This is a genomic window from Ruegeria sp. O11, assembly GCF_056535285.1.
The window spans coordinates 1-54,028 of the sequence record NZ_JBQERS010000002.1 but is presented as its reverse complement, the minus strand read 5'-3'; the positions used below and the strand labels follow the sequence as shown (position 1 = coordinate 54,028).

67 protein-coding genes, 1 tRNA gene and 1 pseudogene (1 of these 69 cut by a window edge) are annotated in these 54,028 nt (G+C 55.8%); 16 read left to right on the top strand and 53 right to left on the bottom strand.

Annotated elements, in window-relative coordinates; all coding sequences use genetic code 11:
• A protein-coding gene (locus ACRZ91_RS06675) for a thermonuclease family protein (RefSeq protein WP_480903490.1) crosses the window boundary here: on the top strand, positions 1–551 show its 3' portion. The gene continues 70 nt to the left of window position 1, outside the view; 551 of the gene's 621 nt are visible here — the last part of the coding sequence; its start codon lies off the left edge, out of view; the stop codon is at positions 549–551.
• Between the two features lie 49 nt (positions 552–600).
• Here the strand turns inward: ACRZ91_RS06675 and tnpA are convergent, their stop codons facing one another.
• The 5 genes from tnpA to ACRZ91_RS06650 all read right to left on the bottom strand — a co-directional run bounded on the left by tnpA (position 601) and on the right by ACRZ91_RS06650 (position 5,332).
• The gene (gene tnpA, locus ACRZ91_RS06670) at positions 601–1,017 is read right to left on the bottom strand and encodes an IS200/IS605 family transposase (protein WP_480903487.1); all 417 of its coding nucleotides are present in this window, start codon (positions 1,015–1,017) and stop codon (positions 601–603) included.
• A 619-nt stretch (positions 1,018–1,636) separates the two neighbouring features.
• A tRNA-Arg gene (locus tag ACRZ91_RS06665) sits at positions 1,637–1,713 on the bottom strand.
• A 64-nt stretch (positions 1,714–1,777) separates the two neighbouring features.
• The gene (locus ACRZ91_RS06660; RefSeq protein ID WP_480903484.1) at positions 1,778–3,160 is read right to left on the bottom strand and encodes an ATP-binding protein; all 1,383 of its coding nucleotides are present in this window, start codon (positions 3,158–3,160) and stop codon (positions 1,778–1,780) included.
• An 18-nt stretch (positions 3,161–3,178) separates the two neighbouring features.
• Entirely contained in the window at positions 3,179–4,597 is a 1,419-nt protein-coding gene (locus tag ACRZ91_RS06655; RefSeq protein WP_480903481.1) for a dihydrolipoyl dehydrogenase family protein, read from the bottom strand.
• Positions 4,598–4,600: 3 nt separating this feature from the next.
• Complete coding sequence (locus ACRZ91_RS06650) at positions 4,601–5,332, bottom strand: TVP38/TMEM64 family protein (protein ID WP_480903478.1); 732 nt, start codon at positions 5,330–5,332, stop codon at positions 4,601–4,603.
• Positions 5,333–5,629: 297 nt separating this feature from the next.
• Between ACRZ91_RS06650 and rpmH the strand changes: the two genes are divergently transcribed.
• From rpmH to ACRZ91_RS06590, 12 genes are all read left to right on the top strand, one after another.
• Entirely contained in the window at positions 5,630–5,764 is a 135-nt protein-coding gene (gene rpmH, locus ACRZ91_RS06645) for a 50S ribosomal protein L34 (protein WP_005980833.1), read from the top strand.
• Between the two features lie 25 nt (positions 5,765–5,789).
• On the top strand, positions 5,790–6,212 hold the full coding sequence (gene rnpA, locus ACRZ91_RS06640; RefSeq protein WP_480903475.1) for a ribonuclease P protein component: 423 nt from the start codon (positions 5,790–5,792) through the stop codon (positions 6,210–6,212).
• The gene (gene yidD, locus ACRZ91_RS06635) at positions 6,209–6,436 is read left to right on the top strand and encodes a membrane protein insertion efficiency factor YidD (RefSeq protein WP_010437166.1); all 228 of its coding nucleotides are present in this window, start codon (positions 6,209–6,211) and stop codon (positions 6,434–6,436) included. The genes rnpA and yidD overlap by 4 nt, the downstream gene beginning before the upstream one ends.
• A gap of 44 nt (positions 6,437–6,480) precedes the next feature.
• Complete coding sequence (gene ttcA, locus ACRZ91_RS06630) at positions 6,481–7,365, top strand: tRNA 2-thiocytidine(32) synthetase TtcA (protein WP_480903471.1); 885 nt, start codon at positions 6,481–6,483, stop codon at positions 7,363–7,365.
• A gap of 70 nt (positions 7,366–7,435) precedes the next feature.
• Positions 7,436–8,977, top strand: coding sequence for an EAL domain-containing protein (locus ACRZ91_RS06625; protein WP_480903468.1), 1,542 nt, complete (start codon positions 7,436–7,438; stop codon positions 8,975–8,977).
• Between the two features lie 126 nt (positions 8,978–9,103).
• A complete protein-coding gene (gene yidC, locus ACRZ91_RS06620) occupies positions 9,104–10,927 on the top strand; it encodes a membrane protein insertase YidC (protein WP_480903465.1) in 1,824 nt (607 codons plus the stop codon).
• On the top strand, positions 10,924–11,661 hold the full coding sequence (locus ACRZ91_RS06615) for an MOSC domain-containing protein (RefSeq protein WP_480903462.1): 738 nt from the start codon (positions 10,924–10,926) through the stop codon (positions 11,659–11,661). The genes yidC and ACRZ91_RS06615 overlap by 4 nt, the downstream gene beginning before the upstream one ends.
• Positions 11,658–12,311 (top strand): ribosome biogenesis GTP-binding protein YihA/YsxC, encoded by a 654-nt coding sequence (gene yihA, locus ACRZ91_RS06610; protein ID WP_480903459.1) that lies wholly within the window; start codon positions 11,658–11,660, stop codon positions 12,309–12,311. The genes ACRZ91_RS06615 and yihA overlap by 4 nt, the downstream gene beginning before the upstream one ends.
• Before the next feature lie 60 nt (positions 12,312–12,371).
• Entirely contained in the window at positions 12,372–13,235 is an 864-nt protein-coding gene (argB, locus tag ACRZ91_RS06605; RefSeq protein ID WP_480903456.1) for an acetylglutamate kinase, read from the top strand.
• A 57-nt stretch (positions 13,236–13,292) separates the two neighbouring features.
• A complete protein-coding gene (locus tag ACRZ91_RS06600; RefSeq protein ID WP_480904114.1) occupies positions 13,293–14,087 on the top strand; it encodes a sterol desaturase family protein in 795 nt (264 codons plus the stop codon).
• The gene (locus ACRZ91_RS06595; RefSeq protein WP_480903454.1) at positions 14,024–14,737 is read left to right on the top strand and encodes a ferredoxin; all 714 of its coding nucleotides are present in this window, start codon (positions 14,024–14,026) and stop codon (positions 14,735–14,737) included. Before ACRZ91_RS06600 ends, ACRZ91_RS06595 begins: the two co-directional genes overlap by 64 nt.
• Positions 14,734–15,231 (top strand): SixA phosphatase family protein, encoded by a 498-nt coding sequence (locus ACRZ91_RS06590; protein ID WP_480717276.1) that lies wholly within the window; start codon positions 14,734–14,736, stop codon positions 15,229–15,231. Before ACRZ91_RS06595 ends, ACRZ91_RS06590 begins: the two co-directional genes overlap by 4 nt.
• A 45-nt stretch (positions 15,232–15,276) precedes the next feature.
• Here the strand turns inward: ACRZ91_RS06590 and ACRZ91_RS06585 are convergent, their stop codons facing one another.
• The 31 genes from ACRZ91_RS06585 to rpmC form a co-directional block, all read right to left on the bottom strand.
• Positions 15,277–16,068, bottom strand: coding sequence for an amino acid ABC transporter ATP-binding protein (locus tag ACRZ91_RS06585; RefSeq protein WP_029621560.1), 792 nt, complete (start codon positions 16,066–16,068; stop codon positions 15,277–15,279).
• A gap of 12 nt (positions 16,069–16,080) precedes the next feature.
• Entirely contained in the window at positions 16,081–17,379 is a 1,299-nt protein-coding gene (locus ACRZ91_RS06580) for an amino acid ABC transporter permease (protein ID WP_170544300.1), read from the bottom strand.
• Between the two features lie 3 nt (positions 17,380–17,382).
• On the bottom strand, positions 17,383–18,615 hold the full coding sequence (locus ACRZ91_RS06575; RefSeq protein WP_170478212.1) for an amino acid ABC transporter permease: 1,233 nt from the start codon (positions 18,613–18,615) through the stop codon (positions 17,383–17,385).
• Positions 18,616–18,738: 123 nt separating this feature from the next.
• On the bottom strand, positions 18,739–19,758 hold the full coding sequence (locus ACRZ91_RS06570) for an amino acid ABC transporter substrate-binding protein (protein ID WP_010437135.1): 1,020 nt from the start codon (positions 19,756–19,758) through the stop codon (positions 18,739–18,741).
• A gap of 207 nt (positions 19,759–19,965) precedes the next feature.
• Positions 19,966–20,673 (bottom strand): ATP12 family chaperone protein, encoded by a 708-nt coding sequence (locus ACRZ91_RS06565; RefSeq protein ID WP_480903449.1) that lies wholly within the window; start codon positions 20,671–20,673, stop codon positions 19,966–19,968.
• A 5-nt stretch (positions 20,674–20,678) separates the two neighbouring features.
• Entirely contained in the window at positions 20,679–21,350 is a 672-nt protein-coding gene (locus ACRZ91_RS06560) for an HAD-IA family hydrolase (protein ID WP_480903447.1), read from the bottom strand.
• Positions 21,347–22,390 (bottom strand): RluA family pseudouridine synthase, encoded by a 1,044-nt coding sequence (locus ACRZ91_RS06555; protein WP_480903445.1) that lies wholly within the window; start codon positions 22,388–22,390, stop codon positions 21,347–21,349. Before ACRZ91_RS06555 ends, ACRZ91_RS06560 begins: the two co-directional genes overlap by 4 nt.
• Before the next feature lie 104 nt (positions 22,391–22,494).
• Positions 22,495–23,808 carry a replication-associated recombination protein A gene (locus ACRZ91_RS06550; protein ID WP_170544307.1) on the bottom strand — a complete coding sequence of 438 codons (1,314 nt, stop codon included), beginning with the start codon at positions 23,806–23,808 and terminating at the stop codon, positions 22,495–22,497.
• A gap of 3 nt (positions 23,809–23,811) precedes the next feature.
• The gene (locus tag ACRZ91_RS06545) at positions 23,812–25,197 is read right to left on the bottom strand and encodes a trypsin-like peptidase domain-containing protein (RefSeq protein WP_480903442.1); all 1,386 of its coding nucleotides are present in this window, start codon (positions 25,195–25,197) and stop codon (positions 23,812–23,814) included.
• 207 nt (positions 25,198–25,404) lie between these two features.
• Positions 25,405–25,824, bottom strand: a complete 420-nt coding sequence (gene rplQ / locus ACRZ91_RS06540; protein ID WP_480903439.1) for a 50S ribosomal protein L17 — start codon at positions 25,822–25,824, stop codon at positions 25,405–25,407.
• Between the two features lie 130 nt (positions 25,825–25,954).
• Positions 25,955–26,971: a DNA-directed RNA polymerase subunit alpha gene (locus tag ACRZ91_RS06535; protein ID WP_010437127.1), complete on the bottom strand. Its 1,017-nt coding sequence runs from the start codon at positions 26,969–26,971 to the stop codon at positions 25,955–25,957.
• Positions 26,972–27,086: 115 nt separating this feature from the next.
• On the bottom strand, positions 27,087–27,476 hold the full coding sequence (gene rpsK, locus ACRZ91_RS06530) for a 30S ribosomal protein S11 (protein ID WP_010437126.1): 390 nt from the start codon (positions 27,474–27,476) through the stop codon (positions 27,087–27,089).
• A gap of 15 nt (positions 27,477–27,491) precedes the next feature.
• On the bottom strand, positions 27,492–27,860 hold the full coding sequence (rpsM, locus tag ACRZ91_RS06525) for a 30S ribosomal protein S13 (RefSeq protein WP_008757392.1): 369 nt from the start codon (positions 27,858–27,860) through the stop codon (positions 27,492–27,494).
• Between the two features lie 200 nt (positions 27,861–28,060).
• Positions 28,061–28,705 (bottom strand): adenylate kinase, encoded by a 645-nt coding sequence (locus ACRZ91_RS06520; RefSeq protein WP_170781602.1) that lies wholly within the window; start codon positions 28,703–28,705, stop codon positions 28,061–28,063.
• On the bottom strand, positions 28,702–30,066 hold the full coding sequence (gene secY, locus ACRZ91_RS06515) for a preprotein translocase subunit SecY (RefSeq protein ID WP_010437121.1): 1,365 nt from the start codon (positions 30,064–30,066) through the stop codon (positions 28,702–28,704). Before secY ends, ACRZ91_RS06520 begins: the two co-directional genes overlap by 4 nt.
• 109 nt (positions 30,067–30,175) lie before the next feature.
• The gene (rplO, locus tag ACRZ91_RS06510) at positions 30,176–30,649 is read right to left on the bottom strand and encodes a 50S ribosomal protein L15 (protein ID WP_170544309.1); all 474 of its coding nucleotides are present in this window, start codon (positions 30,647–30,649) and stop codon (positions 30,176–30,178) included.
• A 200-nt stretch (positions 30,650–30,849) separates the two neighbouring features.
• Positions 30,850–31,065 carry a DUF1127 domain-containing protein gene (locus ACRZ91_RS06505; protein WP_480903435.1) on the bottom strand — a complete coding sequence of 72 codons (216 nt, stop codon included), beginning with the start codon at positions 31,063–31,065 and terminating at the stop codon, positions 30,850–30,852.
• 380 nt (positions 31,066–31,445) lie between these two features.
• Positions 31,446–32,777, bottom strand: coding sequence for a TadE/TadG family type IV pilus assembly protein (locus ACRZ91_RS06500; RefSeq protein ID WP_480903432.1), 1,332 nt, complete (start codon positions 32,775–32,777; stop codon positions 31,446–31,448).
• A gap of 1 nt (position 32,778) precedes the next feature.
• A complete protein-coding gene (locus ACRZ91_RS06495) occupies positions 32,779–33,267 on the bottom strand; it encodes a TadE/TadG family type IV pilus assembly protein (RefSeq protein WP_480903431.1) in 489 nt (162 codons plus the stop codon).
• Between the two features lie 506 nt (positions 33,268–33,773).
• The gene (locus ACRZ91_RS06490; RefSeq protein ID WP_480903429.1) at positions 33,774–35,279 is read right to left on the bottom strand and encodes an ArnT family glycosyltransferase; all 1,506 of its coding nucleotides are present in this window, start codon (positions 35,277–35,279) and stop codon (positions 33,774–33,776) included.
• A gap of 173 nt (positions 35,280–35,452) precedes the next feature.
• Positions 35,453–35,641 carry a 50S ribosomal protein L30 gene (rpmD, locus tag ACRZ91_RS06485; RefSeq protein ID WP_008757946.1) on the bottom strand — a complete coding sequence of 63 codons (189 nt, stop codon included), beginning with the start codon at positions 35,639–35,641 and terminating at the stop codon, positions 35,453–35,455.
• A gap of 12 nt (positions 35,642–35,653) precedes the next feature.
• Positions 35,654–36,223, bottom strand: coding sequence for a 30S ribosomal protein S5 (gene rpsE / locus ACRZ91_RS06480; RefSeq protein WP_010437107.1), 570 nt, complete (start codon positions 36,221–36,223; stop codon positions 35,654–35,656).
• Between the two features lie 116 nt (positions 36,224–36,339).
• Positions 36,340–36,699, bottom strand: a complete 360-nt coding sequence (gene rplR / locus ACRZ91_RS06475; protein WP_010437103.1) for a 50S ribosomal protein L18 — start codon at positions 36,697–36,699, stop codon at positions 36,340–36,342.
• A gap of 11 nt (positions 36,700–36,710) precedes the next feature.
• Entirely contained in the window at positions 36,711–37,244 is a 534-nt protein-coding gene (gene rplF / locus ACRZ91_RS06470) for a 50S ribosomal protein L6 (protein WP_010437101.1), read from the bottom strand.
• 11 nt (positions 37,245–37,255) lie between these two features.
• Positions 37,256–37,648, bottom strand: a complete 393-nt coding sequence (gene rpsH / locus ACRZ91_RS06465) for a 30S ribosomal protein S8 (RefSeq protein WP_010437099.1) — start codon at positions 37,646–37,648, stop codon at positions 37,256–37,258.
• Positions 37,649–37,661: 13 nt separating this feature from the next.
• The gene (gene rpsN / locus ACRZ91_RS06460) at positions 37,662–37,967 is read right to left on the bottom strand and encodes a 30S ribosomal protein S14 (RefSeq protein ID WP_010437098.1); all 306 of its coding nucleotides are present in this window, start codon (positions 37,965–37,967) and stop codon (positions 37,662–37,664) included.
• Positions 37,968–37,986: 19 nt separating this feature from the next.
• A complete protein-coding gene (gene rplE, locus ACRZ91_RS06455; RefSeq protein WP_170544316.1) occupies positions 37,987–38,547 on the bottom strand; it encodes a 50S ribosomal protein L5 in 561 nt (186 codons plus the stop codon).
• Complete coding sequence (gene rplX / locus ACRZ91_RS06450) at positions 38,540–38,851, bottom strand: 50S ribosomal protein L24 (protein WP_010437096.1); 312 nt, start codon at positions 38,849–38,851, stop codon at positions 38,540–38,542. Before rplX ends, rplE begins: the two co-directional genes overlap by 8 nt.
• A gap of 2 nt (positions 38,852–38,853) precedes the next feature.
• Positions 38,854–39,222, bottom strand: a complete 369-nt coding sequence (rplN, locus tag ACRZ91_RS06445) for a 50S ribosomal protein L14 (RefSeq protein ID WP_008757934.1) — start codon at positions 39,220–39,222, stop codon at positions 38,854–38,856.
• 76 nt (positions 39,223–39,298) lie between these two features.
• Entirely contained in the window at positions 39,299–39,529 is a 231-nt protein-coding gene (gene rpsQ / locus ACRZ91_RS06440) for a 30S ribosomal protein S17 (protein WP_170775925.1), read from the bottom strand.
• Between the two features lie 4 nt (positions 39,530–39,533).
• Positions 39,534–39,740 (bottom strand): 50S ribosomal protein L29, encoded by a 207-nt coding sequence (gene rpmC / locus ACRZ91_RS06435; RefSeq protein WP_010437082.1) that lies wholly within the window; start codon positions 39,738–39,740, stop codon positions 39,534–39,536.
• A 445-nt stretch (positions 39,741–40,185) separates the two neighbouring features.
• Between rpmC and ACRZ91_RS06430 the strand changes: the two genes are divergently transcribed.
• Entirely contained in the window at positions 40,186–41,133 is a 948-nt protein-coding gene (locus tag ACRZ91_RS06430; protein WP_480903425.1) for a response regulator, read from the top strand.
• A 31-nt stretch (positions 41,134–41,164) separates the two neighbouring features.
• Here the strand turns inward: ACRZ91_RS06430 and ACRZ91_RS06425 are convergent, their stop codons facing one another.
• The 7 genes from ACRZ91_RS06425 to rplB form a co-directional block, all read right to left on the bottom strand.
• Positions 41,165–41,785: a 2OG-Fe(II) oxygenase family protein gene (locus tag ACRZ91_RS06425; RefSeq protein ID WP_480903423.1), complete on the bottom strand. Its 621-nt coding sequence runs from the start codon at positions 41,783–41,785 to the stop codon at positions 41,165–41,167.
• A gap of 40 nt (positions 41,786–41,825) precedes the next feature.
• On the bottom strand, positions 41,826–42,374 hold the full coding sequence (locus ACRZ91_RS06420) for an amino acid synthesis family protein (RefSeq protein ID WP_480903421.1): 549 nt from the start codon (positions 42,372–42,374) through the stop codon (positions 41,826–41,828).
• Positions 42,375–42,533: 159 nt separating this feature from the next.
• A complete protein-coding gene (gene rplP / locus ACRZ91_RS06415) occupies positions 42,534–42,947 on the bottom strand; it encodes a 50S ribosomal protein L16 (RefSeq protein WP_010437070.1) in 414 nt (137 codons plus the stop codon).
• Positions 42,948–42,959: 12 nt separating this feature from the next.
• Positions 42,960–43,670, bottom strand: a complete 711-nt coding sequence (gene rpsC / locus ACRZ91_RS06410) for a 30S ribosomal protein S3 (protein WP_010437060.1) — start codon at positions 43,668–43,670, stop codon at positions 42,960–42,962.
• A complete protein-coding gene (gene rplV / locus ACRZ91_RS06405; protein ID WP_039538267.1) occupies positions 43,670–44,050 on the bottom strand; it encodes a 50S ribosomal protein L22 in 381 nt (126 codons plus the stop codon). The genes rpsC and rplV overlap by 1 nt, the downstream gene beginning before the upstream one ends.
• Positions 44,051–44,053: 3 nt before the next feature.
• Entirely contained in the window at positions 44,054–44,332 is a 279-nt protein-coding gene (gene rpsS, locus ACRZ91_RS06400; RefSeq protein WP_010437056.1) for a 30S ribosomal protein S19, read from the bottom strand.
• A 3-nt stretch (positions 44,333–44,335) separates the two neighbouring features.
• Positions 44,336–45,178, bottom strand: coding sequence for a 50S ribosomal protein L2 (rplB, locus tag ACRZ91_RS06395; RefSeq protein WP_008757664.1), 843 nt, complete (start codon positions 45,176–45,178; stop codon positions 44,336–44,338).
• Between the two features lie 514 nt (positions 45,179–45,692).
• On the opposite strand from rplB, the gene ACRZ91_RS06390 reads away from it, so the two are divergent.
• Positions 45,693–46,067 carry a hypothetical protein gene (locus tag ACRZ91_RS06390; RefSeq protein ID WP_480903418.1) on the top strand — a complete coding sequence of 125 codons (375 nt, stop codon included), beginning with the start codon at positions 45,693–45,695 and terminating at the stop codon, positions 46,065–46,067.
• A gap of 496 nt (positions 46,068–46,563) precedes the next feature.
• Here ACRZ91_RS06390 and ACRZ91_RS06385 read toward each other — a convergent pair whose 3' ends face one another.
• A complete protein-coding gene (locus tag ACRZ91_RS06385) occupies positions 46,564–47,196 on the bottom strand; it encodes a hypothetical protein (RefSeq protein WP_480903416.1) in 633 nt (210 codons plus the stop codon).
• An 85-nt stretch (positions 47,197–47,281) separates the two neighbouring features.
• Entirely contained in the window at positions 47,282–47,863 is a 582-nt protein-coding gene (locus tag ACRZ91_RS06380) for a YceI family protein (RefSeq protein WP_480903414.1), read from the bottom strand.
• Between the two features lie 38 nt (positions 47,864–47,901).
• Here ACRZ91_RS06380 and ACRZ91_RS06375 point away from each other — a divergent pair, with 38 nt between their 5' ends.
• The gene (locus ACRZ91_RS06375; RefSeq protein WP_170775919.1) at positions 47,902–48,408 is read left to right on the top strand and encodes a MarR family transcriptional regulator; all 507 of its coding nucleotides are present in this window, start codon (positions 47,902–47,904) and stop codon (positions 48,406–48,408) included.
• A gap of 97 nt (positions 48,409–48,505) precedes the next feature.
• On the opposite strand, the pseudogene ACRZ91_RS06370 reads toward ACRZ91_RS06375, so the two are convergent.
• The 8 genes and pseudogenes from ACRZ91_RS06370 to ACRZ91_RS06335 form a co-directional block, all read right to left on the bottom strand.
• A pseudogene (locus ACRZ91_RS06370) lies at positions 48,506–48,586 on the bottom strand (50S ribosomal protein L23); the annotation flags it as partial.
• A 19-nt stretch (positions 48,587–48,605) separates the two neighbouring features.
• Positions 48,606–49,640, bottom strand: coding sequence for a fatty acid desaturase (locus ACRZ91_RS06365; RefSeq protein ID WP_480903412.1), 1,035 nt, complete (start codon positions 49,638–49,640; stop codon positions 48,606–48,608).
• Positions 49,641–49,808: 168 nt separating this feature from the next.
• On the bottom strand, positions 49,809–50,105 hold the full coding sequence (locus ACRZ91_RS06360) for a 50S ribosomal protein L23 (protein WP_010437040.1): 297 nt from the start codon (positions 50,103–50,105) through the stop codon (positions 49,809–49,811).
• Complete coding sequence (gene rplD / locus ACRZ91_RS06355) at positions 50,102–50,719, bottom strand: 50S ribosomal protein L4 (protein WP_010437039.1); 618 nt, start codon at positions 50,717–50,719, stop codon at positions 50,102–50,104. Before rplD ends, ACRZ91_RS06360 begins: the two co-directional genes overlap by 4 nt.
• Positions 50,716–51,441, bottom strand: coding sequence for a 50S ribosomal protein L3 (gene rplC, locus ACRZ91_RS06350; RefSeq protein WP_039538255.1), 726 nt, complete (start codon positions 51,439–51,441; stop codon positions 50,716–50,718). The genes rplD and rplC overlap by 4 nt, the downstream gene beginning before the upstream one ends.
• Before the next feature lie 18 nt (positions 51,442–51,459).
• On the bottom strand, positions 51,460–51,774 hold the full coding sequence (gene rpsJ / locus ACRZ91_RS06345; protein ID WP_008756422.1) for a 30S ribosomal protein S10: 315 nt from the start codon (positions 51,772–51,774) through the stop codon (positions 51,460–51,462).
• Between the two features lie 175 nt (positions 51,775–51,949).
• Positions 51,950–53,677, bottom strand: a complete 1,728-nt coding sequence (locus tag ACRZ91_RS06340; protein ID WP_480903409.1) for an amidohydrolase — start codon at positions 53,675–53,677, stop codon at positions 51,950–51,952.
• 240 nt (positions 53,678–53,917) lie between these two features.
• Positions 53,918–54,028, bottom strand: a 111-nt coding sequence (locus ACRZ91_RS06335) for an EF-Tu C-terminal domain-related protein (RefSeq protein ID WP_480904111.1), incomplete at its 5' end; no start/stop codon positions are given.

The window sequence follows — 54,028 nt, the reverse complement described above, 5'->3', positions numbered from 1 at the left end:
CTGGCGACACAACTACTTCTCCAAGCCAATCTGGTGTGTACGAAAAACCTAGATTAACCACAAACGAACGACAGCGAACATCGCAGCCGCAGCGGTTTGATCCTGACCATAGGGTACCTAAACCCGACGTCACGATACTAAAGGGTTCAGCGTACGTCGTAGATGGCGATACGTTGGTCATTAAGAAAACACAGGTCCGTCTTTTTGGTGTCGATGCTCCGGAGATGAGCCATCCTTACGGAAAGAAGGCAAAATGGGCGCTCGTTTCGCTCTGCAAAGGTCAAAAAATTAGGGCGGAAGTAACCGAGCAAGACACCCACGGTCGGACTGTTGCAAAATGCTACCTTGAGGATGGCCGTGACCTATCCGCAGAAATGGTCAAACTTGGCCTAGCGATAGATTGGCCAAAATTCTCAGGTGGAAAATACCGATCGATGGAAATGCCTGATGCTCGAAAAAAGCTCTGGCTCGCAAACGCGCGGCAAAACGGACATATGGGGCTTTGGAAGCAATACGAGGCAAAGCAAGCTGCTCGGAAACTGAACAACTAAAAGTGTCCGAAACCGCCACCACAACCTCGTATTGCAAATAACTGAATGACTACCGGCTGGCGCCGGTAGGATCAGCAATGTGATTTTCCAGGTACTGAAGTACGATGTCTTCAGTGATGGCACCGTTGGTGGTCGAGAAATACCCCCTGCCCCAAAACCGGCAACCCCAGTAGCGCTTGCGGATATTCGGAAACTCCCGTTGCACCCGATATGACGAACGGCCCTTCATCTTGCGCACCAGATCCGAGATTGCCAATTTCGGCGGAACCGACACGAACATGTGCACGTGATCGCTGGATAGCACCCCGCGCAAGATGTCGACCCCGTTCTCGCGGCAGACCTGACGGCAGATATCGCGCACGCGAAGCCGCAACGCCCCGGTCAGCACCCTGTAGCGATACTTGGTCGACCAGACGAGATGGTAGCGATGGTAGAAAACACAGTGCTTGCCGGTGTCATATTGCATGTCCTTACCCTCTGGAAAATGAGCCTTCGACCCGGCTGCGGCTCATTTTCCAGAGGGTAAGGACATAACACGATTCTGTCGCGCTGAAGCGGGTCCGACTGGAAGTCGGAGGGTTTACTCCTAAACGTGGATACTCAAGCCAACAGAGTTGTGCCTCGGCCCGAAGGAGACAATCGTTGGGCCTTACTTTCTGGCTGTTCTGCGGACAAAACGGACTAGATTAGGCCAAGCACGTTGGCGACAAATTGGTTGGTACTTAACGGATTCCGTGAAACCTTATTTAGTCAGCCTAGTTTGAACCTATCTGTCCAAAGGCTGCGATAGGTTCAACGACGATGTCCTTGCAAAGTGCCCACAATGTGGTTCTTCCGATAATGCGGTATCCAACAAAGATATCACGTGCCGTGGATGCGGTTTTGGCGAGCCACTAGTGCTTGATGACAAGGCACATGAAGGAGTGCAAAAAACGCCAGAAGACCCGACTCAGTTGGCCACGTCTTGAATGTTAAGATCCGACATTTGCCAGAACCTTTCGGATTTTATTGGGGGACAAATTGGGGGAAGGAATTTATCAACTTTTTAGAATTGGTTTGAAAATCATTGCCTTAGTTAAACCAAGTGGCGGACCGAGGAGGATTCGAACCCCCGACCCCTTGATTCGTAGTCAAGTACTCTATCCAGCTGAGCTATCGGTCCGCGTTGGTGAGGCGGTATTTAGACCTGAGGCCACGGGCGTGCAAGCCGATTCTTCAAAAAAACTTCAAAAAGTCATATCACCGCGTGGGAGCCTTATTTCAAAGGTTGTTCCCTCGGGTCCGGTGGTTTTCAGAAACAACTCCCCGCCATGCCCACGCACCAACTCTTGCGAGATAGCCAATCCCAAACCCGAGCCGCCTTTACGCACGCCCCCCTGAAAGGGTGTAAACAGATTCTCTTGGGCCTTTGGCGGAAGACCCGGGCCCGTATCGCTGATTTCGATACACCAATCCTTTTCCTGCTCAGAGGCGTTTACAGAAATGCGACCCGGTTTTCCAGAAGTAGACAGCGCCTGTCGTGCATTGCGTACGAGGTTCATAATGACCCTGAAAATCTGCTCGGGGTCAGCACGGACAACAAGATCTTCGGGCACTTCATTTACGATCTCAACACAGGCATTCGCCAGCGCGAGCCTCTCGCTGGTGGCAACATCCTCGGCAATCTCTCGCAGGCGCAACATGGTCAGTGTCGGAGCGGGCTCCTCCGCGCGACCAAAGGCCAGTGTGCTTTCGCATAATGAGACGGCGCGGGTGATCGAATTGACAAGTTTTGGCGCCATACGAGCCACCAGCGGGTCATTACTCGCCTCAATCCGGTCGGTGAACAACTGGGCCGACGTCAGAATGTTGCGCAAATCATGACTAACCTTAGCCACCGCTCCTCCCAATTGCGCCAGGCGTTCGCGTTGCTTCAAGGCTTGTGTCAGATCAGTTTGAAGCATCTGCAAGGCCTCTTCGGCTTCGCGCAGTTCCGTCACCTTGGAATTGGGTGAGATAATTCCGCGCGCGTCCTCGGGTGCGCTGGCGTATCGTTGCATATAGCCGACCACACTTTTGATCGGGCGTACCAGAACCACGCGCACGGCAAGAAACAGGAATGAGGCGGTAATGATAGAAATCGCAAAGGACAGGCCCAAAATGCGAAGCCCGTAATCCGTCATCGCCATTCGCAACGGGTCGCTATCCATTGTTACTTCTATCAGCAGGCCAGCATCCTTGACTGGCGCGCCTAGAACGCGAATGACCTCGTTTTCGGGTGTAAACAGCCGCAGCGTCGCGTCGCGGATCAGCACCCAGGCGCTGGCATCGCGCAGATCGAAGGTTTTGGAGATCCGATCCGGGATGGGTGAAGACAGCATGAGCTGACGTACCTCGTCGCGGCGCAGCACAACGTTGTAAACGCCCGCATTGGCCAGCAGTTCTGCCTCAAGCTCGTCTGCAAGCATGTCATCAGCCAGCAACGCCAGCGAGGCGATCTGAGCGCGTTCCAGCCGGTTCAGCAGGAAATCTTCACGAAAGCGCGCAATCGAGGGCACAAAGATCAGAACTTCGGCCAACATCACGAAGACCGTCGTCAGGATCAGAAATCGGCCCGACAGCGAGTTCACTTTGCGCTCCTCCTTGGGTCAGGGAATCCAGCGCTGGACGAATCTGACCACTTTCTTAACCGTTTGATTCTCAAACAGCCTTGGCGTGAAATAGGCACCCGCCACCCGTTTGTTAAGCTCTCCGATCGTCGGATAGGGCGAGACCATGGCAGCGATCTGCCCCATCTTCAGGTTATTGGCCAGGGCCAGCGACCACAAGTTGATCAGTTCACCGGCCTGGTGCCCTACGATTGTTGCACCGACAGGGCGGCCTTTAACTACCATCACCTTGATAAAGCCTTTCGTTTTCCGTTCGGAAATCGCTCGGTCATTATGGTGATAATCGAAACGGGCAATTTCCACCGCGTCTCCATGTTGGGCACGCGCTTGCGCTTCGCTGAGACCCACCTGTGCCAGTTCCGGGTCGGTATATGTCGCCCAGGGGATATGTGCCGTCTTCGCCTTTGACGGTAACCCGAACAGGGCTGAGCGAATGATAACCCCCGCCTGATAGCCTGCCACATGGGTAAATTGCAGACCACCTGCGACATCTCCGATAGCATAGACCTTGCGGTTGGTAGTTCGCAGTGAGTCGTCGACCTTGATACCGGTGCGAGTACGCTCAATCCCGGCAGCTTCAAGATTTAGGCGATCAACGTTGGCCTTGCGCCCAACGGCAAGCAACAAATGTGAACCAGCGTGAATCTCTCCATTCTCGGTCACGACCTCTATGACGCCCGCATTGTCTCTGATCTGAGCCACCATGGCGTTTTCATGAATCGCGACGCCTTCCGCCTTCAGGCTGTCCAGCACGAGGGTTGCAGCTTCGGGGTCGTCTTTGCCCAGCGCCTTCAGGCCTTCTATCACCGTGACCTTACAGCCCAGACGGATATGCGCCTGCGCCATTTCCATGCCGATCGGGCCGCCACCGATGATCAGCAGATGCTCCGGCTTGTCGCGCAGGTCGAAGATGGTCTCATTGGTAAAATAGGTTACCTGATCCAGACCCGGCAATGGTGGCACCAGCGGCGAAGACCCGGTGGCCAAAACAACGCGGCGGGCTGTGATAAGGTGATCGCCAGCCTGAACCTGAGTTGGCGATATAAAGCTACCGTATTCCCGGATTACCTTGACACCAAAACCCTCGAAACGATCCTGACTGTCCATCGGTTCGATCTGAGCGATAACGTCATGCACATGATCCTTTGCAGCGGCATAGTCGACCTGCGGCGCCACGTCCGCGACCCCATAGGCCGAAGCGTGTGCTTGCCCATGTGCCGCCTTCCCGCTGGCAATCAGGGCCTTGGAGGGAACGCAGCCAAAGTTCAGGCAGTCTCCGCCCATCTTGTGCCCCTCCAGCAGGACGACATCCGCCCCCATCTGGCTGGCCCCGGCCGCCACAGACAATCCGCCCGACCCGGCACCGATCACCAGGATATCGGTCTTTAACTCTTGCATGAATCAAGTGTCCTTTCGGCCACGGAGGGATTTGATAAAAATCGGCAGCGCCGCCAGAACACACAAGCCGATGATGGGCCCAATGACAAACGGCTCCCACAGCAACGAAACATCCGGCGTCTCACCCCGGTCAAATACACCCCCGAGCCCGACGCCAATCCAAGTATAGACGATGCCGCCTGGGATAATGCCCAGCGCAGTCGTGATCAGGAAGTTCCGAAATTTCACGCCAACCAATGCAGGCACCAGATTGGCCACGAAGAACGGCACCACAGGCACCAGGCGCAACAGGAAGAGAACCGAGATCTCATTCTCACGCAGGCCGTCTTTCAGTTTCTTGACCGTCCCTTCCGAGGATTCCAGCCGCGCCGTGAGTGACTCGCCCAACCCCCAGCGTGCTGCAAGGAAAATGGCTGAGGCCCCGATCGTAGCTGCAACAACATTGAACACGGTCCCGGCGAAGAGACCAAACAGGAAGCCCCCGGTCATCGATGCCACCGCAGCTCCGGGCAATGAGAAGGCCACGATCACGATGTAAATGCCAATAAAGGCAGCAACCATCGCCAAATAGTTGGCATCCCGCCACGCCAAAAGCGCCTCGCGGTTGTCGCGCAAGGTCTCAAACGTCAGGTAATCGCCCAAGGTAAAGAAACCCACCGCAGCGACGACGAGAATCACCAGCAAAGGGATATGACGCGCAGGTCCGCTGCGCGGGGTCTGAGTTGTATCACTCATTACAGTGTCCGGTTTGGTGCGTTTCATTCTGGCACCAACATGCGATGCCTTGGGCCCGCACAACAGGGACCTCACGCGGCGTTGATGTTTATGGCCCGGAATGTGACGAATTCGGGCAATAATACCTGCGACTTGAAACCTTTTGCTGGTGCCGGTTACAGAATTGTTGCAAAAGGCGGCGAAACCCCCACCTAGGGGTTTGACTTAACTCCCGTGACCCAGTAGAGGACGGGCTTCGAACACTAGGGCCAGGCGAATCCGCGCCGCACCCGACCGCTATAGATTGGAGACGGAGCGATGAAACGCACCTATCAGCCTTCGAACCTGGTTCGCAAACGCCGCCACGGTTTCCGCGCGCGCATGGCTACCAAAGCCGGCCGCAAAATCCTGAACGCGCGCCGCGCACGTGGCCGCAAATCGCTGAGCGCGTAAACCGCTCACTGATCAGGTTATGAACATGACGCCGCCGGAGGCCCCTGAGGATGGTACAAACCAGCCGAGGGTCAAGCCCCCGGCGGCGTCCGTTTGCGCGCATGAAACTTTGACTGTTCTGCAGAATCGCTCTGATTTTCTTAAAGCAGCGCGGGCGAAACGGCATGGCACCGCCTCGATGATGGTGCAAGCGCGAAAACGCGGCACGGATGAAGCGACGGGTATTCGCGTCGGATTTACCTGTTCCAAGAAAGTCGGCAACGCCGTGGCCCGCAACCGCGCCAAGCGCCGATTGCGCGAGGTCGCGCGGGCAGTTCTTCCCATTCAGGGACGCGAAGGGTGGGATTACGTCCTAATCGGCCGTGCCGAGGTCACTGCCGCCCGGCCCTTTGAGGCACTGAAAGATGATCTGCGCTTTGCCCTGCGCAAAGTGCATGGCGGCAAATGACCCTGTTTGCCCATATCCTCGCCCTGCCGATCCGGGCCTATCGGCTGATCTTCAGCCCATGGGTTGGTTTCAATTGCCGGTACCAACCAACCTGTTCGGCCTACGCGCTGGAGGCGCTGGAAAAACATGGCCCCATCAAGGGCACATGGCTGGCTGCGCGGCGCATTGGACGCTGCCATCCATGGGGCAGCGATGGATATGATCCGGTTCCCGACGACGAATAACGCTCACCCTTGCCCGGTTCACTCAACTGCGATAGGCCCGCCCCATGTTCGACGAAGCTGACGATATCCATCCGCTCTTTGCCGGGGCGCCCTCGACCACCGAGTTCAAGAAACTGCGCAAACGCATTGTGCGTCAGACGCGTGAGGCCATTGATCAATACGGGATGGTGGACCGTACCAATGATGGAAAAACGCCCCGGTGGTTGGTTTGTCTGTCGGGAGGCAAGGACAGCTATACCCTTCTGGCAGTGCTCCACGAACTAAAATGGCGCGGGCTGCTGCCTGTCGATTTGCTGGCCTGCAATTTGGACCAGGGTCAGCCGGGTTTCCCGGCCACTGTTCTTCCCGAGTTCCTCGAACGCATGGGAGTGCCGCATCGGATCGAATATCAGGATACTTATTCGATTGTGGTGGATAAGGTTCCCCAGGGCCGCACCTATTGCGCACTGTGCTCGCGTTTACGGCGGGGCAACCTCTATCGCATCGCGCGCGAAGAAGGGTGCACAGCGGTCGTGCTGGGCCATCACCGCGACGATATTCTTGAGACCTTTTTCATGAATCTGTTCCACGGGGGCCGTCTTGCGACCATGCCGCCCAAACTGGTCAATGAAGAGGGGGATCTGTTTGTCTATCGCCCCCTCGCCCATGTGGCCGAGGCGGATTGCGAGAAATTTGCAAAGGCGATGAACTATCCCATCATCCCATGTGATTTGTGCGGCAGCCAGGACGGGCTGCAACGTCAACAGGTCAAACAGATTTTGGACCAGTGGGAAAAAAATACGCCAGGGCGACGTCAGGTGATGTTCCGGGCGCTGACAAATGCCAGACCGTCGCACCTGCTTGACCCGAAACTTTTTGATTTTATGAACCTTTCGACCGGACAGATTCAAAACGACGAAAATTCGGCGGAAATTCCCAAGTTGCGTTAACGAGTGACTCAGATAGATTTCCTACGGTTGGCCTGCGCGATCCTTGCCCAAGCCAAAGGCCGTAAAACCGATGCGGAAATTTCTCTCTGTTGATAAATGTCTCGATCTGTTGCGAGTTATCCTGACCGGACCACAGGTCCTGGCCTTTTTGCCAGCCATCTGTCTGGCAGCGTTCTGGTTGGGTGGTGAACGTGCCCTTTTCATGGCGGCGCTTGGCCTGCCGCTTATGTTTGCCGCAACCAGAATATGGGGCAGCCGGTCCTACACCGCCCATAGCGCGGGAATGCGCCCCAGCGGCCTGGTGACTCATGATGTTTTTCAATCCGAACTGCAGATTTTGAATGAGACAGCGCGTAGCAAAGGCGAGAATGCCGCCTGCATCGCTATAGCTCTGGACGATTTTGCCGACCTTCTAGATCTGCACGGGCAGGCCGCAGCCGATCATGCAAAACAGCAATTCCGCGATCGCGTTCTTTCGATCATCCGCAATCATGACATCTTTTGCCAGATTGACCAAAATCGGTTTTTGATTGGTCTTAATCCCTCACCGCATCTGGATCTCGAAGCCTGCATTCAAATGTCAGGCCGCCTGCAAAGCGCCGTCGAAGAACCGCTCTTTTTAAACGGAGTTGGCGTGTATCAGTCCTGCTCGATCGGGTTTTGTCTACTGTCGGATCTGCACCAGGCTGAAGCTGACGAATGGATAGGGGCCGCCACGGCTGCCCTTGCCGAGGCCCAGAGAAGCGGGCCTTCGACAATCCGCGCCTTTTCAACGGCAACCCGCCGGCGATCTCTGGTTCGAGCCAACTTGCGCAAAGAGTTCGAGGCTGCATTAGACAATGGGGAAATCCGGCCCTGGTTCCAGCCTCAAGTGTCCACTGACACCGGCAATATTACCGGGTTCGAAGCGCTTGTACGGTGGGAGCATCCTGGCAAAGGTGTGCTTGGCCCTCAGGTATTCTTGCCCTTCGCAGAACAAGCCGAACTGATGGAGCGGTTGGGTCAGGTCATGCGCCACCACGCCTTCGAGGCCCTGCGCACTTGGGATAGCGCCGATGCGATCATTCCTCGGATAGGTATCAATTTCTCGTCTGATGAACTTCGCAATCCCAACCTGATTGATCGATTGAAGTGGGAACTGGATCAGTTTGAACTGACACCAGACAGATTGGCGGTCGAGATTCTGGAAACCGTGTTCTCGCGCCGACCCGATGACGTGATAACGAGAAACGTGACAGGCATGGCGACTCTTGGGTGTTGTATCGATCTGGATGATTTTGGAACTGGTCATGCCTCGATCGCGTCAATCAAACGATTTAACGTTTCGCGTATCAAGATCGACCGGACATTTGTGGCAAAATCCGACCAGGATCCCAGTCAGCAGCAGCTTGTCAGCGCGATTCTGACGATGGCTGAAAGGTTGAATCTTGAGACTCTTGCGGAAGGTGTCGAAACCCCGGGTGAGCACGCATTGATGGCACAGTTGGGCAGCAATCACGTGCAGGGGTTCGGAATTGCCAAACCGATGCCGTTCGAACAGACGATGCAATGGATCACTGCCCATCGTAATCAGCTTAAAAGCGCGCCCAGGATCGGCGGCAATATGGGATGAAATCGGTCATTTCATTGCGCCAAATCCGTTACTGCGGCGATTTATGAGGCGATTCCGCTTGACCTTTGGGGCTGCACTCTGTTGAACCCACCGGGTGTGTTTCACTGCTCAAGGTGGCTGTCCCCGATGGACGATCAGAATAAGAACCTCATCCTTGCAACTGCGCTCAGCTTTTTGGTGATCCTTGTCTGGTTCGTCCTGTTTCCACCGCCCGAACCATCGGTGACACAGGATGAGGCTGAAATTACCGCCCTTGAAGGGGACGAGGTGCAGACACCCAGTGCCACCAGCACTGTTGGTGAAGCAACCGCAACCACCGAAGAGACTCTGCCAGAGGAACAAGCCCCTCGGGTGCAAATCGACACGCCCCGCCTGGAGGGCAGCCTGTCCCTGTCGGGCGGGCGGATCGATGAGCTTTTCTTGAAAGACTACAAGGTTTCGATCGAAGAAGGAGCGCCCATTGTCGAATTGCTGTCTCCGGTCGGGTCGGAATCAGCATATTACGCCATTTATGGTTGGGCCCCAGGCGCAGGCTTGGCAGGTGCTGACGTTCCCGGCCCCAATACACTATGGACATTGGAGCAGGGAGAGAAACTGGGTGTAGACAGCCCCATCACGCTTGCCTGGGACAACGGCAATGGCCTGACCTTCCGCCGGATCATCTCGGTCGATCAGGACTACATGTTCACCGTGACCCAATCGGTCGAAAACGCGACCCAGTCCGAGGTGGGCATGGCTCCTTATGGCATTCTCGCCCGGCACGGTATTGGCGAAGATGGTGATCTTCCGGGCCTAAAGAATTTCTTCATCTTGCACGAGGGCGTGATTGGCATGTCGGATGGCACACTGTCCGAGGTCGATTATGGCGATGTCCGCGATTTCGATATCGACCCGAATGAAAGGGCCCAGGCCGAGGTCTATCAGGTCAAGGAAGATGGATGGATCGGATTTACCGACCATTACTGGATGACCACACTGATCCCCGAACCCGGGTCAGCTTTCAAAGCAGCCGCCAAATACGACTCGCGCCGCAAAATTTATCAGACCGAGACGGTCCTGCCGACACTGACTGTCGACCCAGGTGAAACCGCCGAGGTCACGACCCGCCTGTTCGCCGGTGCCAAGGAATGGGAAGCCATTCGTGAATATCAGGCTGAAGGCGTGCAGAAATTCATCGACAGCATCGACTGGGGCTGGTTCTTCTTTCTGACCAAGCCGATCTTCTGGCTGCTGCACAACATCAATGCTCTGATCGGCAATATGGGCTGGTCCATCATCGGCCTGACCTTGATCATCAAGGCAATCCTCTTCCCGCTGGCCTTCAAATCCTACGTCTCGATGGCGAAAATGAAGGAACTGCAGCCGCAGATGGAGGCGTTGAAAGAAGCCGCAGGAGACGACCGCCAGAAGATGCAGCAAGGCATGATGGAGCTTTACAAGAAAGAAAAGGTAAACCCGGCCGCTGGCTGTTTACCAATCCTGATGCAGATTCCGATCTTCTTCTCGCTATACAAGGTGATCTTCGTCACCATCGAACTGCGCCAAGCCCCCTGGTTTGGCCCGTTCCAGGACCTCAGCGCGCCGGATCCGACCTCGATCATGAACCTGTTCGGCCTGTTGCCCTGGGCTGGCCCACAACCGGAAACGTTCATGGCGCTGATCTTCATCGGCATCCTGCCGCTGTTGCTGGGTATCTCGATGTGGCTGCAGCAAAAGCTGAACCCGGCACCAACCGATGCGACGCAAGCGATGATCTTTGCCTGGATGCCTTGGGTGTTCATGTTCATGCTGGGCAGCTTTGCCAGCGGGCTGGTGGTGTACTGGATCGCGAACAACACGATCACATTCACCCAGCAGTATCTGATCATGCGCAGTCAAGGCTACAAACCTGACGTATTCGGAAACATCAAGTCTGGCTTCAAGCGCACCCCAAAGACGGATGACAAATGAGCGGAACAGTAACCGCTTTGTGGCGGCACCCGATAAAAAGTCACGGGCGCGAAAGCCTTGATTACATCACCATGACCCCCGGGCAGACCATGCCCGGGGATCGTATTTGGGCGGTTGCGCATGAGGCATCCAAAGCGGATGGGTCGGAATGGGTACCCTGCAACAATTTCAGCCGCGGCGCGAAGGCGCCTCAGTTGATGGCAATCTCAGCGCATCTACAGGGTGACACGGTCACGCTGCGCCATCCCAACCGCCCCGATCTGAGTTTTGAGCCCGACACGCAACAAGACAAATTTCTGGACTGGGTGAGGCCACTGATGCCGACAGACCGGGCCGCCTCGGCCCGCATCATCCGCGTTCCCGGTCGCGGGATGACCGATAGCGATTTCCCATCGATCAGCCTGTGCAATATGGCCTCTCACCGTGCGGTCGAGCAGAAATTGGGCCGTGATCTTTCGATTGCACGTTGGCGTGGCAACATCTGGTTCGATGGCCTGCCACTGTGGGAGGAATTCGACTGGCTGGGCCGCAATATACGAATTGGCGAGGTGATCTTTCACATCCGTGAACGCATTACGCGTTGTTTGGCCACGACGGCCAACCCCGAGACGGGTGAACGCGATGCCGATACGCTGGGCGCGCTCGGCAATTGGAATCATCAGGATTTCGGGGTCTACGCTGAGGTTCTGCAAGGCGGCAGCATCCGCCCCGGCGACGAGGTACAGGTACTGTGACCGCTCTTCGTTTTCCATTGGCCGAATCCCCTGACGCATTCGCAACAGAAACCGGGCGCAAACTGTTTTCCGGACCATCCGAGTTCGTCAAAGGCGTGGTCGCCATGGACGGCCTGCCCGCACCTGACCGGCTGGAAGTCTGCTTCGCAGGGCGCTCAAACGTGGGCAAGTCCAGCTTAATCAACGCGCTGACTGGGACCAAAGGGCTGGCGCGTGCATCAAACACGCCGGGCCGCACACAAGAGATCAACTTTTTCACTCAAGGACCTGAGCTCTATTTGGTTGACCTGCCGGGATATGGTTACGCCAATGCGCCGGTCAAGGTCGTCGAAAAGTGGCAGCGGTTGCTGAAAAAATATCTCAGCGGCCGTCAAACCCTGCGCCGCGCCTTTGTGCTGATCGACTCGCGCCACGGGGTAAAGCCGGTCGACGCAGAGATTATGAAGCTGCTGGACACCAGCGCTGTCACGTTTCAATGCGTTCTGACCAAAGCCGACAAGGTAAAATCCAACGACCGCGAGAAAGTGCTGCAGCAGGTACGCAGTGCGCTTGCCAAACACCCTGCAGCCTTCCCCGAGATCGTGTTAACATCATCGGAGAAAGGCGACGGAATTCCCACCCTGCGCTCGATCATCGCGCATCTGGAATAGCTTGGCTCTTGGCAGCACCGTTCAAAGACCCTAACACGGGTGCCCAAAGGGACCTCAGCCATGAAGACAAGAGATATGAATCGGGATTGGATCGCCACAGCAGCCACCTTGAACAGCGCCCTGCCCTACCTGCAGCGCTATGACGGGGCCATCGTTGTTATCAAGCTGGGTGGACACGCCATGGGCAGCGACGAGGCGATGGAAAGCTTTGCGCGCGACGTTGTTCTGATGCGGCAAGTCGGTGTAAACCCCGTCATAGTGCATGGCGGCGGTCCTATGATCAACGCCATGCTGGGCAAGCTGGACATCCAGTCGGAATTTGTCGGCGGCAAGCGTGTGACCGACAAAGCCACTGTTGAGGTGGTCGAGATGGTTCTGTCCGGCCTTGTAAACAAGCGTATCGTACAGGCGATCAACGATCAGGGCGGCTCGGCTGTGGGTTTGTCGGGCAAGGATGCAAACCTGATGATTTGCGATCAGACCGATCCATCGCTGGGATTTGTGGGCTCACCGTCCAAGATGAACCCAAAGGTTCTGCATGACCTGTTCTCACATGACGTGATCCCCGTGATTGCCCCGCTTGGTGCGGGCCAGAATGGTGAAACGTTCAACGTCAACGGCGATACCGCGGCTGGCGCGATTGCCTCGGCACTTAAAGCAGATCGCCTTCTGCTGCTCACTGATGTTTCAGGCGTCAAGAATGCCGCCGGAGAGGTCGTGACCGAACTGAAAGCCGGTCAGATCCGTGAGATGACGCTGGAAGGCACTATCGCGGGTGGAATGATCCCCAAAACAGAAACCGCGTTGGACGCGCTTCATAGCGGTGTTCGGGCAGTGGTAATACTGGACGGGCGCGCGCCAAATGCGGTGTTGCTCGAACTGTTTACGGAACACGGTGCCGGATCCCTGATCCGCCCGGATTAACGCCATAGTGATCTTCGACATCTTGCACCGGGCATTAACATGCTCGATTGTGAATGTATGGAGAACGAGCCCCTATTTCGCCTAAGCGTGTTTTTGATCCTGTTTGTTGTGTTTGCGGCGGCAGAGACAATTGCGCCAAAACGCTTACGTACTTGTCCGCGAAAAAATCGGTGGCTAACCAATCTATCAATCACTGTTTTGAACACACTGATGCTCAGGACTATGGCGATTGGGTTGCCCTTATTGGCCGTTGGCGCTGCCATTTATGCCGGGAAAAATGGATTGGGCGTTTTTAATTGGCTCGCTTGGCCAGGGTGGGTTGAGCTTATTCTGTGTTTGCTGATTCTGGACTTTGCAATCTGGCTACAGCATCTGATTACCCACAAGGTGCCAATCCTTTGGCGGCTACATCGTGTGCATCACGCCGACCGAGACATGGACGTCACTACTGCAGTCCGCTTTCACCCTGTTGAAATCGCGTTGTCCATGATCCTGAAAATCGGGCTAATCTATCTGCTCGGCGCCAGCGCCCTGGCTGTGATCCTGTTCGAGATCCTTCTTAATGGCACAGCGTTGTTCAATCATTCAAACTTGAAGCTCCCCCTTGCCGTTGACGCTGTGGTACGTAGGGTTCTTGTGACACCCGATATGCATCGCGTACATCATTCGGTATTCCGAACAGAGCATGACAGCAATTATGGCTTTGCACTGTCTATCTGGGATCGGATGCTGGGGACTTACATCGCACAACCTCGGGACGGGCACGAACAAATGAGCGTGGGATTGGAATGGCAGGACGATCGACCAACAAAACTGGGCTGGAGCCTGGCTCTGCCCTTCCTCCGTCGATGACCTACGCCAATGTCGAACGAGCAGCCACTCAGGTTGGGCTGATAGTTATGGGTGCACAACATCCGCGCGTGTCGGGAGCCAAACAACTGGACGGCGGCACATTGATCCTGCTGGGGACGGCAGGAGCGTTCTGGCCCACTCTGACTGCATCGCCTGAGTGGAGGGATGGTCAACCCGATCCTGTAGACCGATGGTCAAAGCGAGTTATTGGCAAACTGGCGCAGGACCTGTCAGCCGCAGCGCACTATCCGTTTGGCGGCCCACCTTACGCACCATTCATTGACTGGGCACTAAACTCCGGGCGCACGTTCAGCAGCCCGGTAGGGGCACTGGTGCACGACACTGTGGGAATGATGATTTCATTCCGTGGCGCTTTGCATTTCACTGGGGAATTTACGATCCCGCACAACTTACAGCAATCCCCATGTATTGAATGCCCCGCCCCTTGCGCAACCACCTGTCCAGTAGAAGCGCTGAATACGCACAGCTTCTACGATGTGGCCGCCTGCAAAGGATATCTGGGTACTGAATCTGGACAAGACTGCTTGAACGATGGGTGTATCGCGCGGCGCGCCTGCCCTGTCAGCGCAGGTGCCGAGCGTCAACCCGAACAGTCGGCGCATCACATGAACGCCTTTTTTCGATCATGACCCGAACTCTGATTCTGACCCGCCATGCGAAATCCAGTTGGCAAGATCCATTTGTCCAAGATCACGACCGGCCACTAAACAAACGCGGACGAAGGTCGGCTCCTGCGATCGGCCGCTGGTTACAAAGCAATGGTTGGCTACCAGATGAAGTCATCAGCTCAACAGCACAACGCACGCGGGAGACATGGAACCGGTTGGGGCTAAGCGCATCAAAGCTCTCCTTTACCCCCGGCCTCTACCTTGCCGGGCCCGATCAAATGTTTGAGGCGCTTTCGTCGGCTTCGGCAAAGACCGTGCTCATTCTAGGCCATAATCCCGGTATTGCAGAGTTTGCACATCGATTAGTACGCCAAGCCCCGAACCATCCGCGATTCTACGATTATCCGACTGGCGCAACGACAGTCATCCACTTTGAAGCACCAGATTGGGCTTCGGTTCGTTGGGGAAGTGGTGAAGTCCTTGGATTTAAAATCCCACGCGAATTGCTGGAATAAAAAAAGGCGGGGTAAACCCCGCCTTTCTGATCTTCTGGTCTCGGTTCAATGACCCAGAATTTGGCTTAGGAACAGTTTGGTCCGCTCGCTCTGAGGGTTGTTGAAGAACTCTTCCGGTTCGTTCTGTTCCACAATCTGGCCTGCGTCCATAAAGATCACACGGTTGGCAACCTGACGTGCAAAACCCATCTCGTGGGTCACACACAGCATGGTCATGCCTTCCTCGGCCAGTTCTATCATGGTGTCGAGCACTTCTTTGATCATCTCGGGGTCCAACGCCGATGTCGGTTCATCAAACAACATGATCCGCGGCATCATGCAGAGCGAGCGGGCAATCGCCACACGCTGCTGCTGACCACCCGAAAGCTGACCGGGATATTTCAGCGCCTGATCCGGGATCTTCACCTTTTCCAGGAAATGCATCGCGCGTTCTTCTGCCTCTTTCTTGGGCGTTTTACGTACCCAGATCGGGGCCAGCGTGCAGTTTTCCAGAATGGTCAGATGCGGGAACAGGTTGAAGTGCTGAAACACCATGCCAACTTCGGACCGGATCTTGTCGATGTTCTTGAGGTCATTCGACAATTCCGTCCCATCCACAACAATCGTGCCTTGCTGGTGCTCTTCCAGTGCGTTCAGGCAGCGGATCAGGGTGGACTTACCCGACCCGGACGGCCCCGCGATCACGATCCGCTCGCCTTGATTGACGGTCAGATTGATGTCGCGCAGTACGTGGAAGGATCCGTACCACTTGTTCATGTTGTTGATTTCGATGGCGACCTCGTCGCTCACCTGCATCTTGGTGCGGTCGATTTCGCGGTCAATTGCAAGTTCAGACATATGTTGAACTCCTTAATGATGATCCGTGGCAAGGCGACGCTCGAGCCACTGGGAATATTGAGAGATGCCGTAGCAGACGACGAAGAACAGAAGCGCGGCAAAGCCCAGAAGCTCCCAATAGACGCCGTTCCATTCGGTCGACGCCAGGATGGGACCCCGGATCATGCCCACCAGATCGAACATTGAGATGACCGAAACCAGTGTGGTGTCCTTGAACAGGCCCACGGCCACGTTCACGATACCGGGGATCGATATCTTCAATGCCTGCGGCAGGATGATAAGCCGCATCGCCTGCGGGTAATCCAAACCAAGACTGTCTGCTGCCTCGTACTGTCCACGTGGAAGCGCTGCCAGACCACCGCGGATCACCTCGGCGATATAGGCGGCTGAGAACATGGTGATCATGATCACAACGCGCAGGAACAGGTCGACCGTGCTGTCAGGCGGGAAGAAATACGACAACATCACCGAAGCCACAAACAGCAGTGTGATCAAAGGCACACCACGGATGAATTCGATGAAGATGACGCAGACCCACTTGATCAGCGGCATGTTCGACTGACGGCCCAGCGCAAGTGCGATCCCTAACGGGACAGACAACGATACGCAGGCCAAGCCCAGCATCATGTTGAGCATGAAGCCACCTAGATCGCGGCTGGGAACAGCGGAAAGCCATGCCCCCTCGGACGCATCCTCTGGGATCAATGCACCGCCAAGCTTCCAGACGATCAAGGCAACGATAATGGCCCCGAAGAATCCAGCGGCAAAACTGTTCTTCCCGAGCTTCTGAAAGACAGCACCCGCAGCAACGCAGCCAAGTAGGGCAACGAAGGGTACCAAGATCGTGCCACCCCATATCAGCCAGAAGGCAATAAAGGGATAGAGGGCTGTAAAGATCAGGAGTTTGCGCGGTAGGTCGAAGAACAGGACCGGTGCAACCGCCGCTAGCATCAGTACGAATGCCAGATTAGGCCGCCAATACGCATCGGTAGGGTATTTGAACCCGTAGATAAGCTGAGGCCAGCGTTCGGTCAGAACCGCGAAACACGCACCTGTTTTACCGGCGAGAATCTCTCGGCATTCCGCAAGCGAGTTCGCGTTCCACACTCCATTCAGGATCCATGGCAACGTGTTCTTCAGAAGCACATAGATCAACATCAGCGACAGGACAGTCAGGATTGTATTGGTTGCGCCAGAGAAAAGATTCTCTCGCAACCACTTCACAATACCCGTCTGGTTCGCTGGTGGTGGCGACGGAGGAATGGTGCCATCGGCCACAAAGGCGATCGGGTTTGTTGTTTGATCAGCCATGGCTCAGCGCTCCTTCAACTTGACGGATGCGTTGTAGACGTTCATCACCATTGAGATCAGCAGCGAAGCGGTCAGATAGAACAGCATCAGCAACAGAACACACTCGATCGCACGACCGGTCTGGTTCAGTGTGATGCCACCCAACGTTGCAGTGATATCCGCATAGCCCACGGCAATCGCCAGCGACGAGTTCTTGGTGATGTTCAGATACTGCGAAATCAGCGGCGGGATGATCACCCGCAGCGCTTGCGGCAGGATCACCAGATTCATGATCCGCCCCGGGCGCAAGCCCAGTGCAGCTGCAGCTTCGGTTTGACCTTTCGAGATCGCCTGAATACCCGCGCGAACGTTTTCCGCGATGAAGGCACCGGTATAAATCGACAAGGCAAACCACAAAGCGATCAGCGGGCCGCCGATTTTGATACCACCGCTGAAGTTAAAGCCCTTCAGCTCGGGAATGTTCCAAGTCAGACCCATCACCGCCATCAGCAGCGCAAAAGGCACCAGCCAAACGGCCAGTTTCACAAGGCCGGTTTTCGGACGCTCACCAGTTTGTTCCTGCTTCAGCGTGGCGCGTTTTTCGATTTCGCGAGACGCAAACCAAGAACCGACCAAAAACACGATCACTACAACCCAGTTCAGAATTGTGGCGCTGAACAAGCCATTGGCGAATTCCGGACGCGGGATATAGACACCACGGTTGGTGAAAGCGAACAAGTCAAACAACATGCTGGATGTTGGGTTATCGCCGCGGAAGGCTCTGGGCCCTGGCAATACTGCCGTCATGATGGTGAAGATGATGATGATCCAGATCAGGACCGGGATGTTCCGGAAGATCTCGACATAGACGGCCATCAACTTTGACACGAGCCAGTTATTCGACAGGCGCAATACGCCCGCTATCACACCAAACACCGTGGCTGTAACACAAGCCAGAACAGCGACAAGCAGCGTATTGAGAATACCAACAATAGCTGCGCGCCCATGCGAAGACTGGCTGTCATATTCAATCAAACGCTGGTTAATGTCGTACCCCGAAGGGTCGCCTAGAAATGTGTAGGAAATGTTGAGGCCGGCGGCCCTGAGGTTCTGGATCAGGTTGTTGCCAAGATACCAGATGGAAAGCGCAATAACGACGGCCGCAATCACCTGAAATGTCAGTGAGCGATAGCGGGTGTCGTTTATGAGCATAGACAACCGAAAGTCAGCTTTCGGTGGGTCAGTCATAGTTGACATATTTAGGAATCCCCGTGCTTTTCGAGCGCTTCATTGTCGGCGGGGTTCTCCCCACTCTTGAGCAACTCGTAGCATTCTGATGAGAAAAGGGCGCAGGTTGCCCTGCGCCCTTTCCAATGGATTTTAGCGGAACGGCGGCGAATACAGCAGGCCACCTTCGGTCCACTGTGCGTTCAGGCCGCGAGCCAGACCAATCGGAGTTTCTTCACCGATGTTCTTGGCGAAGACTTCGCCATAGTTACCACCAGCTTTAATCGCCTTGGCGGCCCAATCAGCGTCCAGACCCAGCATTTCGCCCAGAGTACCTTCGGTACCCAGCAGACGGTTCACTTCGGGGTTGTCACCTGCGCCGGCGCTCAGCTCATCGATATTGGCCGAGGTCACGCCCAGCTCTTCAGCCGAAACCAGAGCGTTCAGAGTCCAGCGGACAACGTCGCCCCACTCGTGATCGCCGTGACGGACCAGCGGGCCCAGAGGCTCTTTCGAGATGATTTCGGGCAGCAGGACGTGGTCACCAGGGTTTTCGAACGTGGCGCGAGTAGCAGCCAGGCCCGATGCGTCAGTGGTGTAAACGTCACATGCGCCAGCCAGATACTGCTGCTGTGCTTCGGCGTTGGTTTCGATCGGAACCGGCTCATAGCTGATGTTGTTCGAGCGGAAGAAGTCCGCCAGGTTCAGCTCGGTTGTGGTGCCGGTCTGGATACACACGGTTGCGCCGTCCAGTTCCTTGGCCGAGCTTACGCCCAGCGCTTTGGGAACCATAAAGCCCTGACCGTCGTAGTAGTTCACGCCGACGAATTCGAACTTCAGGTCTACGTCGCGGCTGAATGTCCAAGTGGTGTTACGAGCCAGCATGTCGATCTCACCCGAAGCCAGCGCGGTAAAGCGAGTCTTGCCGGTGGTCGGAACAAATTCAACAGCGCTTGCATCGCCCAGTACAGCGGCTGCAACAGCACGGCACAGTGAGACGTCAAAGCCCTGCCATTCGCCATTTGCGTCGGGTGCAGCAAAGCCGACCAGACCGGTGGTCACACCGCAGTTCAGCTTGCCGCGTGCTTTGACATCGTCAACAGTCCCCGCCGCAGCTGCGCCAGCAGCCAGGCCGGCAATGGTTGCCATGCCCAAGATTACGGATTTTTTCATTTTTACCTCTTCCTGATTTTCCATCCCTTTATGGGACGGTTCGATCCAGCACTATACGCGCCAGAAAGGTTACCCAAAAGGTGTCTCCCCTTTAGTGGCCCGAGTTTGGGCGTATTCATCAACAAACGTCAAGGGCTGGATCAGGGAAAACGATTGATCAATTTGGGCAAAAAGGGGCGCAAAATCACGATTTGAGCTCAAAAAGTCTCAGATCGAGATGTCGAAGAAACGCTTGGCATGCAAAAACGCTGCTTTTTTTACTTCGGCTGCAGCGTGTGCCTCATCATCATGACCCCACTGTTCGATCTGCCACAGCTCATCCAATCGGGAAATATGCCAGATCTCATCTGGCGCTCGCCAATCCAAAGCCGCAGCAAATCCAAGAATCAATGATCCGGACAGACTGACAAGATCGTGAAACGCCGCCAACTGAAAGGCATTGAGCGCATGCACCCGGTCGCGCAACGTTTGCAGCGTTTCTGCGTCTTGCGGTTGATGCACCACGCCCACGCGCGAAATTAATCGTGCGCCCAGTGCGTCGGCAGCCCAATCCAAAACGGGGTCCCAATCGTTTGCCTGCCGGTTTTGCAAAGCCTCGGGGTGCGTCGCCCGATAGCACAACAAATCCGAATCGCCATAATCTGCCAGCATATCAGCAACCTCACCATGCTGATGCTGCACCTTGTCGATCGCCGCGTTGGCCGAACGGGTGAAAGGCATCGTGGTCGGATCGACCTCTTTTTCCTGCGCATCCCATTCATCGGCAATGGCCTGCGCCATGGCATGCGTGGGAAGGACCAACGCAGCTTTTGCCGGTGTCTTGACACGACGACCATCCAACTCAACCGTGTAACCGTTGTCAATCTCAACGACCGCGCCTGAGGTCCAGAAGCGTTTTGGTTTCCAGTCGCTCATACTTTTCAGTCCCAGATGTTGGCCAGTGTAACTGGCAATTCTTCGAAGCTCTCGATCACGTATTGGGCAGCGCTCAGGGCTGATCGATCATGGTATCCCCAGCTTACTCCGATCCCTGCGACCTGCGCGGCAGCAGCCATTTCCATGTCAAAACTTGTATCGCCTACCATGACCGAATGAGCGGCCCCCACGCCGGTTTCAGCCAGCGCCGTTTCGATCATCGATGGATGCGGTTTTGACGGGTGATGATCGGCCACCTGCCGAGTGATGAAATATTGCTCCAACCCATGCGCCTCTAACAGCGCATCCAGTCCGCGCTTGGATTTCCCGGTCGCAACCCCCAGCAGCACCTCGGGCATATCATGGAGTGCATGAATTACTTCCCGAGCGCCTGGATAAAGCGGAGAGCTGGCTGCGCCCTGCTCTAACCGTTGCGCGTGATAGGCCTGTTTGTAGCCATCAACCAGCGCGTTCTGCGCCAGATCGGACTGATCCGGCGCAAGATGTGCCATCGCATGAGGCAGAGACAAGCCAACGATGGATAGGATTGCGTTTCGGCGCGGCACTGGCAAAGACTGTGCCTGAAAGCTGGCAGTCATCGCCGAAACGATGGCGCCCTGACTGTCGACAAGCGTGCCATCCACGTCGAACAGAACCAACCGTAAGGGCGCACTCATCGCAGCTGCTCGAACGGATCGTCGGATGCCAGATCCTCGGTCCAGCCGAGCGTATCCCAACTGTGTTTCATGTGTTCTGGCAATGGGGCTGTGATCGTGATGGGTTTTCGTGTTTCCGGATGCTCAAATGACAGGCTACGGGCGTGCAGATGAAGTTTCTTGCTGATGATGCCGCCCAGCTGAGCCCCCCAGCCATCGCCGAGGTTTTCCTGCCCCGAGCCACCGTATTTTCCATCTCCGATGATAGGGTGGCCGATCGCTGCCATATGCGCACGCAGTTGATGTGTCCGGCCGGTTACCGGCTCCATTGCAACCCATGCGGCCCGGCCCGCCACTCGGTAGAGCGTGGCATAGAGCGTATGCGCGCGTTTTGCGCCAGGCGTATCGTTCACTTCGCTCGGATGAACAGCGATCATCTTCTCGCCTTCGCCCTGTTTGCCATGCCCCGGAGCCTTGACCAGACCGGTTTTGATCTCACCCAGATATGGCGTCGGCACCCCTGCAACGAGCGCCCAATAAATCTTTTGGGTGTTGCGATGCCGGAACGCTGCGGTCAGCCCCTTGGCGGCTTCGCGCGTGCGGGCCATCAACAGCACCCCAGATGTGTCCTTATCCAACCGATGCACAAGGCGCGGGTTCTCATCGCACCCAAAGCGCAACGCTTCTGACAGGCTGTCCACATGGCGCGTCTGACCGCTTCCGCCCTGTACCGGCAGCCCATGTGGTTTGTTCAGCGCCAGCACGTGATCGTCCTTATAGATCACGCAAGACCGGATCATCTTTGCGTCGGCGTCCGAGACACGGTGCTTTACGACTGCCGGCTTATGGTCCGCATCCGGTAGCGGGGGCACACGCACGGACTGCCCGACCTCTAATCGAGTCGCGGCTTTGACCCGCCCGCCATCAACGCGCAGCTCACCCTTGCGACACATCTTCTCGATCCGGCCTTGGCTGACATGGGGAAACAGCCGGCGCAGCCAACGATCCAACCGCTGTTCGCCATCGCCCTCAGCTACGGTGATCACCTGTACGCCGCTCATGCCATTGCCCCTTTTTCCGCGCGGCTGATCCGCCCGGATTGTGCTTGTTTCAGTGCCTTAGAAATCATGCGCGTCTGTCGCGCGCATCGGGTGCAGAGTCAAGCCTAGCCCGGATTGCGCTGCGTTCTCAGTTTGGCAAAGTACTCCAACCGTTTTTTTAGTTCTCGCTCAAAACCGCGCTCGACCGGCTGATAGAGAACCGGGCGCTTCATATCATCCGGGAAATAGTTCTGACCCGAGAACCCATCTTCGGCATCGTGGTCATAGGCGTAACCTGCCCCATATCCCTGATCCTTCATCAGCGATGTCGGTGCGTTAAGAATATGTTTGGGCGGCGGTTCACTGCCCGATTGTTTTGCCAACCGCATCGCTGCCTTGTACCCCACATAAGCCCCGTTCGATTTTGGAGCGAGCGCCAGATACACCAACGCTTGTGCCAGTGCCAATTCGCCCTCGGGCGAGCCCAGCCGTTCGTAGGTTTCCCAGCTATGAAGACAGATTGATTGCGCCTGCGGATCGGCCAGCCCGATATCCTCGACCGCCATCCGCGTGATCCGGCGTGCCAGATAGCGCGGGTCTTCACCCCCTGTCAGCATCCGCGCGAACCAATAGAGCGCCGCGTCGGGATCCGAGCCGCGCACCGATTTGTGCAGGGCCGAAATAAGGTTGTAGTGCTCGTCCCCCGATTTGTCGTATTTCGCTGCCCGCCGCATCAGACGCGTCGACAGCGCATCAGAATCCAGTGCGGTTTCCACGGTCCAGGCGGCAACCTGTTCGATCAGGTTCAACAGCGCGCGCCCGTCGCCATCCGCCATTTCCTGCAGCGCTTCGCGCGCCGCAGGGGTTAGGGGCAAGGCACGGTCCAGCTCTTTCTCGGCCCGTTGGGTCAAGCGTTCAAGATCAGCGAGGCTGAGACGTTCCAGCACCAGCACCTGAGATCGGCTGAGCACCGCTGCGTTCAATTCGAAGGACGGGTTTTCGGTGGTCGCGCCGACCAGAAGGATCGTGCCGTCTTCCATATGCGGCAGAAACCCGTCCTGTTGGGCTTTGTTGAAGCGATGGATTTCGTCAACGAACAGCAAAGTGCCCTGCCCGTTCTGGCGGCGGATCTTGGCGGCTTCGAACACCTTCTTCAGATCCGGAACACCGGTAAAGATAGCACTGATCTGTACGAAATGCAGATCAGTTTCCTGCGCGAGCAACCGGGCAATTGTCGTCTTACCTACGCCCGGAGGCCCCCAAAAGATCAGGCTCGACAGGCTTCCAGAAGCCAGCATCACTCCCAACGGAGCATCCTGGCCCAACACTTGTTCCTGCCCGATCACCTCGGATAAGGATTGCGGACGCAACCGATCTGCTAGCGGTCTGTGCGGCGAAGCCGTGGGTTCGCTCGACCCTGTATCAAACAGATCATTCACGGATCACATCCGGAACCGCAATGAGATTGTCCGCCCACCGCGTTCAATTTGAACCTGAAGCCGGCGACCCGGGTCGGTCAGAACCTGAACAACATCTTCTGGCACGTCAATCTTGCCGCCGTTTATAACCTCAAGCACATCCCCTGCACGCAAGCCCGCCCGTGCGCCGTATTGTCCGGGATCGACGACAACAACACCTGTTTGAGACAGCTTCAATCCCAGACGCACAATGACCGCCGGATTGACTCCGGACACTGTAAGCCCTGGCAGCGCGGTATCTTCGCCCAAAGTCGTCTCGTTCGCGGCAGGCGTTTCGGGCGCTCGGATCAATGCAACTTCGATATCAGCACGCTCCTCACCCCTTAGCCGTGTCAGCACGGATTTGCCGCCCACCCCGGCAACCACCATGCGAAACTTCATCTCGGCTGGAGAATTCACCTCATCCCCATCCACATGCGTGACTACATCGCCTACCCGCAAGCCCGCTTCGGCCAGCGGACTAAGCGCATGCAGGTCCGACACCACAACGCCCATCGGGATGACCAATCCCAAAGACTCGGCAATATCCGCGCTCATGTGCTGACCGGCCATACCGGCCCAAGGGCTGACGAAGCTTTCATTCCCTGCCCGCGCCTGCCGTAGAAATTCCGCCACCAAATTCGCCGGAATTGCAAATCCAATACCGTTTGACCCTCCCGACCGGGTCAGAATCGAAGTATTGATGCCGATCAAATCCCCATTCACATCGATCAGTGCACCGCCAGAATTACCGGGATTGATCGCCGCATCGGTTTGGATGAAATATCCACGTGCATTACCCGTCGCCGTGCCGGTCCGCGCCAATCCTGAGATTATCCCTGAAGACACAGTTTGCCCGACCCCAAACGGGTTCCCGATCGCAAGCGCCAGTTCACCTACTTCTACATGATCGGAGTCGCGCAGATGCAGAAAAGGTAGCTCGCCCGCCTCCTCCAGCCGCAGGATGGCAATGTCGCTTTCCTTATCGCCCAGCACAACCTTGGCCGAATACTCACGACGGTCAGTGGTCACCACCCGTATCTCTGTGGCTGTCCCAACCACGTGATAATTGGACACGACATAGCCGTCTTCCGACAAAACGACGCCCGATCCGAGCGAGTTCTGAATACGTTGACGGGGCTCCCCAAACCCCCGACCAAAGAAGTCCTGAAAGAACGGGTCTGAGAACAGCGAATTGGTTCGACCTTCCCGTATAATCTTGGCATAGATATTTACCACTGCCGGGGCAGCTTTCCGAACTACCGGGGCAAAACCCAGTCCAATCTCGGCCTGTGATTGGGGCACTCGCGTTTCAGCTGAGGCAGTCGCAGCCACCACCATCAGGCTTATCACTAGAATACTGCGGATCATGTGACCTCCAATCAGGAATGATCGAAGATATGCGAAGCCCGCGCCATGAATGCAAGAGCCGATGAACTGTGCGACCGCGACTAGCTTAGTCGACACACTGCAGGCATAGGCGTGGCCGACAATTCCCGTATCTGAACCTCAAAACAGAAAAACCTCCGCACGGCTGCCCGAGCGGAGGTTTATTTCCGACCAAATGGTCAGAATTTATTATTCGTCTGCAGCCTCTTCAGCAGCAACGCGGGCTTTATCGGCCGCACCTTTGGCGTCGATGTCACGATCAACGAATTCGATGATCGCCATCGGTGCCATGTCGCCATAGCGGAAGCCTGCTTTTAGGATACGGACATAACCGCCCTGACGCTCGGCGTAACGAGGGCCCAGAACTTCGAACAGCTTGGCGACGTCTTTGTCTTCTTTCAGCTGTGCTGCGGCCTGACGGCGGGCGTGCAGGTCGCCGCGCTTGCCCAGAGTGATCAGTTTTTCAACGATCGGGCGCAGTTCTTTTGCCTTGGGCAGAGTTGTTTTGATTTGCTCATGCTCGATGAGCGAGCCAGCCATGTTCGCAAACAGAGCTTTGCGGTGCTCATGAGTACGGTTCAGGCGGCGATAACCACGTGCGTGACGCATTTTCTAGTTCCTTCTTTCGCGTTTTGCTTTGTCTGGCCGGCGATGCGTGTCACCGGCTCTCCTTGGGGCGGAAGTGCCCATTTCGTCCCCGGATAGTCCCAATTCGGGCCGGGCATTTGGGAAGACGCGCTTAGAACGCGTCTTCGAATTTCTTCGCCAGATCTTCGATGTTGTCGGGCGGCCAGTCCTCGACATCCATGCCGAGGTGCAGACCCATGCCGGACAGCACTTCCTTGATCTCGTTCAGCGACTTGCGGCCGAAGTTCGGGGTGCGCAGCATCTCGGCTTCGGTCTTCTGGATCAGATCGCCGATGTAAACGATGTTGTCGTTCTTCAGGCAGTTTGCCGAACGGACAGACAGTTCCAGCTCGTCCACTTTCTTCAGCAGAAGCGGGTTGAACTCCAGACCATCGTCTTCGTCCTGGCGGCCAGCCGATTCCGGCTCGTCGAAGTTGACGAAGATTGACAGCTGATCCTGCAGGATGCGTGCGGCGAAGGCCAGCGCGTCTTCCGGCGTGATCGAACCGTCGGTGTCGATCTTTAGGGTCAGCTTGTCATAGTCCAGAACCTGACCTTCGCGGGTCGGCTGAACGTCATAGGCAACCTTTTTGACCGGCGAATAGATCGCGTCGATCGGGATCAGGCCGATTGGTGCATCTTCGGGCTTGTTCTTCTCAGCCGAGACGTAGCCTTTGCCGGTGTTGACGGTCAGTTCCATGAACAGATCAGCGCCATCGTCGAGGTGGCAGATGACGTGATCGCGGTTCAAAACCTCGATGCCGGCGCTTTCGCTGATGTCACCTGCGGTGACAACGGCAGGGCCTTTGGCATTGATCGACAGGCGCTTGGGGCCTTCAACTTCCATGCGCAGGGATACGCCCTTGAGGTTCAGGATGATGTCGGTGACGTCTTCACGAACGCCCGCGACCGAGGAGAACTCGTGCAGGACGTTGTCGATCTGAACGCTGGTGATGGCCGCGCCTTGCAGCGAGCTCATCAGAACGCGACGCAGCGCGTTGCCCAGAGTCAGACCAAAGCCACGCTCCAGCGGCTCAGCAACCAGGGTTGCCTGGCGCGCGGGGTCGTTGCCCGGCTTGCCGTCAAGCTGGGTCGGCTTGATCAATTCTGCCCAATTCTTATGGATCATGTAATCCCTCCATTCCTGTCCGCGCCCCATGACCAACAAGGTGCAGACGCCCGAGGTTCAAAATGACGTGCTGGGGCCGTGCAAAAACACGGGCCCCAGCCTAATTCAAAATCGCTTAGACGCGACGACGCTTCGGCGGACGGCAGCCGTTGTGAGCGATCGGTGTCACGTCGCGGATCGACGTAATGTTGAAGCCCACCGCTGCCAGCGCGCGCAGAGCCGATTCACGGCCCGAACCGGGGCCCTGAACTTCGACTTCCAGCGTCTTGACGCCATGGTCCTGCGCCTTTTTGCCTGCGTCTTCTGCAGCCATCTGAGCGGCGTAGGGTGTCGATTTCCGCGATCCTTTGAAGCCCATGGTACCGGCAGACGACCACGAAATGGCGTTGCCCTGTACGTCCGAGATCAGGATCTTGGTGTTGTTGAAGGTCGAGTTCACATGGGCAACGCCCGATGCGATGTTCTTGCGCTCTTTGCGCTTGATGCGAGTCTTATCGCGTGCCATCGGTCAGACCCTCCCTTATTTCTTCTTACCGGCAATGGCCTTTGCGGGGCCTTTGCGAGTACGAGCATTGGTGTGGGTACGCTGACCGCGAACCGGCAGGTTGCGGCGGTGACGCAGACCGCGATAGCAGCCCAAGTCCATCAGACGCTTGACGTTCATCTGAACTTCACGACGCAGGTCACCTTCAACGGTGAAGTTCGCATCGATGTGCTCGCGGATGGCCAGAACTTCGGCGTCGGACAGTTCGTTGACGCGACGGTGCGCTTCGATGCCTACGGCTTCGCAGATCGCTTTGGCCGAGGTGTTTCCGATACCGGTGATATATGTGAGGGCGATTGGTACCCGCTTTGCAGTCGGGATGTTTACGCCGGCAATACGTGCCACGTGTCACTTTCCTTTTTGTTGCGGTTCCGTAACTCCGGAACCTTTTTTCACAACACTTGACCGTGGCAGTGACGCCAGAGGGTCCAGTATTATTCGAGGTGGTCGGGGCATTGGGGACGAATCCCCCATGCGATCTTGATTCCCCTTAGGGATGGGGGTCGATATGGGCTTTTGGCGGTGCCGTCAAGCCCATATTAATATCAGCCAAGAACCGCCTCAATCGAAGCGGTAACTTCCTTGATATCCGCCAGCCCATTCACCGGGCGCAGATCGCCTTTGGCGTAGTAATAGCCAATCAGCGGAGAGGTCTTCTTGTAGTATTCCATCAAGCGCGTGCGCAGGCTGTCTTCGTTGTCGTCAGCACGACGGACGAAGTCATTTTCCTTGCCGCAATTGGTGCATTTGCCATCCGCAGGAATCGGCTTGGTGTTGTCGTTGTAGACCTCACCACATCCGCCGCAGGTTGATCGCGCCGTGATCCGGTCCACCAGCGCGTCATCGTCCACGCGCATCTCGATCACCGTATGCAGCGACTGGCCCAGCTTGGTCAGCAGAGCCGACAGCGCATCGGCCTGTGCCAGCGTCCGAGGGAAGCCGTCAAAGATGAAACCGGCACCTTTTTCGGTGGTCAGTTTCTCTTCGATCAGGCCGATCACGATCTCGTCGGTGACCAGCTTGCCCGAGTCCATGATCGCAGCAACCTTCTGGCCCATTTCCGTGCCCGAGGTTTTGGCCTCGCGCAGCATGTCTCCGGTGCTCAGCTGCACCATACCGCGGGTTTCAACCAGGTGACGCGCCTGCGTTCCTTTGCCTGCCCCCGGGGGGCCGAGAAGAATGATGTTCATCGACGAGCAGCTCCCTTTCTGCCGCGTTTCTTGCCTTTGCCGCGCAGTTGGGACTTTTCAATCAGCCCTTCGTATTGATGCGCCAGCAGGTGGCTCTGGACCTGTTGGATGGTGTCCATGGTCACAGAGACGATAATCAGAACCGAGGTGCCGCCGAAATAGAACGGGATGGCAAACTGGCCCCGCAGAATTTCAGGCAACAGACAGACCGCCGCCAGATAGGCCGAACCCAGAACCAGAACGCGGTTGACCACGTATTCCAGATACTCAGAGGTTTTCTTGCCCGGACGGATACCCGGTACAAAACCGTTCTGCTTTTTCAGGTTGTCCGCCACATCGTCGGGTTTGAACGACACGTTGAACGTGTAGAAATAGGCGAAGAACACGATCATCGAAGCGAAAAACAGCAGGTATAGCGGCTGACCGGGACCGAAGTTCGCCAGCAGCCACGACATGACCGGGCCATTTGTAGCACCCGACGAGAAGGTCGAGATCGTTACCGGCAGCAGCAGCAGCGAGCTTGCAAAGATCGCCGGGATCACGCCCGCCGGGTTCACTTTGACCGGCAGATGGCTGGAGCCGCCTTCATAGACTTTCATACCGGCCTGACGGCGCGGGTATTGGATGTGGATCTTACGCAGGGCCCGCTCCATGAACACCACGAATGTGATCACCGCGATGACCATGATGATCACACCCACGATCACGGCAGGGCTGATCGCGCCGCTGCGGCCACTGGCAAAGAACTGCGCCAGAGCAGCCGGAACCTCGGCGATAATGCCGACGAAGATGATCAGAGAGATACCATTGCCGATGCCGCGTGCAGTGATCTGCTCACCTAGCCACATCAGGAACATGGTGCCGCCGACCAGAGTGATCATGGTCGACATACGGAAGAACAGGCCCGGATCAGTGGCCAGATCACCCGATTCCAGCGAAACGGCCAGACCATAAGCCTGAACGGTGGCCAGAGCCACGGTGCCGAAACGGGTGTATTGGTTGATCTTCTTGCGTCCCTGCTCGCCCTCTTTCTTGAGTTGCTCAAGCGCGGGAACCATCGACGTCAGCAGCTGTACGATGATCGAGGCCGAAATGTAGGGCATGATGCCGAGGGCAAAGATACCCATCCGCCCCAGCGCCCCGCCGGTGAACATCGAAATCATGCCGCCGATGCCCTGCCCCGCCTGCTCCATGAACTCGCGCAGGGCTGCACCGTCAATGCCAGGCACCGGAATGAAGGTGCCCAGACGATAGACGATCAGCAATGCAAGCGTGAACAGGATGCGGTTGCGCAGATCGGTGGCTTTACCAAGGGCAGCCCAGCTTGTGTTGGCTGCCATTTGTTCTGCTGCTGATACCATAAATCGGTCTCTCTTATGAAAACACCGCCCGGAACCGTTTTCCGGCTCGGGCGGCGTCTTGGAAAACTCTGTGGTCTATGTAAGCGGGTCTTGACCCGCTCACAAGCGCTTACTCTGCCGCAGCCGCTTTTGTGACCGTAAGTGAGCCGCCCGCTTTCTCAACCGCCTCAACAGCAGCTTTCGAAGCACCGGTTACTTCCAGGTTCACTTTGGCGCTGATCTCGCCTTTGGCCAGAACGCGGACACCGTCCAGCTTGCGACGGACCAGACCGGATGCTAAGAGCGCGTCCTCGGTGATCGCAGCTTTGGCGTCCAGCTTGCCGGCGTCGACGAATTTCTGGATCAGGCCCAGATTGATAACGGCGAATTCCTTGCGGTTCGGCTTGTTAAAGCCACGCTTGGGCAGGCGCTGGTACAGCGGCATCTGGCCGCCTTCGTAGCCATTGATGGCCACACCCGAACGGGATTTCTGGCCTTTGATACCACGGCCACCCATTTTACCTTTGCCGGAACCGGGACCACGGCCAACGCGGGTGCGTTTAGGTGCGGCGCCTGGGTTGTCGCGCAATTCGTGCAGTTTCATATCGCTTCTCCTTAGCCGGATGTGACCCCCGAAGCGTGATGGGCCAACCACGGCATTTCTTGGTTTTGATTCTCGTGGATGGAAATCCACCGGAGCGCTCTACAGCGTTGCACGCTCAGTTGCAAGTATTGTTCAATCACATCCCCAATACCAAAAGAGGCGCCATAATGGCGCCTCTTCAACGGTGAGTGGTTGGGGTGTTACCCGCAGTAGGCATGCTCGCGCGCGATATCCGCGATATCGCAGCGACGAATACCGATATCATCCAGTTCGCGGTTGGTCAGACGCTGAAGCTCGGTATAGGTGCGGTTGTATTCCATCGCTCGGGCGCGGTTTTCTTTTACGCGCTCGATAAAGTTCGCAATACGGGTGCTCAGGTTGAAGCCGCCATGTGTCAGTGTAGCTGTATGTCCCATATCTTTATTCCTTTCGAATGTCGGGGCGTATTCCCCGATGTCACTTGATTTGTTCCTTCATTGGACAAGGGGGAGATAGGCGCGCTCGATACCGCTAACAACGCGCGTTTTGGTCTAGCCGGTATGCAAAAACTGAATGGCGGGGTGAGTTTGATACTTATTGCGCAATTTTTTTACCATTTATTGCGCTCACGGCACCGGTTCGCATTAGCCGTGGTTTACAGACAATGCGAACTGCGATCTTTGTCCTGCGACCTTAATGTCAGGGCTTGAATGTCAGCGCTTAGTTACGAAAATACTGCTCACAATTCGCACCCGTCGAAATGAGATAGAGCCCAGATTGAATATCCTAAATTCGGTCCAATCCTGGGCTTGTATCTTTACCTTACGAGACGCGGCCCATACTCGGCATATTCTTCCCAAATGGGGGTGGTATCACACACTCTCATTTCTGCTTCCGAGGTGCCGGTAATAGAACCCAAAGACTTCATGGTAATGCCTTCGATCTTCTTGGCTCTGGCATGAAAATAGATGTCACCCTCTGTCCAGACTGTTCCACCATAGGAAGAAAAGTTAGCGTTGGCATAAAACCCGCCCATACTGATAATGCTGGCTTCGCCGCCCGGTGCGCAGTCGTCATCCTTGCCCATCTGTAATCCTGAATGCGAATAGACAGATTGTGCGGAGGTGTTGGTTGTGGCAATCGTTGCATCCTCCAACACAACGTTCGAGGAAAACTCGATTTTGCAGTCGGTTACCATCGAGAAGTTCTCATAAGTACCCGACTTGAAGGTAATAGTGCCGCCGGAACATGCATGTTTGTAGGCCTTTCCGGAAGTGATATCTTCAGGGCGTATCTCCATTACAGAAAGCGTGTCTTCCGCCACTTCGGTAACGGTTGAAGGCGTAAACGCACTGGTGCCTGTATTCAATTCGTCGATGATCGTAGGAATTTGGCTAAGTGAGGAAAAATCGTACCAACCTTCGGTCCGTGCATGTTCAAGGTTTGCGTTTGTCGCAAAGCCTGAATCAGGAAGACGAAGATCTTCAGCATGAGGCATCGAGACTTTGGCACCCATGATATTTGCATCATAGTTGTCCGGCGTGAAATAGTTATTCGACCTCAGACTGACATATTGGTTGGAATGCATACAAAAGCCAGGCCCATAGAAGTTCTGGGAATCAACTGTAAGGGGCCCTTGAGCCAAGAGACCTTGATACGAACATGGCTTGAGCTTCATGGCATAGATTGCTTCGCTAGCCACATCAAAGCTGTCAAAACCAATTATAGACAAAATGAAGTTCAGAGTTGGATTGCCTCGGTCCTGCGTCATTCCCGCATAGACATGCACGGCTTCGGTCGCGACGGGCGATGATACAAAAGTGCGCTTATCAAAATCCCAAGTTCCAAATGTGAAATCGGCTGATCTTACCGCAGTATCCATATTTGTTCTGGGCAACATCTTCGTCAGTACGGCAAGGCCCTCTGCCCTTGCGTCCGTGGCACTCTTGGTCTGACGCGCCAACAACGCCGCATGAGCGGAAGAATCCGCCGCGTTCTGCAGCCTTTGATTATCGGCTTGGCGCTTTTGGAAATCGATCGCTAACCCCCCCAAGACCACCAATATAATGCAAAAGTACAGAGACAGAATTGTGGCCGATCCGTCTTCGTCACTCAGGAAAAAACTGGCGAGATAGTCAGAGAGTTTCATCTCAAAACTCCACGAGATGGTTGCTTGTTACGTCGATCTCAACTCCGCTGAATGTATTGCGTAAAAACTGCATTGGCATCAGATCAACTGCTGGAACTTGCACTGATGCAGTCGCCATCTTAAACGATTTTGACACATCAACAGTGACATTGGCACCTAGGTGCGAGAGCTGGTTCGATAAATCTAGTTCTGCTTCTGCATCGTCGCGGTAAAGACCCAGTGAGTGCTCTCTCGATACCGTTTGGACAACGCGCAAAATTAATGACTCCTGCACAAAAACCATCGAGACATTTAAGGCGAAAATCATCAAGAAAAAGAACATCGGAATCCAGATCATAGCCTCTACAGTGAAAGAGCCAGACTCGCAGTTCCAGAATTCCGACATGCGCCGCTTCGAGTTAGAAAATATTTTTTCGTACAGTTCTGACATTGAACAACTTTTTACACTAGCTACTTCACAAACTGCACCTTGGTTTGCAGTTTCAGCCATTTCTCGGTCCTTTCTCAACAAAGACTCTTTGGTCGAATCGTCTTCAACCCTGACTTGCAGAGAGAGTTTGCCCGAAAGCTATTAAACACCATTTGAACACACCGTTCATATTCAATTAACATTGAGTGTTTTTCGTGCACAATTAACCGTGTTCATCAAAGTTTTCTGCTTAAAACGCTTGATTTCCTAAGGTTATCGAAGTTCCGAGAAATCTCTGTTTTTATCGGTTCGCCCAGAGAATTATTAGTCTGGCGACCTTGGAGCGCACTCAATCCACTTGGCAGGAATTGACCGAGGCGGGCACAGAATATGTGTCAATCAAACTATGGTTCCGATGAAATGTAACCGTCATCATCATGGGTATTAGTCGTGTGCGGTGCTTTGGTGCGTGGACTGACTAGGTATGCTCACGCCACGGGCAGACGATCCGAGAGCAACTCGGCCTGCAAAGAGATGGTGCACAAGCAAACAGCGCAGGTGCCGAATGTATTGGCTGTTATGCCGTATCATTCGGAGATTGCCTGGCGATAACCGGAGGCCGTCCAGATATGAAATCCGCCGCCCACAGGTTCGGTTGTTACACCCTCGAAATGCGGACTGAGCAGGTCGATCTCGGATTTCAGACACAAGCCACGTATCCGCCCGCCCTTGTATTTGCGCATGTCGCGTCTAAGCGAGTCCACGCTGCGCAGATAGATATGCTGCCCCGGCCCGGCCCTGGGAGCATGAACGTGCACCGCGCCACGGGGGAAGTTCCGATTTTCGAGCCTGCAGAAGATTGCCGTCTCACCAGATTCAAAGCTGTCGTTTAAGTGCACAAGGATCTCGGCGATAGGCATACCGTAGTCCCGTGACTTCGATTGCGCCAGAACCTCGACCGGTCGCAGCGGACCGCCCAGTGCAACAACAACCAGAACCGCTGCAATGCATCCGATTACAGGGCGTCGGCAGACGTAGAAGATCAACCATGCCGCGCCGACGCACAACAAAGGCAAGATCGTGAGTGTATAGCGGTCATACACGCTGTCTTGGGCAAGGATCATAATCAAAACAAACAGGACCGCGATCGAGGACATGGCGAAATAGGCCGATGTCCTGTAGATGAACGGAATCATCAGTAGACCTGCCAGACCAGCCAACCGTATCACGGGCTCGTCATACAGGATCAGCGTGTCGAAACCGGAGATGGTTCTAGACACGAACTCCAGGTTTTCGGGGATGAAGCGGTTGATCATCTCACCCTCGATCGACCCGCTGAGCCTATCCTGCCCCCAATATTTTGCATGCTGGAAAATCTGCCAGATGAACCCAAGGAAAAATGCAGCGAGAACCGAGTACTGAAAACGTCGATTCCGGGCGATGTCTCGCAGTTTGTCCCCATGGAACCGCGAGGTCAGCGCCACACCAATCAGAGCGATCAGCAGAAATCCCAACGGTGTCGGACCCTTCTGCAAACCCGCCAGAAGAACTGTAATCGGGAATGTCGGCCAATAGCGTGGGTTCTTGAGCGACAAGAACAACGACAATACACCAAGCGTTACAAAAAAAACCGCACCCGCATCCAGCATCGCCGAGGTTGAATATTGCCAGAATTGATCGGATGTGGACAACAGCAACACCGAGATCGGCATCAGCCAAACCTGACGCGGAAACATAACATAGGCGAGCGCTGCGGTGGCTATCATCGCTCCGGCTGCAAAGATCAGAGAGGGTATGCGCAGCGCGATCAGATCGGTCAGACCTGCCTGGATCAGGCCCGCGGACATCCAATATTGCAGGGGCGGCTTTTCGAGTGAGGGTTTGCCAAGGCTGTAAACTGTAAACCAGTCCTGAAACGCCGCAAAACCCAGCGTTCGGTCATGGGTATAAAACTCGTCATAGCGCCACAGATCCCCGCCGCCGAGGTTCTGCGCGTGCCAGTATGCCGCGGTGATGACGATGCAGATACAGGCCAGCACCGCATAGCCAAACCTGTTTTGAAATTTACTGCTCTTGAGCTCAATCTGCGTCATTTTTTTAAAATCAATGTTACTTTTGGGATTCACGGGTCTCTGCGCCAGTTCAGTGCAACCCGTGGGATTGATGATACGAAAAACCCAGAACCAGTTCGATGGTTAGGTGGCCGGAATATAAAAAACGCCCCCGATCCGGTCAGGGGCGTTCTTATTCCACAAAGAAATCGCGCTCAGCCGCGTTCTTCGATGATCTCTACCAGATGCGGGATCTTATTGACCATGCCGCGGACCGAAGGAGTGTCCTCCAGCTCACGGGTTTTGTGCATCTTGTTCAGGCCCAGACCGATCAGGGTTGCGCGCTGTTCGGCGGGGCGGCGGATCGGGGAGCCGATCTGCTTGACGACGATGGTTTTTGCCATGGGTCGCTCTCCTTATGCTTCTGCTTCAGCAGCAGCTGGTGCTTCTTCCCGCTTGGGCAGGATGTCGGCAACCTTTTTGCCACGACGTGCGGCAACCGAACGCGGGCTCTGCTCTTTCTGCAGGCCGTTGATGGTGGCGCGAATCATGTTGTACGGGTTCTGCGAGCCCAGCGACTTGGACACAACGTCCTTGACGCCCAGCATTTCGAACACGGCACGCATCGGACCACCGGCGATGATACCGGTACCTTCAGGTGCGGTGCGCATAACCACTTTACCAGCGCCGTGACGGCCCTCGATGTCGTGGTGCAGGGTCCGACCTTCGCGCAGTTGCACGCGGATCATCTGACGTTTGGCTTGCTCGGTCGCCTTACGGATGGCCTCGGGTACTTCTTTCGCTTTACCCTTACCAAAGCCGACGCGGCCTTTCTGATCGCCGACAACCACCAGAGCGGCGAAGCCAAAGCGCTTACCACCTTTTACGGTTTTCGACACGCGGTTGATTGCGACCAGACGATCTGCAAATTCCGGTGCTTCTTCACGGTCGCGGCCACGGCCCCGACGGTTTTCACGTTCTGCCATTTGGCATCCCTTTTCTCATGTGGCGCTTACGGCGCCGTTTTCTTCAATCCAAGTGAGCCCCGACTGTCGCCGAGGCCCCCGGATCATCGGGGCGGATCGAAACCCGCCCGCAGGTCTTAGATCTTCAGACCACCTTCACGCGCGGCGTCGGCAACTGCCTTCACCTTGCCGTGGAACAGGAAGCCACCACGATCGAAATAGGCCTCTTCGACGCCTGCCTTCTTGGCACGCTCGGCGATGGCCGCGCCCACTTTGGTGGCCGCTTCGACGTTGTTCTTGCCAACAACACCCAGATCTTTTTCCAGAGTCGAGGCCGACGCCAGGGTCACGCCACGTACGTCGTCGATCAGCTGAACAGAGATGTTCTTGTTCGAACGGTGTACGGACAAACGCGGACGACCCGCGTTGACCTTGCGAAGTTTGTTCCGAACGCGCAGGCGGCGCTTCAGAAACAGGGTTCTTTTGCTGTTTGCCATTGTTTGCGTCCTTACTTCTTCTTGCCTTCCTTGCGGAAGATGAACTCGCCCTTATAGCGGATGCCCTTGCCTTTGTACGGCTCGGGACGGCGCCATTCGCGGATTTTGGCCGCGACTTCGCCCACCTGCTGCTGGTCGATACCTTCCACAACGATCTCGGTCTGCTTCGGCGCGGTGATGGTGACACCTTCCGGAGCAGTGAAATCAACATCGTGGCTGTAACCCAGGTTCAGCTTCAGGGTGTTGCCCTGCATCTGAGCCCGGTAACCAACACCCTGGATCTCCAGCTCTTTTTTGAAGCCGTTTGTCACGCCTTCAACAAGATTGGCAACCATAGTGCGGCTCATGCCCCACTGTTGGCGCGCGCGCTTGGACATCCCACGAGGGTTGATCTGCACAACGTTGTCTTCGACCGACAGCGTTACGTCATCGGTTGCGGTGAAGCTACGGGTGCCTTTCGGACCTTTCACTTCGATGGTCTGACCCGACACAGAGGCGGAAACGCCGCTGGGCAGCTCGACCGGTTTTTTACCAATACGAGACATTGCAGACCTCCTTAGAAGACGGTGCAGAGCACTTCGCCGCCAACATTGTTGGAGCGAGCGTTTGCGTCCGACATCACACCTTTCGGAGTGCTGACAATCGACACGCCCAGACCCTGACGGACCTGCGGGATGTCATTGACGCCCATGTATACGCGACGGCCGGGTTTTGAGACCCGCTTCAGTTCGCGAATAACAGGGGTGCCTTCGTAGTATTTCAGGCTGATTTCGATGGCCGGATGACCGTTTTCACCGGTCGTCGCTTCGTAGCCACGAATGTAACCTTCGTCCGCCAGCACGTCCAAAACCCAACCGCGCAGCTTGGAAGCCGGGGTGGAAACGGTGGACTTGCCGCGCATTTGCGCGTTGCGGATACGGGTGAGCATATCGCCGATAGGATCATTCATATCTATGTCTCCCTTACCAGCTCGATTTCACCATGCCGGGGATCTGACCAGCAGAACCCAGCTCGCGCAGCGCGATACGGCTGACCTTCAGCTTACGGTAGTAAGCGTGAGGACGACCGGTCAGCTGACAACGGTTGTGCAGACGGGTTGCCGAGCTGTTGCGCGGCAGTTTCGCCAGTTTCAGACGCGCCTTGAAGCGCTCTTCCATCGGCTTGCTCTCGTCATTCGCGATTTCTTTCAGCTCGGCACGCTTTGCGGCATATTTGGCCACCAGGCGTTCGCGCTTCTTTTCGCGTTCGATCATTGCTTTCTTAGCCATGTCTCAATCCTCCCGGCGCTTACGCGTTGAACGGCATGTTGAATGCTTTCAACAATGCCTTTGCTTCAGCGTCGGTTTTCGCTGTGGTGGCAATTACGATATCCAGGCCCCAGACCTCGTCGACCTTGTCGAAGTCGATTTCCGGGAACACGATGTGCTCTTTCATGCCCATGGCAAAGTTGCCACGACCATCGAAAGACGGCTTCACACCGCGGAAGTCACGAACGCGAGGCATCGCGATGGTGATCAGACGATCCAGGAATTCGTACATCCGGTCGCCACGCAGGGTCACTTTCGCACCCAGCGGCATGTCTTCACGGACGCGGAATCCCGCGATCGACTTCTTCGCCTTGGTTGCAACAGCCTTCTGGCCAGCAATCGCAGTCAGATCTTCGACAGCAGCTTTCGCTTTCTTCGAGTCTTTGACAGCCTCAGCACCACAACCGATGTTCAGAACGATTTTTTCCAGCTTGGGCAGCTGCATGTCGTTCTTGTAGCCGAACTCTTCTTTCAGAGCGGCACGGATAGTTTCGGCGTACTGAGCTTTCAGACGCGGGGTGTAGGTTGCGGTATCAAGCATCGATCACGTCCCCTGTGGTCTTGGCGAAGCGCACCTTCTTGTCGCCTTCCATGCGGAAGCCAACGCGGGTTGCTTTGCCGTTTTTGTCCAGCAGTGCCAGGTTCGACAGCTCGATCGGGTTTGCCTGAGGCAGGCGACCACCTTGCGAGGTTTGCGACTGACGGGTGTGGCGGATGGCGATGTTGATGCCATCGACAACGGCTTTACCGGCTTTCGGGTCAACCGAGGTGATAGTCCCCTCTTTGCCCTTGTCCTTGCCGGCCAGCACGACGACCTTGTCGCCTTTGCGGAGTTTAGCAGCCATGATTACAGCACCTCCGGAGCCAGCGAGATGATTTTCATGAAGTTCTTGCCGCGCAGTTCGCGAACAACGGGGCCAAAGATACGGGTACCGACTGGCTCGTTGTTGTTGTTCAGGATGACGGCGGCGTTGCGATCGAAACGGATCGCGGTGCCGTCTTCGCGACGAACTTCTTTGGCGGTGCGTACGACGACGGCCTTACGGACGTCACCTTTCTTTACGCGGCCGCGTGGGATGGCTTCCTTCACCGAGACGACAATGATGTCGCCGACGGAGGCGTATTTACGCTTGGAACCACCCAGGACCTTGATGCACTGAACTCGGCGTGCGCCGGAGTTGTCAGCGACATCCAGATTGGTCTGCATCTGGATCATGTGGTTTCTCCCGACCTGTGGGGGCTGGTCTTGTTAAATCCCCCAGGGTTTCGACAAATGGAAATATCCCGGAAGCTTACGCTTCCAGAACTTCCCAACGTTTCGTCTTCGATTTCGGTGCGCATTCGATGATGCGGACTGAGTCACCGACCTTGAAGGCGTTCTTTTCATCGTGAGCCCGGTATTTCTTGGACTTACGGATGGTTTTCTTCAGAACCGGGTGGGTAAAGCGGCGCTCTACCTGAACGGTTACGGTCTGTTCGTTGGCGTCGCTGGTCACGGTGCCTTGCAGGATACGCTTGGGCATCTGATTACTCCTCGGATGCCGCAGCAGCGGCCTTTTCGTTCAGAATGGTTTTGACGCGGGCAGCATTGCGGCGGGCCGCTTTGATGCCGGCAGTGTTTTCCAGCTGACCGGTTGCCTGTTGAAAGCGCAGGTTAAAGCTTTCTTTCTTCAGGTTGGCCAGTTCCTCGCGGAGCTGGTCCGGGGTCTTGTCACGCAGTTCTTGGGCGTTCATCGCCTTTTTCCTTTGCTCAAAACACCAGAAGGCCCCCTGACAGGGTCACCTTGGACCTGGTGGATGAATGATAGACATACGAATCGCCCGACAACGCCGGGAGATCGCAGGATGCCGCTCTATAGGGGTTTGGGGTGTAGGTGGCAAGGGAAAGTTTAGCCACTGTGTATTGTCCGCTGCGCTGCAGCTTGGGACACATGCAACAGTCACATTTTGATAGATCATTGGGCGAATAGACAGACCTCAATCAGGATTATCTAAATCAGTATTATTTAACACAAATCAAATACATCTTTTCTGCAATGCAATTTATACGGTACCTTACAAAGGTAGATAGTTGTTTAAGTTGTGGAACTTTCGCCGAGCAAAGTATTGTTCTGATTCATTCGTTTTACCCTGTCCTACTTGTCAAATCCTGTACCGCTCGACGTTTTGGAGATCCGCCATGAAGGTTCTTATTGTCGATGACGATGCCGACATATTGGAAGTACTCTCTCTTGGACTGGAAATGTCCGGGGACCACAGTATTGAAACTGCGCAGTCCGGGCTGCAAGCGTTGGAAAAAATTGATCACGCCGTCCGTCCTTTTGATCTGTTCCTGCTGGACATACAAATGCCCGAGATGACCGGCGTCGAGGTTTGCCGCAGCATACGGGCCCGGCCACGTTATCAGCACAAGCCGATCATCATGGTCACCGCAATGTCGGATAAGCGGCATGTTGACGACGCCTTTGCCGCAGGGGCCACCGACTACGTAATCAAGCCGGTTGACTTCACCGATCTGAACCTACGCGTCAAGCTGGCTGAAACCGCTTCCTCCCGGATTGAACAGTTGGCCCAAAGCACACAAGCACCGGACCAGTTGTGTCGATTGAACAACGAAGCCAAGACGGTTGCCCTCAGCGACGCGATACCAATAGACGATGTCGATGGGGTCCTGCGGGTCCACGCCTTTGAGAACTACCTGGCGCAGTTGGGCCGGCTGGAGTTTCGCGCCACCAGACTCCAGATACTTACGGTGGCCAATATCACATCCATCTACGAAAGACGTACGCCACGGGAATTCATCGACGAGGTAACGGACATTGCCGAATGCATTTCGGATGCGCTTTGCGAGCAGGCTCCGGTGATTACCTATTTTGGACGCGGAATTTACGGAATCGCGACCTACGGTCATCACGCCAAACCCATCGAGGAGGTGACCGCAAGCATCTATCGGCAAATCGCGGAAACGGGCCTTGTCTTTCGGGATGGCTGTCCCGTGCCTGTCGAATTTGACGTCTCCAGCATTTGCCGCAAATCGTTCCTGTCACCCAAAAAACAGATCGCATTCATCGACCACATGATCGGAGAGCTCAAGACCGCAGCACATTCAAACACCGCACTGTATTAAATGAAATGGCAGCGCGGTGAATTTCGCCCTGCTATCCCCAGTTGTAGTTGAAACTGACACTGATCCGCTCGTCCTCGGCCATGTTCATCGGCACTTCGTGGCGTAGCCAGCTTTCCCACAACAGTACGTCGCCCACCTTTGGCTTCATATAGATGAACGGCTGCAGGTCCCGACGTCCGCCCTTCAGGCGTGTCGGCGCGGCCATCATGCGGCCCGAGCGGGGGTCTTCCAGTTTCAGCGCACTGGCACCTTCGGGCATCGCCACATAGGTCGTACCCGAGATCACGCTGTGCGGGTGCAGGTGGCTGGAATGCATGCCGCCTTCGGGCAGGATGTTGATCCAGAGGTCCTCGAGTTTCAGTTCGCCCTCGCCCAGATCAAACTCCAGATCCTTGGCGAAGGCCGCCACATGCCTGTCCAAAGCCGTAACCAGATCGGCGAAGATCGGGAACCGCCAGGGCAGATCGGTCAGAGAGGCATAGCTGGTGTAGCCGGGATAGCCGTTTTCCTCGCACCATTCCTGCCCGGCCTCATCATCCTCGGCGATGACAAGGCAAGAGCTTTCCAGTTCCTCCGGGTCGATCTTGGGATCGAACTCGGACAGGGACGCGCGGTAGAGACGGGTAACGAAGAGTGATTCAATCTGTGCCATGGGCCGGGAATACCCCAGCCCTTTCGGCAAGACCAGACGCTTAGCTTTTGATGGGCCCTTTGCCACAGCGCGGGATCGGGCGACCGCCATCGGCATAGGCGAGGCACAGCACGATCTCATCCGGTTTCGGCGCGTCTGGAACGTTTAGCGTCATCGTGTCGAAATGATCGAACGACCACGGATTGTCCTTGTGCCCCAGCGGCAGATCAATCGCGCAACCCGGCGCGCCCAGCTTGGCGTTTGAGGGGATCACCGCCTCACCACCGCCGACCGCCGCGCGCATGGGAGCGCCAAGCTTGGGGTGGATCACCGCCCCGCCCTGCTCGAGGTCGCCGTTCATGCCGATGATCGCTGCCTTGCCATATGACACCGGCGCACCGTCCAGTTGCGAGAGCGCATCAACCGCAAGGTCAGGGCCCAGAAGGGCTCCGATCTCAAACAGCTCGGAAAGATCATCCGAGAAGCGTCCGGCCAGAGGGTTCTGTATCACCGCTAACGCGGCAACCCGACTGATCGGCTCACATGGCTGGCCCAGCTGGTCGGTGGTTATGACTTCTTTGACGAACATCTTTTTGCGTAGCTGCACCATATGCCCCCTCATTCCTATTGGGCAGCCTATGGGCCTCGCGGGTTGAGGTCGACTTCTTTCGCGACCTGCATCATCAAAAGCGGTGGAGCCAAAAGAAAACCCCCGCCGGTGTCCCGACGGGGGTCGATCTTGTCACGAGCGGAGTTGCCCTCGGATCGCTTACCAGTCTTCGCGGATCACAACGCGGGTCTTGATCGGCAGCTTCATCGCGGCCAGGCGCAGGGCCTCGCGGGCGATGTCGTCATTGACGCCGTCGATCTCAAACATCACGCGACCAGGCTTGACTTTGCAGGCCCAACGGTCGACCGAACCTTTACCTTTACCCATACGAACTTCGATCGGCTTGGCCGTGACCGGAGTGTCGGGGAAGATGCGGATCCAAACGCGGCCCTGACGCTTCATGTGACGCGTCATGGCACGACGGGCGGCTTCGATCTGGCGTGCGGTTACACGCTCAGGCTCAAGAGCTTTCAGGCCGTAGGTGCCAAAGTTCAGATCAGAGCCGCCTTTGGCGAGACCCTTGATCCGGCCTTTGTGCATCTTGCGGAATTTAGTACGCTTTGGTTGAAGCATATCTTTCCCTCCTTAGCGACGACCGCCACCAGCACCACGAGGTGCAGGGCCGTCCTGGAGTTCCTGTGCTTTACGGTCACGTGCCTGTGGATCGTGCTCCATGATCTCACCTTTGAAGATCCAGACCTTGATCCCGATGATCCCGTAGGGAGTCATCGCTTCGGCATGTGCGTAATCGATGTCGGCACGCAGGGTGTGCAGAGGCACGCGGCCTTCGCGATACCACTCGGTCCGTGCGATTTCAGCGCCGCCCAGACGACCAGCGACGTTCACCCGGATACCCAGGGCGCCCATGCGCATGGCGTTCTGAACCGACCGCTTCATCGCGCGGCGGAACGAGACGCGGCGCTCCAGCTGCTGAGCGATGGACTCGGCAACCAGCTGCGCGTCAAGCTCGGGCTTGCGCACTTCGACGATGTTCAGGTGCAGTTCGCTGTCGGTCATCAGCGCGATTTTCTTGCGCAGAACTTCAATGTCCGCGCCTTTCTTGCCGATGATGACACCCGGGCGTGCGGTGTGGATCGTTACGCGGCACTTTTTGTGCGGACGTTCGATGATCACACGGGCAACACCGGCCTGCTTGCACTCTTTGTTGATGAACTCACGGATTTTCAGATCTTCCAGCAGAAGATCACCGTAGTCCTTGGTATCTGCGTACCAACGGCTGTCCCAGGTGCGGTTGACCTGCAGGCGCATGCCGATCGGATTGACTTTATGACCCATTAGGCTTGCTCCTCAACTTGACGCACCTTGATGGTGATCTCCGAGAACGGCTTCATGATCTTGCCGAAACGGCCACGGGCACGCGGGCGACCGCGCTTCATGACCAGGTTCTTGCCAACCCAGGCTTCGGCGACGATCAGCTCGTCGACATCCAGGTTGTGGTTGTTCTCGGCGTTGGCGATTGCAGACTGCAGGCACTTCTTGACGTCCTGCGCGACACGCTTGTTCGAGAAAGTCAGATCGGTCAGAGCCTTCTCAACTTTCTTGCCGCGGATCATCTGCGCAACCAGGTTCAGTTTCTGCGGGCTGGTACGGAGCATGCGCGTTTTCGCCATTGCTTCGTTTTCGGCCACGCGGCGGGGGTTCTTTTCCTTGCCCATGACTTACTTCCGCTTCGCTTTTTTGTCTGCGGCGTGACCGTAATAGGTACGAGTCGGCGAGTATTCACCGAACTTCTGACCGATCATGTCTTCCGAGACGTTGACGGGGATATGCTTATGGCCGTTGTACACACCAAAGGTCAGACCCACGAACTGGGGCAGAATGGTGGAACGACGCGACCAAATCTTGATGACTTCGTTGCGGCCCGACTCGCGCGCTGCTTCGGCTTTTTTCAGCACGTAAGCATCGACGAATGGACCCTTCCAAACAGAGCGAGACATAGATTAACGTCCCTTCTTCTTGGCGTGCCGCGAGCGGATGATCAGCTTTTGGGACGCTTTGTTCTTGTTGCGGGTACGCTTACCCTTGGTGTCCTTACCCCACGGAGTAACCGGTGTACGGCCACCCGAGGTACGACCTTCACCACCACCGTGCGGGTGATCGATCGGGTTCATTGCAACACCACGAACCGACGGACGAACGCCCTTGTGGCGCATACGACCGGCTTTACCAAGGTTCTGGTTCGAGTTGTCGGGGTTGGACACGGCACCAACGGTGGCCATGCATTCCTGACGGACCATGCGCAGCTCGCCCGAGCTCAGACGGATCTGAGCGTAGCCGCCATCGCGACCAACGAACTGAGCGTAAGTACCGGCCGCACGTGCGATCTGACCGCCTTTACCAGGCTTCATCTCGATGTTGTGGACGATGGTACCAATGGGCATGCCCGAGAACGGCATTGCGTTGCCCGGCTTGATGTCCGCCTTGGCGGATGCCACGACTTTGTCACCAACGGCCAAACGCTGCGGAGCCAGGATATATGCCTGCTCACCGTCTTCGTATTTTACCAGTGCGATGAATGCGGTCCGGTTCGGGTCATATTCGATCCGCTCGACGGTTGCCGCGACATCAAATTTGTTCCGTTTGAAGTCAACGATCCGGTAGAGACGCTTTGCGCCACCGCCGCGGCGGCGTGAAGTGATCCGTCCGGTGTTGTTCCGGCCGCCCGATTTGGTCAAACCCTCTGTGAGAGACTTGACCGGACGTCCTTTCCAAAGCTCCGAACGGTCGATCAGCACCAGCCCGCGCTGGCCCGGCGTCGTCGGCTTGTACGACTTAAGTGCCATGCTTTCTGTCTTCCGTTTAGCAAGTGCAGGGGGTTTCCCCGCTATGTGATAGGCCCCCGTAGGTGCCAAGGGTATAGGGCCCCGAAGGTCCCCGGTTACAAATATCAGAGGCCCCGGAACGAATCCGAGGCCGCAAGATTGGGAGCGTGTAACAGGGTTGGGCGCGGGTGTCTATAGAGACCTTTGGATTTCTACACCACAACGGGAAACCCACGTAAGTCGAATTTCAATGCGCGAATTCCACGAACGTTTAGCTCACTACTGCTGCAGTAAACAAATATCAACAACGCTTTAGGCTCAACAGCTTATAAGCCTACTGAAGGATATGACTAGACAGCAGTTAATCGCCTTCTATTCGAGTGGCTATGGCGGCCAGGACAACACTAAGAACCATGCTATGCCTACACTCATTATATCTTAATATTGTATTGTTTTGATATTTTGATCTATATCAAGGTAAACTACAGACAATTGGTCGTGAATCCTTACCCTGACTAACTTTGGGGGAGAGGCCATGTATCAAAAATATGCTCTACTCATCTTAGCTCTTGCAGTCGGGCTTGTGTCGGCATCGTGCTCAGGAATGAGCTACGCAATGAAAACTTATGGCGATGTCCAGCCAGTCAACTTTGCGGCGCATGGGAAGACATGGCGCGTTTTCGACAAGCCGGAAAGTGGTTTGATTATGCTAACTCCTAGCTTGGGAGATGCCGCGCTTGCCGGTGCCGCCGAGGGCGCAACACTGTGGCTGGCTGGAAGCATGGACCCGACGCAATTGGTCTTTCAATCAGCCGCCAAAGACTATCTCGCTTCGACTGGTCGAAATTGCCAAATTCTAACAGCTCGCCTGGTCGTCGATCCACAGTGGGAATTCTCCTATGCATGTTAAAGACAAGTCACAGGTTTTCCTGCAAACCCAAAAGCAAACTGCGCGAGCAAGCGTGAGAAAAGTTGCCGCATCAATCTGTCTTTGCGCCACAATCTCCGCTTGTGCCGAGCAGCCCAGTTCAATCGCACCTGTTCCAATCGGTGACGTATACGCGGATGTACCCTGCAATAAGGCCAGAGAGTTATATCAAAAGGAAACAGCGAAAGTTCCTTCGTTGATCGCCGCACAAAAAGATGCAGTGGCGGGTGACGCTGTAGGCGTTTTGTTGATAGGTGTGCCAGTTTCCAGTCTATCAGGCGCAGACTTGGAAGGTGAAATTGCGGCCACTAAAGGGAAGATAGTTGCGCTCGCTGCGCGACTTGAGGTTTGCGGAACCCCGCCACCTACAATCACCTGGGATTGACCTTCTTGTCGGGAGCTGCGCCCTTCAGCTTGCGCAGAGAGCTCGAACTCAAAGAGCAGCTTAGGTTTTTTGCAAGAATATGAACCCGTTTTGTCAACCCAAAGACCGTCTGCGGCACAGCGGCTCGGACTCCACCGCGATCCTTTGCTTGAGTTTGATATGCCCCAGCACCTCGCGAAAGGTGCGGTGTTTGGGTTTGCCTTCCAGATAGTCCGCCAGTTTGAGCAGGTTGACCGGGTGTTTCGAAATCAGCGCCTCGACCCGCTGCAACGCCTCGTCCAGTTCATAGTGATCCACGTACTGACAGGCCACCTGCGTGGGCGTCAGCAGGCAGTAATCCTGCGGGCGTTTCTCGGTGTAGCGAGTAATATCGAAGGGCGAGGCCGCGAGGGCGTGGAACTTGGGAATGTGAACGCGCATATCGGCCTCGACGTGCTCCAACACCGTGCCGGAGGTCTGACGAAACCCAAGCGGGCCAAGCTTTCCTATCACATGCTTGCGCATCGCCGGCGAGATCATGTCCACATCCGCCCGGTCGTATTTCAGGTCATCGAACACCGATAACAACCCAAGCCGTTCATCAGCGATCTGAAAATACGGCTCGGCGCTGAACGCCCGTATCTGTTCCAGCACCTGCACACGCACAGTCGCAGGGTCAGAAACGAAGTCGGCCCCGGCGGGTTGAACCTCCGAGGCCGTGAATAGTTGCGGCAAGCGCCGGATCAAAGGCCTGTCCTCACGTCGATTGAGTTACCCTCTTCCACAGTAAACTATGCTGAATCGACGTCTTTCCAATGGCCCAACTACGATTTCACCCGTCCGCCTTCATCTCGGTATCGATCATGATGGATATCGGTCCGGTCGAGAACGGACCGACACCAAACTCTGTGTGATCAATCTCTCCGGTCGCCGAGAAAGCAACCCAATCTCCTTTGTAATAGTCGATGGCGCCACCCAAAGGATGCTCGCCCTGATGGGTCAGCGTGGCTTTCAGGGTCACGGGTTTGGTCACGCCGTGGATGGTCAGGTCTCCGGTCACATCTGCCGTGCTATCTCCGGTGCGCTTGATTTCGGTGCTGACGAATGTGATCTCGGGATAGGTTTCAACCTCGAAGAAATCAGCCGATCTAAGGTGATCATCCAAAGGCCCAAACCCCGAAGCCAGGCTGTTGGTGTCAATCGTCACGTTCAGCGTCGAGGCCTCCACATCGTCGGCATTCAGGTCCAGCACGCCGTCTACTTTGGTGAACTCGCCATGCTGGTTCGAGACACCTGCGTGGCTCCAACCGAACCTCACTTCGGTATGCCCCTGATCGGTCTTGTAGGTTTGCGCAAGGGCCGGTGTCACGGCAACGGTCAAGGCAGCGGCGGCAATCACAGGTTTAAAAGTCATGGTTGTATTCCTTTCATCCGATGGGCACTGGAATGTAGATGAATTTTCATCTAATTAAGTCAAACCAAGACTGCAATCAGAAACAAGGCAAACACGAAGTTGTGAAGAACGATCTGCCAACGGAATTTGAGACAGAAATCTGGGTCGCTATGAACCGAGCTACCCGGCGCATCCAGTCTGACATCGGCGCGGCCCTAAAGGATGCCGGGTTTCCACCTTTGAAATGGTATGATGTGCTTTGGTCGCTTGAACGACACGGGGGTCAGTTGCGTCCGTATGAGCTTGCTCAGGATACCATATTCGAACAGTCGAACCTGTCCCATCTGAGCAAGCGGCTATTGGCAGAGGGATTGGTGGAGTTCATCGAATCTGATCGTGATAGACGTGGAAAAGTTCTGAAAGTTACGGAAAAGGGCCGGAACTTACGAAAACGCATGTGGTCCATATATGGTCCTATGCTGCACGAAAGAATGCGCGCGTTTGGTAAAGTGGATGGCTGGCAAGCATTCATCGAAGCAGAACAGGATCAATCCAGTCCAGACTGAAGGATCTTTGATAGCGTGTATGGGCTAGCACCTCACATTGGGGCACAAAAAACCCGCTTTCGCCGGGGCCTTAGTCTTTCTCCCAAGGCGGGTTCGATCAGAGCCCGGTGGACACGTTGAAGGTGTTACCCTCTTCCAAGGTCACATATGCTTTCTCGATGTCTTTCCGACGGCTCAACTAGCCGCAAAACCTACCATCACCCATAAAGCGCACGGGCTTCGGCGAAGGACAAAAGACGACGACTTTGCTCGTCCCACAGATGTAGGCGCGCGTTGGCGAGGCTTTCTCGGATGGTCATCTGGTTGCTGTTTGCCAATTCATCATGATCGCGCAGCACTGCGGTCAAGCGGTAGAACGGGATGCGGCTGTACAGATGGTGCACGTGGTGGATGCCGATATTGGCGCTGAACCACTGCAACACCGAGGGCAGGATGTAGTGCGAGCTTCCGTGCAGGGCGGCCTCGTGCAGTTGCCAGTCTTTGTCGGGATCCCAGTGCGTGTCCTCGAATTGGTGCTGGACGTAGAACAGCCATACGCCTGCGGTTGCGGCAATCAGGGTCGAAGGCAGGAAAATCAACAAGACCGGCATCAGGCCGCCAAAATAATAAACAGCCAGCAAAGCAGCCAGAATGACCACGTTGGTGCCCATCGCGCTGACCCAGAACCTGAAGCTGCCGGTCAGTCCAAGCGGAAGGCGGTTCTGAAACAGGAACAAATAGCCAGGGCCAAAACCGAACAGGGTTATGGGATGGCGATACACACGATACCAGAACCGGTTCATTGGCGTTTTCGCCTTATACTCGGCCACCGTCAGCGTATGGACATCGCCCATGCCGCGTTTGTCCAGATTGCCCGAGCTGTTGTGATGCGTCGAATGCGTTCGGCGCCAGACATCATAGGGTGTCAACGTCAGCACCCCGATCGCGCGTCCTACCCAGTCGCTGACTGCCCTGTTTTTGAAGAACGCCCCGTGCCCGCAATCATGCTGGATCGCAAACAGCCGCAGCAGGAAGGCTGCATTGAGGGCCGAAATCGCAAACGCCAGCCAATAGCTGAGCGAAAGTGACATCCAGGACAGCGTCCAAAGCGCAAAGAAAGGGATGATGCTGACACCCAGCTCAAAGGAACTGCGCCACTGGTTCGGTTCGCGGTATTTGGCAAGTGTAGACACCCAATCCCGCGCCGCGGTCACATCCGGATTTTCCCGGGTCGAGTGAGAAAAGTTTGCCATACGCCTGCCATATCTTTTGTTTGTTGGGTACCGGATAGACTACCGGCCCGACTTAGCAAGCGATTTGTTCAAAACACGATCGTTCCGCGCTCAATTTTCTGTGTCGCTGCTAAAGAAAAAACCCCCGCTTTCGCGGGGGCCTTCATATCTCTCCAAAGACGGGTTCGATCAGAGACCGGTGGACACGTCGATGGTGTTACCCTCTTCCAGGGTCACATATGCTTTTTTGACGTCTTTGCGACGGCCCAGCTGGCCGCGGAACCGCTTGACCTTGCCTTTGGTCACGGTGGTGTTTACCGCTTTGACCTTCACACCAAACAGAGCCTCAACGGCCTCTTTGATTTGCGGCTTGTTGCTGTCGATCGCCACTTCAAAGACAACCGCGCCGTTTTCGGACGCCATGGTCGACTTTTCGGTGATGACCGGCTTGCGGATCACGTCGTAGTGTTCTGCCTTCGCGCTCATTTCAGACGAGCCTCCAGTGCTTCGACAGCCGCTTTGGTGAGCACCAGGGTGTCACGCTTGAGGATGTCATAGACGTTTGCGCCCATCGACGGCAGGATATCCAGACCTTCGATGTTCTTGGACGCTTTCAGGAACCCTTCGTTCACGGTCGCGCCGTCGATGACCAGAGCGCGTTTCCAGCCCAGGTTTGCAACCTGTTTGGCCAGAGCAGCGGTCTTGCCTTCGGCTTCGGCGTTCTCGATTACGACCAGTTCACCTGCCTTGGCTTTTGCCGACAGAGCGTGGCGCAGGCCAAGCTTGCGGAACTTCTTGGGCAGGTCGTGACCATGCGAACGAACCACGGGGCCTTTGTAGATACCACCACCACGGAAGATCGGCGCGTTACGGTCACCATGGCGTGCGCCACCGGTGCCTTTCTGGCGATAGATCTTCTTGGTCGAGTAGCTGGTTTCCGAACGAGTCTTCACCTTGTGGGTGCCGGCTTGCGCGTTGTTGCGCTGCCAACGGACCACACGGTGCAGGATGTCCGCACGCGGCTCGAGGCCGAACAGGTCTGCATCCAGCTCGATGTTGCCGGCTTTGCCGCCGTCCAGTTTGATTACATCAAGTTTCATGCTTCACCACCTTCCGCGGGAGCTTCTTCCGCAGGTGCTTCAGTTGCAGCACCTTTTACGGCTGCCGGGAACGGCAGACCTTCAGGTGCTTTCTTCTTGACGGCGTCCTTGACGGTGACCCAGCCCGATTTCGGTCCGGGAACGGCGCCTTTGATGAAGACCAGGTTCCGGTCGGCGTCGGTTTTGACAACTTCCAGGTTCTGGGTGGTAACACGGGCAGCACCCATATGACCGGCCATCTTCTTGCCTTTGAACACCTTGCCCGGGTCCTGACACTGACCGGTCGAACCGTGCGAACGGTGGCTGATCGAAACACCGTGCGAGGCGCGCAGACCACCAAAGTTCCAACGCTTCATCGCACCGGCAAAGCCTTTACCGATCGAGGTACCCGAAACGTCAACTTTCTGACCTTCCAGGAAGTGTTCTGCCGAAATCTCGGCACCTACATCGATCAGGCCATCTTCGGAGACACGGAACTCGGCCAGCTTACGCTTGGGCTCAACCTTTGCAGCGGCATAGTGACCGCGCATGGCTTTCGAGGTGCGTTTTGCCTTGGCAGCACCGGCGCCCAACTGAACGGCGGTGTAGCCGTCTTTGTCAGCGGTGCGCTGTGCAACAACCTGCAGGTTGTCCAGGTGAAGAACGGTCACAGGGATCTGCTTGCCGTCTTCCATGAACAGGCGGGTCATGCCAACTTTTTTTGCGATAATACCAGAGCGCATAATTTATACCCTCCGATCTTACGACTGCAGCTTGATCTCGACGTCCACACCAGCAGCGAGGTCGAGCTTCATCAGCGCGTCAACGGTCTGGGGGGTCGGATCAACGATGTCCAAGAGACGCTTGTGGGTGCGGATCTCGAACTGGTCGCGGGATTTCTTGTCAACGTGAGGGCCACGGAGAACCGTGAACTTCTCGATCTTGTTCGGCAGCGGGATCGGGCCGCGCACGTTCGCGCCGGTCCGCTTGGCAGTGTTGACGATCTCTTGCGTGCTGGCATCCAGAACGCGATAGTCAAATGCCTTCAGCCGAATACGGATATTTTGGCTTTGCATAGATACAGCCTTTTATCAGGCGTTGAGGTTGAGAGGAGGACAGACGCGCATCGCCAACCCTCATCGAACCCAAAAGGCGGGAATCACCCCGCCTTGATGTTCCAATAGAGAACTCGCGCGTACTATAGGTACCTGAGCATTTTGGCAAGAGGCAAACGCAGCAAAGAAAGCACTCTTATTCACCTCCGGAAGCGCCATTGGTTAGCCATGGATCTTCGACCTTCATTCCTTGGTAAACCGCGTGCAGAAAGAGATGCGCAACGACTGGGTCACTGGAAAATGGCGAAAAACGCAAAATTCCTTCTCTGACACCTTCTTCAGCCTCATAGACAACCTCGTCGCCCTTCACGGTTACAAGTACTTTGAGCTCGGCTAGAGTCTCTGGATCGACTGAGGTGGGATCGTTTGACAAGATCACGAAATCCGCAGCCTTTCCAACTTCGATGGACCCCTTCTCTTCTTCTTCGAAGTGCTGCCATGCGGGCCAAATTGTCATGGCTTTCAAGGCGGTCATGACATCTACCCGCTGATGCGGTCCCAAGATATCTCCGGAGCGCGTACGGCGCGTGACCGTGGCTGCAAGCACACGCATGCTATCTGGAAAGGCCACCGGCGCATCGTGATGCGTGCCAAACATCATGTCACGTTCACGCAACCAACCTGTGGGTGAGATGTTATCGGCGTTGACCGGTCCGACGGTATGATCTCGGTGCCAATCGCCCCAGTAAAACGTATGCATCGGGAAAAGCGACGGAAACACCCCAAGGCGCTTAAAACTGGCAACCTGATCCTCTCGAAGAAACTGACCGTGGACCAGAACCGGGCGGTTGCCGGGATCGCCATACTTGATCTGCGCCTCTTCGAGCGCAGCAATCAACATGTCTGATGCCCCTTCACCATTGGAATGCACAAGGATTTGGAAATCGTTCTCGTAACACCAGTTCACGGCGTCCTGGAGTTGTTCCATCGTTATGGCCGCATACCCTGCGTACCCCGCGGCATAGTTTCCAACCGGATCATAGTAGGGTCGATCCCGCAAAGCCGTGAAACCCTGCGGCGAACCGTCAATTGTCAATTTGCAGCCCCCTACCCGAACCCGGTTGTCATAATCCGTCGAGGTGTTCGCTCCAATATACTCCCTCGACTCGAGAACATCCGGAAACGCTACAACGTCGATAGGAAGCCCTTCTTCTGCGGCAACTTTCCTGAGAACTTCGACGATTTCACCTGAAGATCGACCTTCTTGTCCGGTCGTATATCCAAACTTTGCCCAGAGTTCGGTCCCAGCTCGGGCAAATGCTGCCAGACCTTCCTCACCCAAATTCCCCAGCATCGGCACGAGAACCGAGAAGAACGCGTATTCTTCCAGAACTCCATTTGGTTCACCGGCTTCATCGCGTTGAATGACCCCACCCGGAGGGGCCTCCGAAGCAGCCGTGATGCCTGCCAACTCCAGCGCTTTCGAGTTTGCCACGCCTAGGTGCCCGGACTGATGAATAATGACAACGGGCAAGTCCTCGGACACCATGTCCAGCTCTTGTCGTGTTGGGTGACGGAGTTCCTTTAATTGAGCATTGTCGTAACCAAAGCCGATGATCATTTTGACCTGTTCAACGGCCTGCGCATTCTCCTCGCCCCAGTCAGTCAGTGTGGATTGCAGACTGGCGATATCGATGACATCACCGTCCGGTGGCGCAAGAAGGTTAGCGGACAATGCCTGCAAGCCTCCCATGACGACATGTCCGTGGCTATCAACGAACCCCGGAAGCATCGCGCGCCCTTCCAGATCATAGGTTTCGGTTTCTTCACCCTGATGCGCCGACAAGTCAGACAGCGGCCCAACCGCAAGAATGCGCCCGTCTTTGACTGCGACAGCTTCGGCGGACGGAGCCGTATCGTCCATCGTAACGATGGGCCCTCCGAGATAGATCCTATCCGCAATTTCTTGTGACGATGCTGAAGTAGATGAGAAAGCAACTGCTGCGACAAGACAAATTGAACGCGCCGAAAAGTGCATCTTATGACCTCTTTCTAATTGCAATGTCTCAATACGAAAGAAGTTAGCATTACTGTTCACTTAGGCAAAAACGAAAAAGGGCGTCCCGAGGGACGCCCTTTCCATCTGATCATTCGCTTGCGCGAATTACTCGATGATTTTGGACACGACGCCGGCGCCGACGGTGCGGCCGCCTTCGCGGATGGCGAAGCGCAGGCCGTCTTCCATCGCGATCGGCGCGATCAGCTCGACGGTGAA

Excerpts from the sequence above, each read along its gene's own strand:
- ACRZ91_RS06600 (WP_480904114.1), top strand. The coding sequence starts at position 13,293 with ATGGAGAACGAGCCCCTATTTCGCCTAAGCGTGTTTTTGATCCTGTTT.
- ACRZ91_RS06580 (WP_170544300.1), bottom strand. The coding sequence starts at position 17,379 with ATGGCTGATCAAACAACAAACCCGATCGCCTTTGTGGCCGATGGCACC.
- ACRZ91_RS06650 (WP_480903478.1), bottom strand. The coding sequence starts at position 5,332 with ATGAGTGATACAACTCAGACCCCGCGCAGCGGACCTGCGCGTCATATC.
- ACRZ91_RS06590 (WP_480717276.1), top strand. The coding sequence starts at position 14,734 with ATGACCCGAACTCTGATTCTGACCCGCCATGCGAAATCCAGTTGGCAA.
- rpsS (WP_010437056.1), bottom strand. The coding sequence starts at position 44,332 with ATGTCTCGCTCTGTTTGGAAGGGTCCATTCGTCGATGCTTACGTGCTG.
- ACRZ91_RS06615 (WP_480903462.1), top strand. The coding sequence starts at position 10,924 with ATGAGCGGAACAGTAACCGCTTTGTGGCGGCACCCGATAAAAAGTCAC.
- rpsN (WP_010437098.1), bottom strand. The coding sequence starts at position 37,967 with ATGGCTAAGAAAGCAATGATCGAACGCGAAAAGAAGCGCGAACGCCTG.
- ACRZ91_RS06425 (WP_480903423.1), bottom strand. The coding sequence starts at position 41,785 with ATGGCACAGATTGAATCACTCTTCGTTACCCGTCTCTACCGCGCGTCC.
- rplF (WP_010437101.1), bottom strand. The coding sequence starts at position 37,244 with ATGTCTCGTATTGGTAAAAAACCGGTCGAGCTGCCCAGCGGCGTTTCC.
- rplR (WP_010437103.1), bottom strand. The coding sequence starts at position 36,699 with ATGGCAAACAGCAAAAGAACCCTGTTTCTGAAGCGCCGCCTGCGCGTT.
- ACRZ91_RS06430 (WP_480903425.1), top strand. The coding sequence starts at position 40,186 with ATGAAGGTTCTTATTGTCGATGACGATGCCGACATATTGGAAGTACTC.
- rplX (WP_010437096.1), bottom strand. The coding sequence starts at position 38,851 with ATGGCTGCTAAACTCCGCAAAGGCGACAAGGTCGTCGTGCTGGCCGGC.
- ACRZ91_RS06655 (WP_480903481.1), bottom strand. The coding sequence starts at position 4,597 with ATGCAAGAGTTAAAGACCGATATCCTGGTGATCGGTGCCGGGTCGGGC.
- yidC (WP_480903465.1), top strand. The coding sequence starts at position 9,104 with ATGGACGATCAGAATAAGAACCTCATCCTTGCAACTGCGCTCAGCTTT.
- ACRZ91_RS06545 (WP_480903442.1), bottom strand. The coding sequence starts at position 25,197 with ATGATCCGCAGTATTCTAGTGATAAGCCTGATGGTGGTGGCTGCGACT.
- argB (WP_480903456.1), top strand. The coding sequence starts at position 12,372 with ATGAAGACAAGAGATATGAATCGGGATTGGATCGCCACAGCAGCCACC.
- ACRZ91_RS06625 (WP_480903468.1), top strand. The coding sequence starts at position 7,436 with ATGCGGAAATTTCTCTCTGTTGATAAATGTCTCGATCTGTTGCGAGTT.
- ACRZ91_RS06570 (WP_010437135.1), bottom strand. The coding sequence starts at position 19,758 with ATGAAAAAATCCGTAATCTTGGGCATGGCAACCATTGCCGGCCTGGCT.
- ACRZ91_RS06560 (WP_480903447.1), bottom strand. The coding sequence starts at position 21,350 with ATGAGTGCGCCCTTACGGTTGGTTCTGTTCGACGTGGATGGCACGCTT.
- ttcA (WP_480903471.1), top strand. The coding sequence starts at position 6,481 with ATGTTCGACGAAGCTGACGATATCCATCCGCTCTTTGCCGGGGCGCCC.
- rpmD (WP_008757946.1), bottom strand. The coding sequence starts at position 35,641 with ATGGCAAAAACCATCGTCGTCAAGCAGATCGGCTCCCCGATCCGCCGC.
- ACRZ91_RS06490 (WP_480903429.1), bottom strand. The coding sequence starts at position 35,279 with ATGACGCAGATTGAGCTCAAGAGCAGTAAATTTCAAAACAGGTTTGGC.
- ACRZ91_RS06555 (WP_480903445.1), bottom strand. The coding sequence starts at position 22,390 with ATGAGCGGCGTACAGGTGATCACCGTAGCTGAGGGCGATGGCGAACAG.
- ACRZ91_RS06380 (WP_480903414.1), bottom strand. The coding sequence starts at position 47,863 with ATGACTTTTAAACCTGTGATTGCCGCCGCTGCCTTGACCGTTGCCGTG.
- rpsH (WP_010437099.1), bottom strand. The coding sequence starts at position 37,648 with ATGAATGATCCTATCGGCGATATGCTCACCCGTATCCGCAACGCGCAA.
- ACRZ91_RS06340 (WP_480903409.1), bottom strand. The coding sequence starts at position 53,677 with ATGGACGATACGGCTCCGTCCGCCGAAGCTGTCGCAGTCAAAGACGGG.
- rpsK (WP_010437126.1), bottom strand. The coding sequence starts at position 27,476 with ATGGCACGCGATAAGACTCGCATCAAGCGCAAAGAGCGCAAGAACATC.
- ACRZ91_RS06575 (WP_170478212.1), bottom strand. The coding sequence starts at position 18,615 with ATGTCAACTATGACTGACCCACCGAAAGCTGACTTTCGGTTGTCTATG.
- rplN (WP_008757934.1), bottom strand. The coding sequence starts at position 39,222 with ATGATCCAGATGCAGACCAATCTGGATGTCGCTGACAACTCCGGCGCA.
- ACRZ91_RS06360 (WP_010437040.1), bottom strand. The coding sequence starts at position 50,105 with ATGAGCGCGAAGGCAGAACACTACGACGTGATCCGCAAGCCGGTCATC.
- rplC (WP_039538255.1), bottom strand. The coding sequence starts at position 51,441 with ATGCGCTCTGGTATTATCGCAAAAAAAGTTGGCATGACCCGCCTGTTC.
- ACRZ91_RS06420 (WP_480903421.1), bottom strand. The coding sequence starts at position 42,374 with ATGGTGCAGCTACGCAAAAAGATGTTCGTCAAAGAAGTCATAACCACC.
- rpsJ (WP_008756422.1), bottom strand. The coding sequence starts at position 51,774 with ATGCAAAGCCAAAATATCCGTATTCGGCTGAAGGCATTTGACTATCGC.
- ACRZ91_RS06500 (WP_480903432.1), bottom strand. The coding sequence starts at position 32,777 with ATGAAACTCTCTGACTATCTCGCCAGTTTTTTCCTGAGTGACGAAGAC.
- ACRZ91_RS06505 (WP_480903435.1), bottom strand. The coding sequence starts at position 31,065 with ATGGGACATACAGCTACACTGACACATGGCGGCTTCAACCTGAGCACC.
- rpmH (WP_005980833.1), top strand. The coding sequence starts at position 5,630 with ATGAAACGCACCTATCAGCCTTCGAACCTGGTTCGCAAACGCCGCCAC.
- rnpA (WP_480903475.1), top strand. The coding sequence starts at position 5,790 with ATGACGCCGCCGGAGGCCCCTGAGGATGGTACAAACCAGCCGAGGGTC.
- ACRZ91_RS06390 (WP_480903418.1), top strand. The coding sequence starts at position 45,693 with ATGTATCAAAAATATGCTCTACTCATCTTAGCTCTTGCAGTCGGGCTT.
- rplB (WP_008757664.1), bottom strand. The coding sequence starts at position 45,178 with ATGGCACTTAAGTCGTACAAGCCGACGACGCCGGGCCAGCGCGGGCTG.
- rplE (WP_170544316.1), bottom strand. The coding sequence starts at position 38,547 with ATGCTTGATACCGCAACCTACACCCCGCGTCTGAAAGCTCAGTACGCC.
- rplP (WP_010437070.1), bottom strand. The coding sequence starts at position 42,947 with ATGCTTCAACCAAAGCGTACTAAATTCCGCAAGATGCACAAAGGCCGG.
- rplO (WP_170544309.1), bottom strand. The coding sequence starts at position 30,649 with ATGAAACTGCACGAATTGCGCGACAACCCAGGCGCCGCACCTAAACGC.
- rplQ (WP_480903439.1), bottom strand. The coding sequence starts at position 25,824 with ATGCGTCACGCACGTGGTTATCGCCGCCTGAACCGTACTCATGAGCAC.
- ACRZ91_RS06595 (WP_480903454.1), top strand. The coding sequence starts at position 14,024 with ATGGCAGGACGATCGACCAACAAAACTGGGCTGGAGCCTGGCTCTGCC.
- rpsE (WP_010437107.1), bottom strand. The coding sequence starts at position 36,223 with ATGGCAGAACGTGAAAACCGTCGGGGCCGTGGCCGCGACCGTGAAGAA.
- rplD (WP_010437039.1), bottom strand. The coding sequence starts at position 50,719 with ATGAAACTTGATGTAATCAAACTGGACGGCGGCAAAGCCGGCAACATC.
- secY (WP_010437121.1), bottom strand. The coding sequence starts at position 30,066 with ATGGTATCAGCAGCAGAACAAATGGCAGCCAACACAAGCTGGGCTGCC.
- ACRZ91_RS06495 (WP_480903431.1), bottom strand. The coding sequence starts at position 33,267 with ATGGCTGAAACTGCAAACCAAGGTGCAGTTTGTGAAGTAGCTAGTGTA.
- ACRZ91_RS06375 (WP_170775919.1), top strand. The coding sequence starts at position 47,902 with ATGAATTTTCATCTAATTAAGTCAAACCAAGACTGCAATCAGAAACAA.
- rplV (WP_039538267.1), bottom strand. The coding sequence starts at position 44,050 with ATGGGCAAGGAAAAGAACCCCCGCCGCGTGGCCGAAAACGAAGCAATG.
- ACRZ91_RS06535 (WP_010437127.1), bottom strand. The coding sequence starts at position 26,971 with ATGATCCATAAGAATTGGGCAGAATTGATCAAGCCGACCCAGCTTGAC.
- yidD (WP_010437166.1), top strand. The coding sequence starts at position 6,209 with ATGACCCTGTTTGCCCATATCCTCGCCCTGCCGATCCGGGCCTATCGG.
- rpsC (WP_010437060.1), bottom strand. The coding sequence starts at position 43,670 with ATGGGTCATAAAGTCAATCCGATCGGCATGCGCCTGCAGGTCAACCGC.
- ACRZ91_RS06520 (WP_170781602.1), bottom strand. The coding sequence starts at position 28,705 with ATGAACATCATTCTTCTCGGCCCCCCGGGGGCAGGCAAAGGAACGCAG.
- ACRZ91_RS06565 (WP_480903449.1), bottom strand. The coding sequence starts at position 20,673 with ATGAGCGACTGGAAACCAAAACGCTTCTGGACCTCAGGCGCGGTCGTT.
- rpsQ (WP_170775925.1), bottom strand. The coding sequence starts at position 39,529 with ATGCCCAAGCGTATCCTGCAAGGCACCGTGACCAGCGACGCCAACGAA.
- tnpA (WP_480903487.1), bottom strand. The coding sequence starts at position 1,017 with ATGCAATATGACACCGGCAAGCACTGTGTTTTCTACCATCGCTACCAT.
- rpmC (WP_010437082.1), bottom strand. The coding sequence starts at position 39,740 with ATGAACGCCCAAGAACTGCGTGACAAGACCCCGGACCAGCTCCGCGAG.
- ACRZ91_RS06585 (WP_029621560.1), bottom strand. The coding sequence starts at position 16,068 with ATGTCTGAACTTGCAATTGACCGCGAAATCGACCGCACCAAGATGCAG.
- ACRZ91_RS06365 (WP_480903412.1), bottom strand. The coding sequence starts at position 49,640 with ATGGCAAACTTTTCTCACTCGACCCGGGAAAATCCGGATGTGACCGCG.